This is a genomic window from Caballeronia sp. LZ008, assembly GCF_031451435.1.
GTDB classification, from domain to species: Bacteria; Pseudomonadota; Gammaproteobacteria; order Burkholderiales; family Burkholderiaceae; genus Caballeronia; species Caballeronia zhejiangensis.
In genome coordinates this window covers 1,821,135-1,878,805 of sequence record NZ_JARUXK010000001.1, presented here as the reverse complement: position 1 = coordinate 1,878,805, position 57,671 = coordinate 1,821,135, and the positions used below count along the sequence as shown (strand labels likewise).

Genomic DNA, 57,671 nt, shown 5'->3' with positions numbered 1-57,671 from the left:
ATGAAACGTCGAGACAGACGGAGCGGATCGATAAATGATTCGAACCCTCAAATTCAAGCAGGCAGACGCAATAATTGGGCCTGAAGCTTCTCGATAGTGGTTCCGTATTCTGCCAGCCTTTTACGCTCCTGTTCAACGACAGCGGCCGGCGCTTTTGAAACAAAGCTTTCGTTTCCGAGTTTCGCGTTACATTTTGCGATCTCGGCCGTCAGACGGTCCACTTCCTTGGTCAGGCGCTCGCGTTCCGCGGCGATATCGATTTCGACTTTCAACACGAGCTTGCTCGTGCCGACGATCGCGACGGGCGCGCCATGAGCTTCCTTGTCGAGGGCGGCTTCGTCGTCGATGATCTTCACTTCGGAAAGACGCGCGAGGGCAGCGATATACGGTGCGAACGCGGTGAGGCGCGCCGCGTCGCCGTGCGCGAGCAACGGCACCTTCACCGCGGGCGACAGATTCATTTCGCCACGTAGATTACGACATGCATCGATGACACTCTTCAGTTCGGCAGCCCACTGTTCTGACGATTCATCGATCTTTTTCTGCTCGGCGCGCGGATAAGGCTGCGTCATGATCGAGACTTCGCCTTCCTTCGCGCCTTGCGGGAAGGCGTCGGTGAGAGGGGCAACCTTCTGCCACAACGCTTCCGTGATGAAAGGAATGATCGGATGCGCGAGGCGCAGCACCGTTTCGAGCACACGCAAGAGCGTGCGACGCGTCGCCCTCTGCTGCTCGGGCGTGCCGGTCTGGATCTGCACCTTCGCGAGTTCGAGATACCAGTCGCAGTACTCGTCCCACACGAATTTGTAGATCGCGCTCGCGACGTTGTCGAAACGATAGTCCGCGAAACCCTTTTCCACTTCGGCTTCCACGCGCTGAAGCAGCGACACGATCCAGCGATCCGCCTGCGAGTAATCCGTGTAGCCGCCAGGGCCGCAATCGCCTGGCTTGCACGCGCCCGGATTCGCAAAACCGCAATCGTGGCCCTCGCAGTTCATCAGCACGAAACGCGTGGCGTTCCAGAGCTTGTTGCAGAAGTTGCGATAACCCTCGCAGCGCGCGAGATCGAAGTTCACGTTGCGGCCGAGGGTGGCCATCGAGGCCATCGTGAAGCGCAGCGCGTCGGTGCCGAACGACGGAATGCCTTCGGGGAATTCCTTGCGCGTCTTCTTCTCGATCTGCGCGGCGGCCTTCGGATTCATGAGGCCGGTCGTGCGCTTGGCGACGAGCGATTCGAGGTCGATGCCATCGACGATATCGATCGGGTCGAGCGTGTTGCCCTTGCTCTTCGACATCTTCTGGCCTTCGGCGTCGCGCACGAGTCCGTGCACATAGACGGTGTCGAACGGCACCTTGCCGGTGAAATGCGTGGTCATCATCACCATTCTGGCGACCCAGAAGAAGATGATGTCGAAGCCTGTCACGAGCACCGACGACGGCAGGAACGCCTTCAGTTCCTTCGTCTCGTTCGGCCAGCCGAGCGACGAAAACGGCACGAGCGCGGACGAGAACCAGGTGTCGAGCACGTCTTCATCGCGCTTGAGTGCGCCTTTGTAGCCTTGCGCGTCGGCTTCGGCGCGGGCTTCTTCTTCGGTCTTCGCGACGAAAATCTCGCCGTTCTCGCCGTACCACGCGGGAATCTGATGGCCCCACCACAACTGGCGCGAAATGCACCAGTCCTGGATGTTTTCGAGCCACTGATAGTAGGTGGTCGTCCAGTTCTCCGGCACGAACTTGATCTGGCCGTTGCGCACGACATCGAGCGACGTTTCCGTGATCGACTTGCCCGGATTGAACGTGCCTTCGGGCGCCGGCTTGCTCATGGCGACGAACCACTGGTCCGTCAGCATCGGTTCGATGACCACGTTGGTGCGGTCGCCGCGCGGCACCATCAGCTTGTGCGGCTTGACGGATTCGAGCAGGCCGAGCGCTTCGAGATCTTTCACGACGGCTTTGCGCGCGTCGAAGCGATCCATGCCGCGATATTTTTCAGGCGCGTTGTCGTTGATCTTCGCGTCGAGCGTGAGAATTTCGATCTGCGGCAGCTTGTGGCGCTGGCCGACGGCGTAGTCGTTGAAGTCGTGCGCGGGCGTGACTTTGACGACGCCGGTGCCGAATTCGCGATCGACGTATTCATCCGCGATGATCGGGATTTCGCGATCGCATAGCGGCAACGTCACCGTCTTGCCGATCAGATGCTGATAACGCTCGTCTTCCGGATGCACCATCACGGCGGTGTCGCCCAGCATGGTTTCCGGGCGCGTGGTCGCGACCGTCAGATGACCGGAACCGTCCGGCAGCGGATAGTTGATGTGCCACAGGCTGCCGTTTTCTTCTTCGCTCACGACTTCGAGATCGGACACGGCGGTGCCGAGCACCGGGTCCCAGTTCACGAGCCGCTTGCCGCGATAGATCAGCCCTTGTTTATAGAGCGTGACGAACACGTCGCGCACGGCGGCCGACATCTTGTCGTCCATCGTGAAGTATTCGCGCGACCAGTCGATCGATGCGCCCAGACGCCGAACCTGATTCGTGATGGTCGAGCCGGATTGCTGCTTCCACGCCCAGACGCGCTTCAGAAACTCTTCGCGGCCGAGGTCATGGCGCGAGATGCCTTGCGCATCGAGCTGGCGTTCGACGACGATCTGCGTCGCGATGCCCGCGTGGTCCGTGCCCGGCACCCACAGCGTGTTTTCGCCCAGCATGCGGTGATAGCGCGTCAGGCCATCCATGATGGTCTGGTTGAACGCGTGCCCCATGTGCAGCGTGCCGGTGACGTTCGGCGGCGGCAACTGGATGGAGAAATTCTTCGCGCCTTCCTTGAACGTGGGAGCGGCGTATCCGCGCTTTTCCCATTCCGGGCCCCATTGGGACTCGATGTTTTGAGGCTCGAAGCTTTTTGCCAGTGTGTTGTCGCTCATGTCGTCGTTCGTCTAGATCTGAAAGCAGGGAATCCGTCAATTATAGCGGTGCCCACGTGGCCTACTCGTACGGTGCCCGAGTGCCCCGTAAGAGCGATATCTGGAAGTAATTGTCAAAAGCGCGCTCTGTCCCTGTATCGCAAAAAGCCATGGTTCTACGCTGGCGGATTCGCACGCGTGCATCCGGCACGAGTGGCGCAAGAGAAAGGGGCGAGATGACCACAGATCAGGAGTGTCAGAAGGTTAGCGTCGCGGGCATGGTCCGCTTGCAGACTTTGGCAGCGTTGAATAGTTGCGGCTATATCGACGATAAAACGGCCCTGCGGGTGCTAGAGTCGATGGACCAGATGTCGGAGATCGACCTGCGCTTCGATTCCTCGCGCGCGATGCTCGACTGGCTCATTCAAGAAGGTTTCCTGGATGAGCAAGCGGCGGAAGCGGCGGCGGTCCGTTTCGTGGAAACGCTGGAGACGGACAAGGCGCCCGAGGACTTGTTGCAGTACGAGTCGGTCGTCGGGCAGATCGACCCGCGTTTCCGGGCGCCATTCGCGGCGTTCGCCGCGCGCACGCGCAAGAAGGTGAAACGTCGCATGATCGGATGCGCATCGGCGTTTTGCGTGATCTTCGCGGCGGTCGGGGCCTACACCCTCTGGTCGGCAAGCACGCCATCCTGCGCGGCAACCAGCACGAAGGACGCGCTGTTCCGGATCGGCGTCCAATCGAAGACCGATCTCGCCACGAAGCGTCCGGGCCTGTCGCTGAACGATGACCGCGATTTGACGCCACGATTTTCGGATTTCCAGGAAGTGGGCTACGACGATGGCGACAGATCGCGCGGTTGCACAGCGGTCATCAAAGCGGGGGAGGCGACGAGCCCCATAGGCTACGTGATCCGGCCCAGGGAAAAGAATGGTGAGTTCGAAGTGCACACCTATCCGTACGAATACGTCGCCGCGCGCTACAACGAGGCCGGGCTGAACAAGGCGCTGGGCGCCCCGCTCGGCCGCGACGCGATTCGCGCAGCGGTCATCGCGGGAATCAAGGGAATCGACGATCGCGTGGGCAGACGGTCGCCGTCGTATCACAAACCGGTGTACGGGGAAGATGTGCCGAGGACGATGGAAGCGAGGGTCATCGGCGTGCTTCCGGCAGCGGATTGCCGCAGGATCGATGACCATTCCTACGCATGTCCGGTTTTGGTCGACTATAAGGACGATCTGTTGAGCGTTATCGGTGCGATGCCATACGTGCAGCTCAAGGGCGAATTCGTGTTCGAGCGGGATCGGGACGCCTGGAAAGTGGCGAATGGCTTCGATGACAAATTTCTGAACACGCTTGTGAACGGACGTGTGCGAAATACGCTAGGCGCGGACGCGGCCCAGAAAATGCAACAATCCATGGAAAGTAGGCCGTCTGCGCCGTAATCGAGTGTCGGCTGCGATGGGCGACGCGGAAAGTCGTCGAAGAACCGGACATTTATAATGCTCGCTTACCTCGACGCCTCTTTCCCATGCCCGACCTGCTCGCGAATCTGAATCCCGAACAACTCGCCGCCGTGACGCTCCCGGACGAGCCCGCGCTCATTCTCGCGGGCGCCGGCAGCGGCAAGACGCGCGTGCTCATCACGCGCATCGCGTGGCTGATCCAGCAGGGCTACGCGTCGCCGCCGACCGTGCTCGCCGTCACCTTCACGAACAAGGCCGCGCGCGAGATGATGGCGCGCCTGTCCGCGCTGCTGCCCATCGATACGCGCGGCATGTGGATCGGCACGTTTCACGGCTTGTGCAACCGCATGCTGCGCGCGCATTACCGCGACGCCGGCCTGCCGCAGACATTCCAGATTCTCGACACGGCCGACCAGCTGTCCGCGATCAAGCGGCTGATGAAAGGCCTGAACGTCGACGACGAGAAGTATCCGGCGAAGAATCTGCAGTACTTCATCAACAACGCGAAGGAGCAGGGCCTGCGTCCGAAAGACGTCGACGCCACCGATGCGTTCAATCGCAAGTTCGTCGAGCTTTACGAAGCCTACGATCAGCAATGCCAGCGCGAAGGCGTCGTCGATTTTCCCGAGCTGCTGCTGCGCTGTTATGAACTCCTCGCGCACAATCCGCCGCTGCGCGCGCATTATCAGGCGCGCTTTCGCAACATTCTCGTCGACGAGTTTCAGGACACGAACAAGCTGCAGTACGCGTGGCTCAAGCTGCTCGCGGGCGAGCACAACGCGATCTTCGCGGTCGGCGACGACGACCAGTCGATCTACGCGTTCCGCGGCGCGAACGTCGGCAACATGCACGATTTCGAGCGCGAATTCCGCGTGCGCAATCTCATCAAGCTGGAGCAGAACTATCGCTCGCACGGCCATATTCTCGATACCGCGAACTATCTGATCGCCAACAACGCCAACCGGCTCGGCAAGAATCTGCGCACCGACGCGGGACACGGCGAGCCGGTGCGCGTCTACGAGGCCGCAACGGATTCGCAGGAAGCGGGCTGGATCGTCGAGGAAATCAAGGCGCTCATCAATACGGGCGTGTCGCGCGGCGAGGTCGCGGTGCTTTATCGCAGCAACGCGCAGTCGCGGACCATCGAACATACGCTCGTGAACGCGGGCATTCCGTATCGCGTGTATGGCGGTCTGCGCTTCTTCGAGCGGCAGGAAGTGAAGCATGCGCTCGCGTATTTGCGTCTCATCGACAATCCGAACGACGACACCGCGTTCGCGCGCGTCGTCAATTTCCCGACGCGCGGGATCGGTGCGCGCTCCATCGAGCAAGTGGCCGACGCGGCGCGTCTCTACAACTGTTCGATGGCCGCCGCCGTGCCGTACGTCACCGGCAAGGCGGGCACGAGCCTCGGCGCATTCGCGACGCTCATCGCGAAAATGCGCGCCGAAACGCAGCAGATGAGCCTGCCGGAAACCGTCGAATACGTCGTGCGCGCGAGCGGTCTCGCCGCGTTCTACGAAACCGAGCGAGAGGGCCAGGATCGGCTCGAGAATTTGCAGGAACTCGTGAATGCGGCGGCGGCGTTCGTCAGCGAGGAAGGCTACGGGCTCGATACGCCCGCGCGCTCCATTCCGCTGCGTCCGGGCGCGTCGGCGCTGCCGGAGATCGTCAGCGAGGACGGCGAGATCGAAGTGCTCGATGCGCCCGGCATCGCCGATCCCGCGCAGAATCCCGACACGATGACGCCGCTCGCCGGCTTCCTGTCGCACGCATCGCTCGAAGCCGGCGACAACCAGGCGCAGGCCGGCCAGGACGCCGTGCAACTGATGACCGTGCACGCGGCCAAGGGCCTCGAATTCACGGCGGTGTTCATCACCGGGCTGGAAGAGGGCTTGTTCCCGCACGAGAACAGCGCGCAGGAATCGGACGGGCTGGAGGAAGAGCGGCGTCTCATGTACGTGGCGATCACGCGCGCGAAAGAGCGGCTTTATCTGTCGTTCGCGCAGAGCCGCATGCTGCACGGCCAGACGCGCTACAACATCCGTTCGCGTTTCTTCGACGAATTGCCCGAAGGCTCGCTCAAGTGGCTCACGCCGAAGATGGAGGCGGGCGCGCGCTGGGGCGGACGCGCCGACAACGCCGGCTGGGGCCGCGACTGGTTTGCGCGTCCCGGACAGGAGCGCGGCGGTTCTTCCGGCTATGCGCGGGATCAGGGCGCCAGCGCGGCATTGCCGTCGTTCGCCAACGAGCAGCGCGCGGCGGAATCCGGCTTCAAGGTCGGCCAGGCCGTGTTCCATACGAAGTTCGGCGAAGGCACCGTGACCGCGCTGGAAGGCTCGGGCGGCGACGCGCGCGCGCAAGTGCGCTTCAAGCGCCACGGCGAAAAGTGGCTCGCGCTGGCCGTGGCGAAACTGCAGGCCGTCGAATGAAGACGAAGCGGCTCGGCATCATGGCGGCGCTGCCGCAGGAACTGGGTGACCTCATCGCGCAGATGCGCTCGGCAGGCGAAGTTCGCACCGTGACGCTCGGCCAGCGCGAGTATTACGTCGGCGACGCGCATGGGCTGCCGGCCGTCGTCACGCTCGCGCGCATCGGCAAGGTGGCGGCGGCCGCGACCGCGAGCGCGCTCATCCATGTGTTCGAAACCGACGCGATCGTCTTCACAGGCGTCGCGGGCGGCGTGCGGGCGGACGTGCAAGTGGGCGATGTCGTCATCGCCGATGCTTTGCTGCAGCATGATCTCGACGCATCGCCGCTCTTTCCGCGCTACGAAGTGCCGCTGCTCGACCGCGCGCGCTTCGACGCCGATCGCGCGCTTTCCGATGCGCTCGCCGCAGCCGCCGATGCGTTCATCGCCGACGAGGGCGGTACGCTGACGGAGCGCTTCGCCGTCGCCGGGCCGCGCGTGCATCGCGGGCTGATCGTGAGCGGCGATCGCTTCATCGCGAGCCACGACGCGCTCTTCGGCTTGCGCGACGCGCTGCCCGACGCGCTCGCGGTCGAAATGGAAGGCGCGGCCATCGCGCAGGTCTGCTACGAGCACGGCGTGCCGTGCGCGGTCGTGCGGACCATTTCCGATGCGGCGGACGCCGCCGCGCCGCTATCGTTCACCGAATTTCTGACGTCGATCGCCGCGACTTACTCGTCGGGCATTTTGTCGCGCTTTCTCCGCGCTGCCGGCTGATCGAGCGCCGAATCCCACGCGGACGCGGCTTTCCACGGGCCGCGCATCGTCGAAAATCCTGCTTGTAGTTGAGAATGATTCTCAATACAATGACTCGCACACCGTGAGGCAGACACAGGAGGCCCGACGACATGACCAACGATTTCACCGCCATCGGCACGATGGGCGAAGCGCGCCCGGCGTCCGAAAGCGGCGAGCGGGGCGAGCGTTGCGCTGTTTCGGCGAACGCCGCGAAGGTGCTCGAAACCACGCGCCGCGCGTGGACGGAGGCGACGGCGCAGGCGGCGCAGGCGGCGCAGGAGTTGGCTCGCCGCGCGCCACGCGCCACGCAGCCCAAGAAACGCGTGGTGCCGCGGCGTTCCCGCTGGCCGTCGCTCGTCGCCGCGCTCAACCACTGGAGTCCGAAACCGCTGTGAACGCCGCCGACCTCGCACCGAAATCCATCGAACTCGACGAGCGTCTTTTCGACGCGAGCCGATTCCCGCTCGTGCGCCTGCGTCCGCGCGCCGTGAAACCGGGCTATGCGTTCGCATGGGGCGCGCAGATGCGCCGTCTCGTGTCCCTCGCGACGCCTTTCGTTCTCGTGGCCGAGCACGACGCAAACGAAACCGCCGACGACGCCCGTCTGCGCGCCGCGTGGATGCGCACGCATCGCGCGATGCTGGCCGCGTACTGCCGCGGCCTGATCCTGATCGAACCGCGCATCGAGGCGCGCGCGAGCACGCGAGAAACGCTGCGCGCATTGACGGACGGATGCGGCGTACGAACGGTCGTCGTGTCGAGCATGCGCGTCGCGGGCGAGCTTGCGCCGGTGCTGCTCAAGCACACCGCGTCCGAGGGCCGCGCCTCAGCCCGAACCCGGGCGCTCTGACGCGCCGGATCGATCAGGGCGCGCCCGGTCTGGCGCGGGTTGGACGGCTGCTCTATGCTCAGGGCTCAGCCAACGCCGCTTTGCAGAGGACGCGCATGCCGACTTACCGAGAAGCGTATCGACGGTCGATCGACGAGCCCGAAGCGTTCTGGGCCGAACAGGCCCGTCGCATTCACTGGCAGACGCCGTTCGAGCGGGTGCTCGACCGCAGCAAGCCGCCGTTCGCGCGGTGGTTCGTCGGCGGCAAGACCAATCTGTGCCATAACGCCGTCGACCGGCATCTCGCGTCGCGTGCGCAACAGGACGCGCTCGTCTACGTATCGACGGAAACGGGCATCGAGCGCCGCTACACCTACGCCGAGCTGCACGCGGAAGTGAACCGCATGGCAGCCGTCATGCGCTCGCTGCACGTGAAGAAGGGCGATCGCGTGCTCATCTATCTGCCGATGATTCCCGAAGCGCTCTTCGCGATGCTCGCGTGCGCGCGCATCGGCGCGATCCACTCGGTCGTGTTCGGCGGCTTCGCGGCGCCGAATCTCGCGGCGCGCATCGACGATGCCGAGCCTGCGCTCATCGTCACCGCCGATGCCGGCGCGCGCGCGGGCAAGGTGATCGACTACACGCCGCTCGTCGACGAAGCGCTCTCGCGCGCCGAATACAAGGTGCCGCAAGTGCTCTTGATCGACCGGCAACTCGCGCCCGAGCGCTTGCAGGCGAGTTATCTCGTCGCGTACGAACCGCTGCGCGAGCAATTTTTCGACGCGCACGTGCCGTGCGAATGGCTCGAATCGAACGAGCCGTCGTACGTGCTCTACACGTCCGGCACGACGGGCAGGCCGAAGGGCGTGCAACGCGATGTCGGCGGTTACGCGGTCGCGCTCGCCGCATCGATGGAGCACATCTTTCAGGGCGCGCCGGGCGACACGATGTTCACCGCATCGGACATCGGCTGGGTCGTGGGGCACAGCTACATCATTTATGCGCCGCTGATCGCCGGCCTCACGACCGTGATGTACGAAGGCACGCCGATTCGTCCCGACGGCGGCATCTGGTGGCGGCTCGTCCAGCAGTACAAGATCAATCTGATGTTCACCGCGCCGACCGCGATCCGCGTGCTGAAGAAGCAGGATCCGGCGCTGATGGAGAAATACGATCTGTCGAGCCTGCGCACGCTGTTTCTCGCGGGCGAGCCGCTCGACGAGCCGACTGCGCACTGGATCCAGAGCGCGTTGAAAAAGCCCGTCATCGACAATTACTGGCAGACGGAAACCGGCTGGCCGATGATCGCGATTCCGCGCGGCATCGAAGAATTGCCGTCGAAGCTCGGCTCGCCGGGCGTACCGTCGATGGGCTTCAATCTCACGCTGCGCAACGAAGCGACCGGCGATGCCTGCGCGCCCGGCGAGAAGGGCGTCGTCACGCTGGCGTATCCGCTGCCGCCGGGCTGCATGCAGACGGTGTGGCGCGACGACCAGCGCTTCGTCGACACGTACTGGAAGAGCGTGCCGAATCAGATGGTCTATTCGACCTTCGACTGGGGTGTGCAGGACGAGGACGGCTACGTGTCGATCCTCGGCCGCACCGACGATGTCATCAACGTGGCGGGGCATCGGCTCGGCACGCGCGAGATCGAAGAGGCGTTGTCGGCGCATCCGGCGGTCGCGGAGGTCGCGGTGGTCGGCATCGCCGATTCCGTGAAGGGGCAGGCGGCCGCGGCGTTCGTCGTGCTGCGCGATGCGGATCGCATCAATGCGCCGGGCGCGCGCGAGGGCATGGAAGCGGAGTTGTGTCACGCGGTGGATTCGCAGCTCGGCGCGATCGCGCGTCCGGCGCGCGTGCATTTCGTGACGATGCTGCCGAAGACGCGTTCGGGGAAGCTGCTGCGACGCGCGATCGCGGCGTTGGCGGAAGGGCGCGATCCGGGCGAGCTGCCGACGATCGAGGATCCGGGCGCGTTGATGCAGGTGAGGGAGGCGTTGGGAAACTGAGCGCCCAAAACACAACGGGCACGCGGTCCGGCGTGCCCGTTGTGATCGTCATCGCGTGCGCTCAGGCCTTCGCCTTCCCCTCATGCGTCTTCGGCAACAACACCGTCAACACGCCCAGCAACGGCAGGAACGCGCAAACCTTGTACACATAATCGATGCTGGTCGCATCCGCGAGATGCCCGAGCACCGCCGCGCCCACGCCGCCCATGCCGAACGCGAATCCGAAGAACAAGCCCGCGACCATCCCGACCTTGCCCGGAATCAGTTCCTGCGCATACACGAGAATCGCCGAGAACGCCGATGCCAGCACGAGCCCGATGATCACCGACAGCACGCCCGTCCAGAACAGGTTCGCGTAAGGCATCAAGAGCGTGAACGGCGCGACGCCGAGAATCGACACCCAGATCACCGCCTTGCGCCCGACCTTGTCGCCGACCGGACCGCCGATGATCGTGCCCGCCGCCACCGCCGCGAGGAACACGAACAGATGGATCTGCGCGGCCTGCACCGAGATGCCGAACTTGCTGATCAGATAGAACGTGAAGTAACTCGTGATGCTCGCCAGATAGAAGTACTTCGAGAACACGAGCAGCACGAGCACGCTCATCGCCATGACGACCTTGTTGCGCGGCAGCGTCGCGTGCGCGGTCTGCGCGCGGCCCTTCTTCGTCGCCGGATGACGCTTGTACCAGCGGCCGATATTCGCCAGCACGAACATCGCGACGAGCGCGGCCACCGAGAACCACGCGATGCTCTTTTGCCCGTGCGGGATGACGATCAGCGCGGCGAGCAAGGGACCCAACGACGAACCCGCGTTGCCGCCGACCTGAAAGAGCGACTGCGCGAGACCGTGCTTGCCGCCCGACGCCATGCGCGCCACCCGCGACGATTCCGGATGAAACACCGACGATCCGCAGCCGACCAGCGCCGCCGCGATCAAGAGCGTGCCGAAGCTGCCCGCGACCGACATCAGCAAGAGACCCGACAGCGTGAAGCCCATGCCGACCGGAAGCGAATACGGCTTCGGATGCTTGTCCGTGTACAGGCCGACGAGCGGTTGCAGCAGCGAAGCCGTCACCTGATACACGAGCGTGATGAGGCCGATCTGTCCGAACGTGAGCGCGAATTCGCTCTTGAACATTGGATAGATCGCCAGAATCAGCGACTGGATCATGTCGTTCAAAAGGTGCGAAAAGCTGATCGCGCCCAGAACGGAATAAACGGTGCGTTGCGCGCCCGCTGATGTCGCGGCGGAAGCGTTTGCAGAAGCGTTGGCGGAAGCGCCGGCCGATGCGCCGGAAGGCGACAAAGCGCCCTTGTCGATGCTCGTTTGCATAGTGATGGCTTGTGAAAGCAGGAAAGCGTCTCGGAATCGATCTTTTGTCAGTGCGACATTTATGCGCAGACTGAATTTCTGACAAGTGTAGGCTGTCCCCGACGCGTTGTCCTGCCAAGCTTTGTCGCGAATCGGACAGGATCGGCAGCGAATCAAGCTGCGATTTCGTCGCACGCAAGGTTTTTTGGCCGGTTATAAGAAGCGACGGCGGAGCGAACGAACGTGCGCTCCTGCTAAAAAAAGGCTCAAGAAAGCCCGCAAACCTGCCGTATTCCCGGCAGGGATCAGACCAGGACACGCCTCACGACGGCCAAGTCCAAAGAACAAATTCGGGGATTCGATCGATGAAACTGTTTTCGCTACGCGGCGCAAAAGACGCGGGCTTCATGGCGCATGACGAAGCGAAGCGCACGCTATCAGTCAAGGCATCGCTCAGGCTGGCTTTCGGACTCGTGCTCGCGGGCACGCTCGTCATCGGCGCAATTTCGCTCACGCAGATCAGCCGTCTGAACGGCGCGACCGAATCCATCTACACGCAAGGCTACGTCGCGAGCCGCGCGGCCGAGGAAACGCGCGGCTATCTGCTGCGCGCGAGCCGGTCGCAGAAGATGCTGCTCACCGCGAGCACGGCGAAAGAGCGCGACGATCTCGGCGCGCAGATCGAGCAATCGCTCGCCGAAATCGGACGTGAACAGGCGCAGCTCGCGCAATACATCGATCACGCCGACAAGGACGCGCTCGCGCAGCAAAAGAACTTCTCGATCGCGCTCGGCAAGTGGGCCGAGAATCTGCGGACGTTCGTGAAGCTCGTGAAGGAGCAACCGCTCGATCTCTCGCAGATGAACTGGCAAGTCGGCATGCAGGACGTGTCGCTGCTCGTCGAAACGGGCAAGCTCGAAAAGATGGTCGATGAACTCGTCGCGCGCCGCGGCGCCGCAGCCAAGGCGACGATCGAATCCGCCGCGTTCATCTTCCATTCGTCGTTCGTGATGGTGTCGGTGCTGACGCTCGCGTTGTTCGCGCTCGCGATCGTCGTCTCCGAATGGGTCGTGCGGCGTCTCGCCGGCCAGCTCGGCGGCGAGCCCGGTTATGCGAAGGACATCGCGCGTCGCATCGCATCGGGCGATCTCGCGTATCCGGTCAAGCTCAAGCGTCGCGACGACGCGTCGATGCTTCACGCGCTCTCCGAAATGCAGGCGGGACTGTCGTCGACCGTCGGCGATATCGCGGCGAGCGCGGAGGCGATCGCTTCGGCATCGAGCGAGATTTCAACGGGCAACGTCGACTTGTCGCGCCGTACCGAGGAGCAGGCCGTCGCGCTGGAAAAAACCGCGGCCAGCATGGAGCAGCTCACGTCGACGGTGCGTCAGAACGCCGACAATGCGAAGCAGGCGAGCACGCTCGCGGCGAGCGCGTCGGAGATCGCGGAGAAGGGCGGCGCGGTCGTGGGCCGCGTCGTCGAAACGATGCAGCGCATCGATGCGAGCGCGAAGAGCATCGGCGACATCATCGGCGTGATCGAGGGCATCGCGTTCCAGACCAACATCCTCGCGCTGAACGCGGCGGTCGAAGCGGCGCGCGCGGGCGAGCAGGGACGCGGCTTCGCGGTCGTCGCGGGCGAGGTGCGCAGTCTCGCGCAGCGTTCGTCGTCGGCGGCGAAGGAGATCAAAGGGCTCATCGATACATCGGTGTCGCGCGTGTCGGACGGCTCGACCTACGCGCAGGAAGCGGGCGCCACGATGGAGGAAGTCGTCAAGGCCGTGCGCCGCGTGACGGACATCATGGGCGAGATCTCGGCGGCATCGGCGGAGCAGAAGACGGGCATCGAGTCGATCGGCGAGGCCGTCACGAAGATGGACGCGAACACGCAGCAGAACGCCGCGCTCGTCGAACAGGCGGCGGCCGCCGCGCAATCGCTCGACGATCAGGCGCGCGCGCTCAAGTCGCTCGTCGGAAAATTCCAGTTGGCCTGACGCAAGGCTTGAGGATAGAATCGCGGACGGGCGCGGCAGGGCGCCCGGTCTCGCGAAAGTCTTACGCACCTGCCGTGCAGCACCTCAACTTTGGATCGAACCGCAACGTCGAACCTTTATAGCCGCAGCGAGAACGGCGCAACAAAGGAACAACGTCATGTGGTCTACATCCTGTCCGATCTCTTCTTCCGTTTCCAATAGCGACTATCTGCGCGAACATGCGCGGCGTCTGCTTCGTCACGCCCGCGACGGCGATACGAGCGCGTCGATGCCCGTTCTGCGCCGCCTGCTCGCGGCGAACGTCACGCGCGCGGAACGCCTCGCCGATCTGCACGCGATGCGCGACGATCTGCAACTGAAGCATCTGCTTTCGATGCTCGCCGTCGAACTCGGCTACCCAGGCTGGGACGCGTGCAAATCCCACATCGACGAACAGCCGGACGCGGCGATCGACCGCTATCGGCTCGACGCCGGCGCGTTCAACGACTACGAGAAGAACTGGTTTGCGAACGAATCGGAAGCACGCGAATGGCAGCGCGCGCACGGCGGCTATATCGTGCGATACGGCGAGCAGGCCGTGGCGATTCTGAAGCGGGAATAAGGCGGAGGAAGGGGTCTGCGCGCAAGAAGGAAGCCGCTCAGATGAGCTCGACTTCCTTCCAGTTCGCGCTAAAGAAAAAACGGCTCAGCTCCTTCGTGAGCTCGTTCAGTGCGCTCATCTCGGCGGGCGAGATCTTGCGCACGTGTTGCGGCGAGGTCCAGTCGCCGTAGATCAGCGCGACGGTCGTATCGTTCGATTTCACCGGCAGCACGACGAACGCCTGCGCTTCGCCGAGCGTCTCCTTGTACCAGCGCGGCAGGCGGGCGTCGATGCGCGCGTCGTGCGCGTTCTCGATGAAGATGCCCACCGGATTGCTGATCGCGAGATGAAACACGTCGGGCCGGAACTCCGCCGAGAAGCGCAGTTTCGGCAACATCGGCTCGACGCCCGCGCCGAGGCCGAGACGCGCGTGGAATTCGTTGTTGGCCTGGCGCACGAACACCACGGTGCGCGACAGATGCAGGCTGCCGAGTATCGATTCCGACGCGAGCGCGAGCGCCGGCGCGAGCGCATTCTTCGACGGCAACGAGCGCAAGTCCGCGACGCTCGCGCCGATGCGCGCCTCCGCCGATACGTTCGCGCGCGCCATGGCATCGGCGTTGGCCTGCAGCTCGGAGATCTCGCGCATCACGCCGTCGCTCGCTTCTTCGTTCGCGAGCGCGAGGCTCATCGACGTGAGCGTGTCGGCGTCGGTGTTGAGCGGTCCGGTGTAGCGGTTCGCGATATCGAAGAGCACCGATTCGCGGCCGTCCGCGGCCACGTTTTGCGCCGTGAGCGCGTCCGCGACTTCGGTCGAATAGTTGGAGATCGCGCGCAGCCAGCGAACGTGCTTCGGCACGGTTTCATCGACGGGCGCGTTCGGATCGGTCGCGCGCATGCCTTCGCGAATCGTCTCGGGCAGACGCCAGCGGTCCGCCGCTTCGAGGCCGATCTCGTCGAAGGTGACGCCGAGCAGCGCGGCACAGGCGGCGCTGTCGGGGATGTTTTCCGAAGCGGCCTTGCGGCGCAACTGATCCCACTCGTGTTCGAGATAGAACGCGACGAGCAGCTTGCCGATCTGCCGCATCAGCGTGCAGACGACCGCTTCCTCCGCGGAGCGCAAGTCCTTGTGCTCGGTGAGCTGCCGCGCGACCGCGCCCGAGAGCAGGGTGCGGTTCAGTTCGAGCTTCGCGTCGATACGGCGCGGCGCGCTCTGATGGAAGTGGTCGACGAGCTTCAACCCGACGACGAGATGACCGACGGCGTCCATGCCGAGCACCATCAACGCGCGCGTGACGGTGGTGATGTTGCCGCCGAACGCGATGTACATCGCCGAGTTGGCGAGCCGCAGCACCTTCTGCGTGAGGCCGACGTCCGACAGCACGACTTGCACGAGGGACGTGAAGTCGAGGTCGTCATCGCTCATTGCGGACACAGTCGAGCGCAGCGCCTGAGACAGCATGGGGAAATCCCCGCGCTCGCTCATGCGCGACCACAGCTTGTCCAGTAGTTCGGCCTTGGTGCGTGCCATTGCAAAAAATAAGAACTCGTTCGTTACGCGACGGCTAACCCGAGGCGGTCCTGCAATCCAGCACCCAACAACGAAATGTACACGTTATTAGGGAGTTACGGCGCGTGCTTCGATTAAAACACGAACAATCGTCCGTTCATAATGTCTCGTGCAATACGAGCGAATGCGACTGGAACGAGCGCGCCAGCTCGTCCGACGGCAACGCATGGCTGATGAGCCAGCCCTGAATATGGTCGCATCCGAGGTCCGCGAGCAAATCCCGCTGCGCCTCGGTTTCGACGCCTTCGGCCACCAGCTCCAGTCCGAGCGATTGCGCCAGCCCGACCACCGCGCTCACGATCGCGCGATTGTTTCGGGACGTAATCAGGTTCTCGACAAAGCTGCGGTCGATCTTGAGCTTCGAGAGCGGAAAACGTTGCAAATAGGCGAGGCTCGAATAGCCGGTGCCGAAATCGTCGACGGCGAAGCGGATGCCGATCGTCGTCAGCGTTTCGAGCAGGCGCGTCGCTTCCTCCGGATCGTGCATCAAAAGGCTTTCGGTGATCTCGAACACGAGCCGCCGCGCGTCGATGCCGGTGAGCGCGAGCGCTTCCTTCACTGCGGCGGTGAATCGTTTGTCGCGGAACTGCTGCGGCGACACGTTCACCGACACGTAATCGAGCCGGATGCCGATCGCGTCCCACTGCACGATCTGCATGCACGCGGCCTTCAGCACCCAGTTGCCCAGATAATTGATGAGGCCGATGGATTCCGCGAGCGGAATGAACGTCGACGGCGGCACGAGCCCGTGCACCGGATGATTCCAGCGCATCAGCGCTTCCACGCCGACCACCGCGCCCGTGCGGATCTTCGTGATCGGCTGGAAGTAGAGCGAGAACTCACCGTTGCGCACGGCTTCGTACAGGTCCGCTTCGAGCTTGAGGCGCTCGGCGTCGGCGGGGTTGTCGTCGATCGTGTGGAAGACGAGCGCATTGCCGCCCGATTCCTTCGCCTGCGCGAGCGCCTGATCGGCCATGCGCAAGAGGTTGGTCTGCGCTTCGCTTTTCGCGAGCCTGCCCGCCTGATCCGGATACAGCGCGACGCCCACGCTCGCCGACAAATGCGTGTGCTGCCCGCGATGCCGGTAGGGCTGCGCGATCGCGGTGAGCAAGCGCCGCCCGAGACTTTCGGCGAGTTCCGCCGTGGTGCCGGGCGGCAGCAGCACGGCGAATTCGTCGCCGGCCACGCGCGCGACGCGCTCGCCGTGTCCCGCCGTATGCTGGATGCGCCGCGCGGTTTCGCGCAGCAGCTCGTCGCCGGCGTCGTAGCCGAGCGCGCGGTTGATGCGCTGATAATCGTCGATGTCGAGCAGCACGAGTCCCGCGTGCGTGCGCGTGAGTTCGGCTTCGTCCTGCGCCGCAACGATCGCGGCCTTCAGGGCGATGAGATTGTCGAGGCCCGTCAGCGCATCGTGATTGATCGTATGCACGAGCGCCGCTTCGCGCTCGCGCCAGTGCGTCACGTCGAAGGCGGCGAGCGCGAAGCCGGGCATGCCGCGCGCGGCCGTCGACACGAGCCGCAACTCGACGCAGATCGGATAGGTGAGCGACTTCACGACCGTCAGCGTCGCCGATTCGAGCTTGCCGCTCACGCGCGCCCGCGCGACGAGCTCATGCAGCTCGTCGGCTTCCTCGGATGCGACGAGATCGTGCAGCGTCAGCATGCTCAGATAATCGCGGTGATAGCCGATGAACTCGATGCTCGCATCCGATACATACTGGAAGCGCAGCGCGTCGTCGAGCTGGGCGAGGAAGTCGACCGCCCCGAGCGTGGCCTCGGACGCGTCGGTCAGGGCATTCGCGACGGCGGCGACGGGCGCATCCGGCGCGCCGGCCTTAGGCGATGTCGCGGGCGCGGGCGGCTCCCCGGCGCTCTCGGGATGCCGCTCGCGCGCGGCGCTTCCCCATGCGCGAGAGAGCGCATCGAGCGCGATGCGCCACGGTGCGCGGCGGGAGACGTTGATCCGGTTCGCTTGCATGGTCTCGTTGGTTTCTGGCGGCTGCGCCTGCTGTTTCGGCCAGGCGGCGGCGCGCGGAACACGCGCCTCGCGGGTTCCGGCCGGGACGTGCCGCAATGAGGCGCGACACGCTCTATCAGGCGAGTTATCGGCGCGATCGGGGATTTCTTTAACCGGCGGCGCGGATGCGGCGGGCGCATCGCGGCATCAAGAATGTCCAGTTATTGTCGATATGAGGTTTCATATTATCTCGTCAGGAGAATTCGGTTACAGTGGCGCGTTTGCGGCCGGGAACCCGTTCTCTCGTCGGTGTGCCGCCGGACGCAGGGCTTTCGCCGTGCTGTTGACCATCAGAATTCCGTTCGACTCGTTCGCCCCATGATCGAATCCACCAAGCGGCCGGCCTGTGCCATAGCCAAGGCCATCGAGCCGGCCATCACGCAACGCTTCACGGCGCCGCCGCGCGCATCCGACCGGTCCGCGCCATGCCCGATTCTTCCCTGAAGCGCGCGGCATCGGCGCGGCGCGGGCAAAGCGTCTACGTCGGGCGTCAGCCGATCCTCGACGGCGAAGGCGCGCTCGTCGCCTACGAACTGCTCTTTCGCGACAGCCCCGACAATCGCGCCCGCATCCACGACGACGTGCAGGCGACCGCGCATGTCGTCGCGCGCACGATCGGCGAAATGGGCGTGCCGGCGGTGCTCGGGCCGCATCCCGGTTACGTGAACATGAACCGCGAGCTGCTGTTCGACGACATCGTCCACATCATGCAGCCCGAGCGTTTCGTGCTGGAGCTGCTGGAAAGCATCACGTTCGACGAGTCGCTATTCAAACGCTGCGCGCAGTTGCGCAACGCGGGCTTTCGCTTCGCGCTCGACGACGTCGTGAAGCTCGACGACGCGCTGCACGCCGCGCTGCCGACCGTCGATATCGTCAAGGTCGATTTCCTCGCCGCGGACGATCGGCATCTGCCGCTACTCGCTGCGGAGGTGAAGCGGCGCGGCAAGCTGCTCGTGGCGGAAAAGATCGAGACGTTCGACGATCTGACGCGCGCCAAACGTCTCGGCTTCGATCTCTTTCAGGGCTATTTCTTCGCGCGGCCGCAGGTGCTTTCGGCGCGGCGCGAGAGCCCGGCGCGCGGCTCGCTCCTGCGCCTCATGGCCGTGCTCGCCGGCGAGCCGGGCCTGCGCGAGCTGGAAGCGGAACTGAAGCGCAATCCGGATATCGTCGTGCAGCTGATGCGTCTCGCGAATTCGAGTGCGCAGACGCGCGGGCGGCGCGTGTCGTCGTTGCGCGAGGCGATCGCCGCGACCGGCACGCGCCAGTTGATGCGCTGGGCGCAGCTGCTGCTTTACGCGGACGGCAGCGGTTTGCCGTGGCGCTCGGATCCGCTGCTGCAACTCGTCGGCACGCGCGCGCGCTTCCTGGAGCTCGCGGCCGAAAAGCTGCGTCCCGCCGACGAAGCCTTCTCCGACGCCGCGTTCATGACCGGCATCTTCTCGCTCGTGCATGTCGTGCTGAACATGCAGCCCGTGGAAATTCTCGATAAGCTCCATCTGGCGGCCGAAATCCGCACGGCCATTCTCGCGGGCGAAGGCTTGCTCGGCGCGCTGCTCGGCATCGCGCGGGCTGCCGAGCGGGGCGATGCGCCCGCCATCGACGCGAGCCGGCACGCGCAGCCATCGCTCGACGTGCTCACGCCCGCGGTGCTCGCTAAACTGCAATTCGAAGCGGCGGCGTGGTTCGCGCAACACCGGATGGATCAGGGCGAGGACGACGCATAGCCGGCGTCTTTGCATGAACGAGGTCTTCGAAAGGAGCGCGCATGAAAAGATTTTCCGGTATGAAAGCGGCTGCTGTTCTGGCGATGGCCGCGGCCGCGGCCGTTTATCCGCTCGTCGCAGGCGCGACGCTCAAGCCCGGGGATGCCGCGCCCGACTTCACCGCGCAGGCGTCGCTCGGCGGCAACGTGTACGACTATTCGCTCGCCGATGCCCTCAAGAAAGGCCCGGTCGTGCTGTACTTCTATCCGGCGGCGTTCACGAAGGGCTGCACGATCGAGGCGCATGAGTTCGCGGAAGCGGTCGATCAGTACAAGGCCGAAGGCGCGACGGTCATCGGCGTGTCGCACGACAACATCGATACGTTGAAGAAGTTTTCGGTGAGCGAATGCCGCAGCAAGTTTCCGGTCGCGGCGGACGAAAACTCGAAGATCATCAAGTCCTACGACGCCTCCATGCCGATGAAAAGCACGATGGCCAAGCGCGTGTCCTACGTGATCGCGCCCGACGGCCGCGTCATCTACGAATACACGAGCCTGTCGCCGGACCAGCACGTCGCCAACACGCTGCAGGCGCTGCGCGACTGGAACGCGAAGCACAAGGCGCAGTGATACGCTGCGGTCTCATCGATTGAGCGTGCGGGAGGCGCGATGCCCATCGTCGTCGGACTGATCGTCTTAGGATTGCTGATTTACGGCGCGATATGGTCGTTCGACGCGCTACACGCGCACTTCGGCCTCGGCGTCGCGGTGGCGGTTGCGATCGTCGTGCTGGCGATCATCGCGGCGGGCGTGATGCGCTGGCTCGCGAGCCGCCGCGAGATCGCGCCGAATCTGCGCAAAGGCGAACACGGCGACTGGACCCACGAACTCAAATCCGACTGGGGCGGCGTGCGGGTCGCGGCGGGCAAGCGTCTGTGCGATGTGCGCGTCGGCGACGAGCGCGGCAGCTATATCTTCGCGGACCTGCGCGGCGCGCGCATGCGGCAGGCGAATGGAACGAACGGCGCGTGGCAGGTCGTGCTCGACGTGCGGGACGCGAAGCACGGCGAATGGACGCTGCCGATGCGCGATCGCGGCGAGGCGCACAAATGGGCGCGCATCCTGTCGCTCGCCACGCAGCAGAAGCTCTGACTATTCCGCGTGATAACCCATGTCGCCGCGTACCTTGCCGCGGAACACCCAGTACGACCAGATCACGTAGATCATCAGGACGGGCAGCAGAAACATCGTCCCGATCAGCAGAAACTGATGCGACAAGGGCGCGGCGGACGCATCCCAGAGCGTGACCGAAGGCGGCGCGATGAACGGCCACAGGCTGATGACGAGCCCCGTGAACGCGAGAAAGAAGAGCCCGATCGAGCACAGGAACGGCAGCACGTCGCGGTCTTTCGCGAGGCTCGACCAGAGCGTCCACGCGAGCAGCACGGTGAGCACAGGCACCGGCGCGAAGGCGAGACTGTCGGGGAAGGCAAACCAGCGCGCGGCAATGCGCGCGTCCTTGAGCGGCGTCCACAGGCTGATGAGCAGAATGAACGCGATCACGCCGATGAGCGCATAGCGCGCCATCTTGCGGCTCCAGTCCTGCAGTTCGCCTTCGGTCTTGAGCACGAGCCACGTCGTGCCTTGCAGCGCATAGCCGAAGATCAGCCCTACGCCGACGAGCAACGGAAACGGCGCGACCCAGTTCCAGCTCGTGCCGGCGTAGACGCGGCCTTCGATCGGGAAGCCCTGGATGAACATGCCGAGCACGATGCCCTGCGAGAACGTCGCGACGAGCGAGCCGCAGCCGAACGCCCCGTCCCACAGCCATTTGCGCGCGCCGGTCACTTCGCGGAATTCGAACGCGACGCCGCGAAAGATCAGCCCGAGCAGCATGAAGAGAATCGGGAAATAAACGGCCGGCACGATGATCGCGAACGCGAGCGGAAACACCGCGAACAATCCGCCGCCGCCGAGAATGAGCCAGGTCTCGTTGAAGTCCCAGACGGGCGCGACGGAGTTGATCATCAGATTGCGCGATTCGGCGTCGCGGCGCAGCAGAAAAACCATGCCTACGCCGAGATCGAAGCCGTCGAGCAGCACATACATGAACACCGCCAGCGCGAGAATGGCGGCCCACAGCGGCACGAGATCGAGCATCGCGTTCTCCGGTTCGTTGCTTATTTGCGTCCGCGGCCGGGCGGCACGATGTCGTCCTCGCTCACGCGGGGCGTCGCGCCGTTCGCGCCCGCCGATACCGCCGACAGCGGACGCGCCGCGCGCGCCTTCGTATCGAGTTCGTCCTTTTCGTGCGCATGGCCGACTTCGGCCGGCCCGACGCGCACCAGCCGCCGCAGTAGGAACAAACCCGCGCCGAAGATCACGAGATAGGCGAGCACATAGAGCAGCCACGAGAGACCGACATCGGCGGCGGTGAGCGAGGGCGTCACCGAATCCTTCGTGCGCAGGATGCCGTAGACCGTCCACGGCTGACGGCCGGCCTCGGTCGTCGTCCAGCCGGCGATCACCGCGATGAAGCCGAGCGGCATCGCCCACGTCGCCGCGCGCAGCCAGCGCGTGCTCGTCTCGATGCGCCCGCGCGCGAACTGCACGATGCCCCACAGCACGAGCGCGAACATCAGCAGCGCGATGCCGACCATGATGTGAAACGCGAAGAACACGACCGCGACGGGCGGCCGGTCCTCGCGCGGAAAGTCCTTGAGGCCGCGCACGTAGCCGTTGGGGTCGTGCGTGAGATAAATGCTGCCGAGCACCGGAATCGAGATTTCGAAGTGATTGCGTTCCTCGTCCTGATCGGGAATCGAGAAGAGATTGGCTGGAACGCGCGTGCCGGATTCCCAGAGCGCTTCCATCGCCGCGAGCTTGGCCGGCTGATGCTTGAGCGTGTTGAGTCCATGCGCGTCGCCGATCACCATCTGCACCGGCACCATGATGATGAGAAAGATCAGCGACATCTTCACCATCACGCGGCTTTCCTCGAGCGCGCGGCGCTGGCGCAGATACATCGCGCCGACGCCGAGAATCACGAAGCCGGCCGTCACGAGAAACGCGCTCACCGTGTGCCCGAGCCGGTACGGAAACGACGGCGTGAAGATCACGTCGAAGAAGCTCACCACTTCGAAGCGGCCGTCCGGCAGCACGCGGTGGCCTTGCGGCGTCTGCATCCAGCTATTGACGGCGAGAATCCAGAACGACGAGATCACGGTGCCCGCCGCGACGAAAATCGCCGACATCACATGCGCCCACTGCGGCACGAGCTTGCGCCCGAAGAGCAGCACGCCGAGAAACGCCGATTCGAGGAAGAACGCCGTCAGCACTTCGTAGCCCATCAGCGGGCCGACGACGTTCGCGGTCGCATCCGAAAAACGGCTCCAGTTGGTGCCGAACTGAAACGGCATCACGATGCCCGACACCACGCCCATGCCGAACGACACCGCGAAAATTTTCAGCCAGAACGCCGACAGGCGACGATAGACGTCGCGCTTCGTGATCCACCAGTTGAATTCGAGCGTCGCGATGAAGCACGACAGACCGACCGTGAAGGCCGGCAACAGAATGTGAAAGGCGACGACCCACGCGAACTGGAAGCGGGAGAGCAGGACCGAGTCGACATCCATGAACGCTCCTTGTTCAGGCTTTTTGCAGCGGATGTGTCGAAAGGCGCGCCTCGCGCGGGCGCTTTTCTCCTTAATAGCATGGTTTCAAGGAGCGCGACCACACGCCGCGCGGCGAAGCGCCGCGTGCGCGTGCCGCGAATGCACCCGTTTGGTACAATCTTCGGCTTTCGCGCCTAAGCCATGCGGACGACCGCATGCGCATCGTTTCGTCGGGGACGGCCCCATTTTTCAAGGGAGTCGCTCGATGTCCTGGATTCTTCTTTTCGTCGCCGGTCTGCTGGAAGTCGCCTGGGCGGCCGGTCTCAAATCGTCCGAAGGCTTCACCCGGCTCGGACCGTCCGTCTTTACCGTCATCACCGCGCTCGGCAGCTTCGTCCTGCTCGCGATGGCCATGAAGCAACTGCCGCTCGGCACGGCCTACGCCGTTTGGACGGGCATCGGCGCGGTCGGCGCGTTCGTCTTCGGAATCGTGTTCATGGGCGAAGCGCTGTCGGCGGCGCGCATCCTGAGCGCGGTGCTGATCGTCGCCGGGCTGATCGGGCTCAAGCTCTCGTCAGGACACTGAGGGCGCCGGGAACGCCAATCGCTTGAACCGTGCTGCACCGCGCGTATTTGCGTGGATATAATGGTTCGAGGTCATCCGCATTTGTCTGAGCGCAACGTTTTGCGCTTTTTCATCCTATCTTCGCGGATGTAGGCGGCTTCTTCCGGCATCTGCCGCAAAGACCGCTCTTTTCAGTCGGCAAATCGTCCCGTAGCGGCGAACGCCGGCGGCAGGCAGCATTCAGGGAGACGGCAATGCTTGAGTCACTTTCGCTCGCAGCGGGCCTGTCATGGGCGAGCGGGCTGCGCCTGTATCTCACTGTTTTCATCGCCGGCATGTTCCAGCGCATGGGAATCGTTCACCTGCCGGATTCGCTTGCGGTGCTCGGCTCGCCGTGGGTGATCGGCGTCGCGGGCGTGCTCGCGGTCGTCGAATTTCTCGCCGATAAAATTCCCGCCTTCGATTCCCTGTGGGACGCGGTGCACACGTTCATCCGCATTCCGGCGGGCGCGGTGCTCGCCGCCGGCTCCCTCGGCCACGCCGATCCCGCCATGCTCACCATCGCCGCGCTCGCGGGCGGCACGCTCGCCGGTGCATCGCATTTCGCGAAGGCGGGCACGCGGGCGCTCATCAATCTGTCGCCGGAGCCGGTGTCGAACTGGGCGGCGTCGGCGACCGAGGATGTCGGCGCGGTCACCGGCATCGCGCTCGCGCTCTTCGTGCCGCTGCTGTTTCTCGTGCTGCTTCTCGCGTTTCTGGTGCTGGCGGGCTGGGCGCTGCCGAGGCTCGCGCGCGGCGTGCACGGCGGGGTGTCGCGCATGGCCAAGCACATGCTGCCGAGCTCGGAACATCGGATGAACCGGCTGCGGAGCAAGCACGATTGAGCACCGCATTCAGGAACGATCAGGCCGCACGTAAGGCAGGACATTCGCATCCGCACATCACGCTCGGTTTCATGCAGACGATGCGTCAGGCGTGGCGCATGACCGGCCGCGACTGGCGCGCGGGCGAGCTCACGATGCTGCTGCTCGCGCTGGTGCTGGCGGTGGCGGCGCTCTCCAGCGTCGGGTTTCTCGCGGATCGCATGCGCCAAGGGCTCGCGCGCGACGGACGCCAGATGATCGCCGCCGATTTCGTCGTGCGCGCCGATCATCCCGTCGATCCGATGTTCGCAACGCAAGCGAAATCGCTCGGACTCGAGACGGCGGGCACGACGATTTTCCCGAGCATGATCAGTTCGACGTCCGCGCAGCCGCTCTCGCGCCTCGCGGCGATCAAGGGCGTGACGCAGGGCTATCCGTTGCGCGGCGCGCTGCGCATCGCGCCCGCCGTCGACGCCGCCGATGCGCCCGCGCACGGCATTCCCGCGCCCGGCACCGTCTGGGTCGACGCCGCCTTGCTCGATGCGCTCAAGACGAAGGTCGGCGGCACGGTGAAAGTCGGCACGCGCACGTTCACGGTCGCGGGCGTCATCACGCGCGAACTGGATCGCGGCTTCTCGTTCGTCAACTTCTCGCCGCGCCTGATGATGCGCGCCGACGAAATCGCCGCCACGGGACTCATCGGCTACGGCAGCCGCGTGACGTATCGCCTGCTCGTCGCCGGTTCCGACAGCCAGGTCGAGCAGTTCGCGAAGTTCGCGCGCGAGAACGTCGATGGCGGCAAGCTGCGCGGCGTCGCGCTGGAATCGCTCTCCGACGGCCAGCCGCAAGTGCGCCAGACGATCGATCGCGCGAGCCACTTCCTCACGCTGGTGTCGCTGTTGACGGCGCTGCTCGCGGCGGTCGCGATCGCGATGGCGGCGCATCGTTTCGCGCGGCGTCATCTCGACGGCTGCGCCGCGATGCGCTGTCTCGGCGTCAGCCAGCGCACGCTGCGCGCGCTCTTCCTGAACGAATTTCTGGCGATCGGCCTGATCGGCAGCGCGGCGGGCGTCGTGCTCGGTTTCGGCGGGCATCTCGTGCTGCTGAACTGGCTCGGCTCGCTCGTCGATGTCGAACTGCCGCAGCCGAGCGTCTGGCCCGCGCTGGAAGGCGTCGCGATGGGGCTCGTGCTGCTGCTCGGCTTCGCGCTGCCGCCGCTTCTGCCGATCACGCGCGTGCCGCCGGTGCATGTCATCCGGCGCGAACTCGGCGATGCGCAACGCGTCGCCCATGCCGCGTATGGCGTCGGCGTGCTGCTGTTCGCGGCGCTTTTGATCGTCGCGGCGGGCGAGTTGAAGCTCGGCGGCATCGTCGCGGGCGGTTTCGCGGCGGGCCTGCTCGTGTTCGGCGCGATCGCGCGCGCGGCGCTCTGGGCGGCGGCGCGCTTCGTGCGGCGCGAGCGCAGCCGCGCGGGCGTCGGCTGGCGTTATGCGCTCGCGTCGCTGGAGCGGCGCAGCGGGTCGAGCGCGCTGCAAATCACCGCGCTCGGCATCGGGCTGATGTGTTTGCTGCTCATCGGCATGACGCGCAACGATCTCATCAAGGGCTGGCGCGACGCGACGCCGCCCGACGCGCCGAATCAGTTTCTCATCGACATTCAGCCGGACCAGCGCGCCGGCGTGCTCGACTATCTGCACGCGCACGGCCAGCCCGACGCCGCGCTTTCGCCGATGGTGCGCGCGCGTCTCGTCGCCATCAACGGCAAGGCTGTGAATCCGGACAACTACGACCGTGCCGACGCGAAGCGCCTCGTCGATCGCGAATTCAATCTGTCGTACACGACCGAACTGCCCGGCGATAACCGCGTCACGCAAGGCGCGTGGTTCGGCAAAGACGGCAAGCCGCAGGTGTCGATCGAAGAGGGCATCGCGAAGACGATCCGCGTGAAGATGGGCGACGTGCTGCGTTTCGACGTCGCCGGACTGCCGGTCGAAGCGCCGGTGACGAGCGTGCGCAAGGTCGACTGGAATTCGTTCAAGGTCAACTTCTTCGTGCTGCTGCCGCCCGACGCGCTCGCCGATCTTCCCGCGACCTTCATCACGAGCTTTCATCTGCCGGCGGACGAGCAACGCGTGATCGACGGGCTCGTCGCGCGTTATCCGAACGTGACGGCGATCGATATCGCGCCGATTCTCGCGCAGATTCATCGCACGCTCGCGCAGGTGATCGGCGCGGTGCAGTTCCTGTTCCTCTTCACGCTCGCGGCGGGCGTGCTCGTGCTCTACGCGGCCCTTGCCGGCACGCGCGATGAACGCGTGCGCGAATCGGCGCTGTTGCGCGCGCTCGGCGCGTCGCACGGACAGATCCGCTCGGTGCAGGTCGCCGAGTTCGTCGCCGTGGGCGCGCTGTCCGGGCTGATGGCCGCGGTCGGCGCGCAGGGCATCGGCTATGTGCTGGCGGCGCGCGTGTTCGAGTTTCATATCGATTTCAATCCGTGGCTCGTGCCGGTGGGCATCGTCGCGGGCGTCGCGTGCGCGGGGCTCGGCGGCTGGCTGAGCCTGCGGCGCGTATTGGCGCGCCCCGCGCTGCAATCGCTGCGCGACGCGTAGTTTTTCGAATCAGAGCAATGACCGACGTCAATCCCGAAGACGATGTGCAAAAGCCGACCGCTTTCGAGCTGGTCGGCGGCGAAGAGCGCGTGCGCGCGCTCGTCGACCGTTTCTATGATCTGATGGACCTCGAGCCGGAGTTCGCGGGCATCCGCGCGCTGCATCCGCCGACGCTCGACAATTCGCGCGACAAGACGTTCTGGTTCCTGTGCGGCTGGATGGGCGGGCCGGATCACTACATCAGCCGCTTCGGTCACCCGCGTTTGCGGGCGCGGCATCTGCCGTTCGCGATTGCATCGAGCGAGCGCGACCAATGGCTGCGCTGCATGGCGTGGGCGATGGAAGACATCGGCATCGACGCATCCTTGCGCGAGCGGCTGCTCACTTCGTTCTTCGATACCGCCGACTGGATGCGCAACCGTCCCGGTTGATTCGCTTTCTTTTGTACCGGTTCAGGCGGGGCGCGGCTGATGCATCATCGGCTTTTTCGCCTCATCGCAAGGAAGCACGACCATGAGCACACGCGCACTCTTTCGCGAGGACGCTTATCAAACGCGTTGCGACGCGACCGTCACCGCCATCGACGAGCAGGGCATCCACCTCGATCAAACCGTGTTCTATCCGCTCGGCGGCGGTCAGGCGGGCGATGCCGGCACGCTGACGCTCGCGGACGGCACGGTCATCGCGATCGCCGATACGCGCAAGGCGAAGTTCGAAGGCGCAACGCCGGATGACGCGGTTCACGTTCCCGCGCCCGGTCAGGAGGATGCGCTTGCGAAGCTGAAAACCGGCGACAAGGTGAGCGCGGAGATCGACTGGGCGCAGCGTTACCGGCGCATGCGGCTGCATACGGCGAGCCATCTGATCTGCGCGGTGCTGCCGTATCCCGTCGACGGCTGCAGCATCACGACGGAATACGCGCGGCTCGATCTCGCGACGGTCGAGCCGATCGAGCGCGAAGCCGTCGAAGCGAAGCTCAACGCGCTGATCGGCGGCGCGCACGGCGTGCAGACCGAATGGATCACCGACGATGAAATGGCCGCGCGTCCCGAGCTCGTGCGCACGATGAGCGTGAAGCCGCCGACGGGCCTCGGCCGCGTGCGTCTCTTGCGCATCGAGAATGTCGATCTGCAGCCGTGCGGCGGCACGCATGTGCGCAACACGGAGGAGATCGGCGAGTTGCGCATCGCGAAGCTGGAGAAAAAGAGCGCGCGCACGCGGCGACTGGTGCTGGAACTCGTCTGAACATGGATCCGCGCGCTCAGGCCGTGCTCGATCTCTGGTTCGGCGCGCCCGGTTCAGCGGAATTCGGTCAGGATCGCAAGCTGTGGTGGAAGAAGAAGCGCGTCTTCGATTCGCTGCTCACCAAACGTTTCGGCGCGCTGCTCGACGAGGCGCACGCGGGCGGCTTGCGCGAGTGGGAAAGCACGCCGCTCGGCACGCTTGCGCTGATCGTGCTCATCGATCAGTTTTCGCGCAACTGTCATCGGAACACGCCGCGCGCGTTTGCGGGCGATGCGCGTGCGCTCGCGCTGGCGAAGACGCTGGTCGAGCGCGGCGACGATCTGCGCTTGCCGAGTGCGTACCATCGCGCGTTCGCGTACATGCCGTTCGAGCACGATGAATCGATGGGGAGCCAGCGCGAGGCGCTGCGCTTATTCGCAAAGCTGAAAGAAGAGACCGGCGTTTCGAGCTTCCATGAATCGGCGCTGGAGCACGCGGAAGTGGTCGAGCGCTTCGGACGCTTTCCGCATCGCAATCGGATTCTCGGACGCGAAATGCGCGCCGATGAGGAGGCGTGGCTGGCGGCGCATGGCGGGTTTTGACCCACGGGCGAAGCGTGTGCCGCATCCCTTTTACGTGAGGAAGCCCGCGTCACATCGTCGATCGAACGGATTGACATTGGTCGTTGACGATCCGTTTTCCGATTAGTTCTATTGATGCATGAGCGATGCGCCCCTAATATGAATACCGCTGTATCAAGGCACTATTCATATATCGGACCATCGCAACAGCATGACGCGCGCGAACTTTAATCGAATTACTTTGGTTTCCGTAACAGGTTTGCAGGACGCCACGCGCGCCGTTCCAGCGCTGGAATTGAGTCGCAGACAAATGCCAGGCGCGCGCGCATTACTTTGCAGCCCGAATTCGCCGCGCGGGCTGCCTGAAGGAATCGCGCACCGCAAGATCGCTCCCATGAACTACCACGAATACAGCTGGTTCGTGATGTTTGCGCTTTGGAAGCTGATCGACACCGATTTCGCGCTCGTCTTGCAGGATGATGGCTGGGTTCTGGACGGCAATAACTGGCGTGACGAATTCTTCGACTACGACTACATAGGGGCACCCGTTCATCAGGCGTGCGTCGAATCGGCCGCCGGTACCGAATGGATTTCACACTTCAAATGGCGCGATCGGATAGATCGTCCGGGCCATGTCGTGCGGCCTGTTTTGAATGGAGGCTTCAGCCTGCGCAGCAGGCGCATGTTGCGCGCATTGATGGATCATCCGGAAATCAAGGTTGAGATTCCGCGGCCGGAATTACTCGATAACAGCGAATTTCGCATGCGCTGGAGTAATCGCGCACCCAATGAAGACGTGCAACTGACTGCCACTTTGCGTCCGCAACTCGAGGCGGTCGGGATCAAGTACGCCCCGCTCGATTTGTGCAAGCGCTTTGCAGTCGAAGATTCCGGTCCTATCTATGGCGATGCCGATTTCATGGACCTTTTCGGCCATCACGCTTTCTGGCGCCGTCTGGTCAGCATCGATCCACCGAGCGTGGAGTACAAAGTCAAACGCAGTTTGGCACAGCGGGCATTCCGGGAAATGGATGTCGTGCGTATGTTGGAGGCGCGCGGGTATCGCGTAACGTTCGCTGCGGAGTGAGCAGGCATAGGGCGACACACTGGAAGACATCGCCCCCAGACGATGACGCTAGCGGGGCTTTCTGGTAATCATCATCGACAGAGGAGGGTGGCATGGTCGCATAGTATCTGGGTGCAATGTTCAGTTTTACGGTCGGTTAAATTAGGTATACGAATTAAATAAGGTATCCGAGTAATGAGTGACTGCTTCCGGAAACGGGCCTAACGGCAAGGGGGAAGTTTCGACGCAGCAGCCTGGGAACTGCAACGGGATCGTCACTGTTGGTGCAACGGATTCCGGTGGCAATCGTGCTGTATTCTCGAATTACGGGCCGCCGGTCACTGTGATGGCCCCCGGCGGATCGATCATCTCGACCATCGATACAGGTAAGACCGTTCCCGCATCCAACTCCATGTTTTCGATATTGAGTGGCACATCGCAGTCAATTCCGCACGTAGCAGGAGTGATTGCACTCATGTTTGAGGCGAACCCTGGGGCGACCGTCGACGAGATAAAGTCCGCCCTGACTTCAACGGCGACATCGATGGCCGCACAGTGTCCCGAGGGTTGTGGCGCGGGTCTCATCAATGCCCGAAAGGCCGTTGAGAGCATCCTGGCGATCAAACGAAGCTGACAAGGCAGATCCCGCTGTTACGCGCTCGAGACGTCGTCGAGTATGAATGGAAGGCTCGCCTGCCGCGGGCCTTCAACGAACTGAACAGTTGCCGCGCGCCTGAGTTCGGTGTCGATAACGACATATGCGACATCAGCCACCCGATCGATTTGCTCGCTTCATCGAAAATGATCGCGCACTTTCCCCGTCAAAACCATATTCTCGCCGCCAAATGCGCGTCGATGAATGACCCAGCCTTTTGAGATGGCGTCGAATGCCAGTGATTTAGAATCGCTCGGCATCCTTATCATCCGACGTGTTTCATGCCCGATTTCAGCAACATCACTCTGGTTTCCGTGACCGGACTGAACGACGCCCACGGCGCGGCGCTGGCGCTCGAATTCTCCCGCCGGCAAATGCCCGGGGCTTCCGCCTTGCTTCTAAGCCCGTCCGCACCTGGCAATCTTCCGCCGGACATTCGTCACCGTGCCATCGCGCCGCTGAGCTTCAAGGAATACAGCCTTTTCATGATGTTCGCGTTGTGGCGCATGGTCGAAACGGAGTACGTGCTGATCGTCCAGGAAGACGGCTGGCTGCTCGACGCGTCGAACTGGACCGATGAATTCCTCGAATACGACTATATCGGCGCGCCCGGACACCTCGCGCGCGTCGACAGACCCGAAGGCATTTACTGGAAGAAGGATTTTTCTTGGTACGGCGATCTCGAGAACCCGGACTCCGTCGTGATTCCGGTGCTCAACGGAGGCTTCAGTCTCCGTAGCCGTCGCATGCTTCGTGCGCTGGTCGATCATCCGCACATCCGGATGGTGGTCCCGCCGCCCGACGTCAGCGATTCCGAGCCGATCGCCATGAGCTGGTTCAACGACGCCACGCATGAAGACGTGCAACTCACCTGCATGTTGCGTCCCGAGCTGGAAGCCGTGGGTCTGCGGTTCGCGCCGCTCGAAGTCGCGGCGCGTTTCGGTTTCGAACATGCCGCGCTCAGTCACATCGGCGTGAACCTTCACACTGTATTTGGCATGCACGGTTCATGGCGGCGTCTTGCCAGCATCGATCCGCCGGTCGTGCGTTATGGCGCGACGCGGCGCCACATCGACGAACATCCGCTGGAGCCGCCTGTGGTCAAGATGCTCGAGGAGCGCGGTTATCGGCTCGAGTTCATGCCAGAGCCTGCTTGATCAACGCCCGCCCGACACGTCCAGAATCGCGCCCGTCACATACGACGACGCATCCGACAACAGCCATACGATCGATTCGCCGACTTCATCGGCGGTGCCCGCGCGTCCGATCGGCGTCTGCACGCCAAGTACGTGCGCGCGATCCGGCTTGCCGCCGCTCGCGTGGATGTCGGTATCGATGAGCCCGGGGCGAATCGCGTTCACGCGCACGCCTTCGCGCCCGAGTTCCTTCGACAGCCCGATCGTGAGCGTGTCGATCGCACCTTTGGATCCCGCGTAATCGACGTACTCGTTCGGCCCGCCGAGCCGCGCCGCCGCCGACGATACATTCACGAGCGATCCGCCCTTGCCGCCGCGCGAAGTCGACATGCGCCGCGCCGCCTCGCGCGCGCAGAGATACGCACCGAGCACGTTGATGTCGAAGATGCGCTTCATGCGCGCGATATCCATGTCCGCGAGCATCGAACCGGGCGCGACGATGCCCGCGTTGTTCACGACGCCATCGATCTTGCCGAAGGCTTTCTCCGTCGCGTCGAACATCGCGATGATCGCGGCTTCGTCGCTGACGTCGCCGGGAATCGCGATGGCCTTGCCGCCCGCCGCAACGACGGCCGCGACGGTGTCATCGGCGGCCGCGGCGTTCGACGCGTAGTTGACGCCGACCGACCAGCCGCGCGCGCCCGCGAGCACCGCAGCCGAGCGGCCGATGCCGCGGCTTGCCCCCGTAATCAGGATGACTTTCGACATCGGTTCCGCTCCTCAGACGGCGTTACGTTTTTCGGACCACTTGTCGATCGCGGGCGGCGTGTAGGTCTTCAGCTTTGCGATCATCTCGCCGGGTTCGGCTGCGACCTGAATGAAATCCAGATACGCCTCGCGCATGAAGCCTTCGTCGACCGTATGACGCAGCATCGCCATGAGCGGATCGTAGTAGCCGTTCACGTCGAGCAAGCCGACCGGCTTCTGGTGATAGCCGAGCTGCGCCCACGTGTAGACCTCGAAAAACTCCTCGAACGTGCCGACGCCGCCCGGCATCGCGACGAACGCGTCCGACAGATCGGCCATCTTCTTCTTGCGCTCGTGCATGTCGGGCACGACGTGCAATTCGGTGAGATCCGTGTGGCCCACTTCCTTCGCGAGCAGCAACTCGGGAATCACGCCGACGGCGCGTCCGCCCGCGGCGAGCACTTCATCGGCGATGAGTCCCATCAGCCCGACGCGGCCGCCGCCGTAGACGAGCGAGAGATCGTTTTCAACGAGCGCGCGGCCGAATGCCTTGGCCGCTTCGGCATAGACGGGGCGGGCGCCGGTCGCGGAGCCGCAATAAACACAAACTGCCTTCATTTATCTGGAATCCTTCGGTATTTCGGTCTTCGACGCGTTCGATGCGTTGGACGCGTCTTCGCGCGGCGGCAGGAAATCCGCATACTCGCGCTTTGGCAGCTTACCGGAAACGAGATCGTCGAAGAGCTGACGCGAGCGTCCGCGCAGATACGGCGCCATGATCGAGATGATATGCAGGCTCGCCTGATGCAGTTCCGTGCGGATCGCTTCCTGATCGTTGTACTTGCGCGGATTCATCACGTACTGATACGACAGCCAGTACGTCGCGATTACGCCGATGTTCGTCGCGATCACCTTGATCTCCTCGGGCGTCGCGACCATTTCCTGATCGGCCACGAGCGCCTCGCACAACTGGCTCGCGAAGTGCACCTTGTGCGTGATGATCTGCTTGAAGTGCGTTTCGAGCGTGCGGTTGCGCGCGAGCAGATCGTTCAGGTCGCGATACAGGAACCGGTAAGTCCACAAGAAATCCGCCATGTATTGCAGATACGACCACATCTCGTCGATCGTCGGGCGATGATCGTCCGGAAAGCGCAGACGCTTCTGAATCTGCTGCTCGAACTGCGCGAAGATGCTGTTGATGATGTCGTCTTTGTTGCGGAAATGGTAGTACAGGTTGCCTGGACTGATTTCCATCTCCTCGGCGATCGTCGTCGTGGTGACGTTCGGCTCGCCGATATCGTTGAACAACTTCAGCGACAGCTCGAGTATCCGTTCGCGGGTGCGGCGGGGTGGTTTGGCTTCCATGTCGTCCGACCTTGGGATCGGGCCGCGAGGGCTCGGGATGAGCGTTCGCGCGGCCGCTTCCGTTGCTATTTTTGAGAATATCGGACGATTATAAACCGGTCGTTCTGCGGCACGGACGCGAGCTTTGAGCGCACGAATTCTCTTTTATAAGATACGCGCGAGCCAAGCGGATGCAAACGGCCAAAGAATCAGACCCCAGGTAATGACGCAGACGCCGAGCGCGACCATCACCGCGGCGCTGCCGAAATCCTTCGCGCGCTTTGACAACTCGTGACGTTCGAGCGATATCCGGTCGATGGCCGCCTCGACGCTCGAATTCAGCAACTCGACGATCAGCACCAGCAGCACGGACGCGATCAGCGCCGCGCGCTCGACGGGCGCGACCGGCACGAAAAGGCTGCACGGCAAGAGGATCGCGGCGAGCGTCAATTCCTGACGAAACGCGCTTTCCTCGCGAATCGCGACGCGAAAACCGTACAGCGAATTTTTCATCGCGTGCCACGCGCGCGTGAAGCCGCGGTTGCCCTTGTACGGATTAAAGGGCAGGTCGTCGGGGCCGAGCGGCTCGGGCGGCTGCGCGGACGTTTCGTCGATGTCTTCGGGGTCATCGTCGAAGGGATCGCGCGCGCGGCCCGTCGCGGACGAAGCGCCTCGCGCGTTCGCTTCGGCCCGTTCCTGCGCCACGGCGTGTCGCGTCATGCCGCTGCCCGGTCCGAGCTCGCGGCGCGCGGCCCGAACTGGCGCAGATGCGATGCGAACTGCTCCGAGGCCGCGCGCCACGAGAAGCGTTCGGCCCACGCGCGGGCATCGGCGCGTTCGATTTTCAGCGCCTGCAGGCAGGCTTCGTGAAGGTCGTCGTCGAGCGCACCGGGGCCGTTTTCGCCGAGCACGTCGATCGGGCCCGTCACCGGATAGGCCGCGACCGGCGTGCCGCAGGCCATCGCTTCGAGCAGCACGAGGCCGAAAGTATCGGTCTTGCTGGGGAACACGAAGACATCCGCCGCCGCGTAGACCTTCGCGAGCTCCGGCTGCGACAGCACGCCCAGATAGTTGACGTTCGTATAGCGCGACTTCAGCTCCGCGAGCGCCGGACCTTCGCCCGCGACCCACTTCGAGCCGGGCAGATCGAGCTTGAGAAACGCCTCGACGTTCTTTTCCACGGCCACGCGCCCGACGTACAGAAAGATCGGCCGCGCCGTGTTGAGCACCTTCGACTCCATCGGATGAAAGACGTCGAGATCGACGCCGCGCGTCCACAGCACGACATTGGTGAAGCCGTATTTTTCGAGATCGCTCTTGACGACGGGCGTCGGCGCCATCACCGCCTGCGAGCCCTTGTGGAACCAGTGGAGGAAGCGATACGTCAGCGCGAGCGGGATGCCGAAGCGCGCCTTCACATACTCCGGAAAGCGCGTGTGGTACGCGGTCGTGAACGGCAGCTTGTGACGCAGCGCATACGCGCGCGCCGCGAGTCCGAGCGGACCTTCGGTGGCGATGTGCAGCGCGTCCGGCCCGAACGCGTCGATGCGGCTCGCGACGCGCTGTCCCGGCATCAGCGACAGGCGAATCTCCGGATAGGTCGGGCAGGGAATCGTTCTGAACTCGAGCGGCGTGAGCAATTCCACGCGATGTCCGAGCGCGGTGAGTTCCTTCGTCGTCTGCGTGAGCGTGCGCACGACGCCGTTGACCTGCGGTTCCCATGCGTCGGTAACGATCATGATCTTCATCAGCTTTGGCCCCGTTGGTTCGTTCGTGGTCAGACGGTCGCGCGTGCTTTCGCCGGGCGCGCTTCCGGCGAGCGCATCACCGTCCAGTAGACGATTTTCAGTTCGCCGTCGTAGGTTTCGACGAGCGCCGAGAGACTCTCGACCCAGTCGCCGTCGTTGCAGTAGAGAATGCCGTCGATGTCGCGGATTTCGGCCTTGTGGATGTGCCCGCACACGACGCCGTCGCAGCCGCGGCGGCGCGCTTCGTCGGTCATCACGCGCTCGAACTGCGAGATGAAGTTCACCGCGTTCTTGACCTGATGCTTCAGGTATTGCGACAGCGACCAGTAGTTGAAGCCGAGCTTCGTGCGCACGCGATTGAACCAGCGGTTGAGCAGCAGGATCATCGTGTAGGCGGTGTCGCCGAGATAGGCGAGCCATTTGGCGTGCTGGATCACGCCATCGAAGAGATCGCCGTGCACGATCCATAAACGCTTGCCCGCGAGCGTCGTGTGAAAGGCTTCGCCGCGAACGTGGATGTCGCCGAACGCGAGATCGCAGAACTGGCGCGCCGCTTCGTCGTGATTGCCCGGGATGTACACGACCTGCGTGCCCTTTCGCGCCTTGCGCAGGATTTTCTGCACGACGTCGTTGTGCGCCTGCGGCCAGAACCAGCCTTTGCGAAGCTGCCATCCGTCGATGATGTCGCCGACGAGATACAGATACTCCGACTCGTGGTGCCGCAGGAAATCGAGCAAATACGGCGCCTGGCAGCCGCCCGAGCCGAGGTGGATATCGGACAGCCAGATCGTGCGGTATCGATGCGGCTCTCCGCCAGAATCGGCGATGCCGTCGTGCTGGCCCGGCGACGCGGATTCGGACCCGAACGATTCCGTGGACTCCGATCGCAGCGCGAAGGGACCGGTGCGCAGTTCGCTATTGCTGAAGCTGAAGGGAGAGGGCGGGTCGATTGCCGGTCGGGCGGACGAGTTGAAGGCCATTGGCTCGCGCATCGGGTTTCGGTATGCGCATTACGCCTTCCGGCCGTGACCGAGCCGTGACAGTCACGAGAAGTTCTTATTACTTGACAACGGATTGCGCGGGAACGATGCGCGTGCCGGCGAGGCGGTCATGGAGAAATTGACGCGCCGGATCGAGCCACACGGCGGCGGCCCACAGCGCGACCCACGCGGCGAAGACGGCGAGCGTCTGCGGCACGGCGAGCGAGAAGAGCGGATGCAGCGCGAGCGGCGGCAGGAACCACAGCCACGCGAGCGCGTAGCGCGCGAGCGCGCGGGCGGGTTTGACGGGTTGCCCGCGCGCATCGACGAGTTTGAGGCGCCAGGTTTTCATCGGCAGGGTCTGGCCGCCGTGCGTCCAGAAATACACGAAGTAAGCCGCGAGGACGATGCCGATCCACGACATCAGCCAGTTGTGATGCGTGAGACCGTTGCGTTGCTGCGTGAGCGTGCTGAAGAGATAACCGGCGAGGAACACGACGCCGAAGAGAATGACGCCTTCGTAGAGCATCGTCGCGAGCCGGCGGCGCAGTGTGGGCGCGCGCATCGGATCGACGGTGGCCACTGCCGGCTGCGCGCTCACGAGCCGTTGTACATCGAAGGCGCCTGCTGCGGCGATACCGGAATCGGCGTGGCCGGCACGATGCTCGCCGCGCTCGGAATGGCGGGTTGCGCCGGCGCGCCGGAAACGGGCACTGCCGGCGCGGCCGCCGCCGCCGAACTGCCGTCCGCGTGGCCGCCGACGTGTCCCTGCTCGCGCGCCGCGACGAGCCGGTTGATGTCCTTCACTTCCGTCTTGCCGGTGGGCGGCGCGGAAACGATTGTCGGACGGCGCGTGTGCTCGCTCGCGGCCAGCTTTTTCTTCTGTTCTTCGGAGAGCTTCTGATACGCGTCCCACGCCTTCTCGCGCTTTTCGAGCGGCACCGACTTCGAAACCTGATAGTTCTCGCGCGCGACCTTGCGCTGGTCGGGCGTGAGCCGCACCCATTCTTCCATGCGCTGATGCAGATGCTTCTGCGCGTCGGGCGACATCCGATGGAACCGCGACGCGATCCTGAGCCACTTTTTCTTGCGCTCGTCGGAGAACGAGTCCCACTGCGTGGCGAAGGGCGCGAGCGCAACGTGCTGCGCTTCGGTGAGATGACTCCAGGAGATCGGGCTGTCGGACGACAGCGCCGCGAGCGGCGATGCGTTCGAATCGGCGGGCGTGCCGGAACTGCCGCTCGGCGCGGCGGCGGACGACGGCGCTGCGGCGGTGGAATAAAAGCGCGGATAAGTCGCGGCGAACGCAACCAGACCCGCAATCGCGCAACTAAAGACAATCGCGAGACCGCGCTTGTAACTCACCCGGAAATTCCCCCGCTGTTTTCAGTGCTTAATGATTGCGCGTCAGATACGCGTTGAAACCGTGATCCAGATAGGCGTCGATGGGCAGGCTGTCGCTCATCATGGCCGCGTCGATGTCGGCCAGTTCCGCCTTGCGCTGCTGATCTTCCCAATACGCGATGCCCGCAATCCCGATGACGAGCGCCGCGAGCGGCCACGCGAGTCCGAGGCCGCCGAGCCGCGCGAGCAGCCCTTTTGCGCCGCGGCCGTTATCGGCGCCGCCCGCGTCGAGCGTGCCTCCGGCGAACGCCGGAGCGAAGGCGGGCGCGGTCATCGCGACGGCCACCTTCTCCGGCTTCTTGCGCGCGATCGCGGCGCGGCGCGCATCGCGCAGCCGGTCGACGGCGGCAGCCGGAATGTTCGACGTGCTTTCATCCAGTGCGCGCACGACTTTCAGCGCGAACTCGTTTTCCTTCGTTTCAAGAGTGGAACTCATAGCGTGATCCCTTTGGCTTTCAGGGCTTGCGCGAGTGCATGCGTAGCGCGTGAACAGTGCGTCTTCACGCTACCCTCGGAGCATCCCATCGCGGCGGCCGTCTCGGCGACATCCATATCCTCCCAGTAACGCATGAGAAAAGCTTCTCGTTGACGCGCGGGCAGTTTCTGGATTTCGGCGTCGATCAGATTCAATACCTGCTCGCGCTCCAGACGGTTTTCGCTGCTCTCGCTGCCCGCCGCGCCGTCCTCGGATTCGAGGGTTTCGAGCGGGTCGAATTCGTCGTCGTCCGCATTGCCGAAGGACGAAAACAGGCTGACCCAGGTGTTGCGCACCTTCTGGCGACGGAAATAATCATGCGTCGCGTTCTGAAGGATACGCTGGAATAAAAGGGGAAGCTCGGATGCAGGCCGGTCGCCGTATTTTTCCGCCAGCTTGATCATCGCGTCCTGCACGATGTCGAGCGCCGCGTCGTCGTCGCGAACGGTGTACACGGTTTGCTTGAACGCGCGTCTTTCGACGCCCGCCAGGAAGTCGGCGAGTTCCTTGTCTGATGCCATCCGTTGGGGACCCGGCGCAACGAAGCTGCGTCCGAAGTTGCGTCGATGAGGATCGTGGAGTTCTAGGAAAACCTGCGAATCCTAGCAAAGTTTCGCCGCATCCGGAGCGGATGAGAGCTTTTGTTGCCATTTGCCGCCTGCATTCGGCCGGTCGAATGCCCCCCGGACAGCCTCTCCACGGAAGGAACTTTCGCACCGGAACGGCGCAAATTCAGCGCGCACGCCGCGTTCGGTAACTTTTTGCTTGACCGCCCGCGCGCGCCGCTGTTACATTTTCTGACTCGCATCATCAGTGAAATGTCTGCTTTGAGGCGAGCCCAAGAAGCACGCCAGTCAAACCTAGACGCGCCGCTTGAACCCGAGCCACAAGCCCGGCAGAGAGCACCCGATCAATTTTTTGCCGAAAATTCGAAAGGTGATGAATGAACATGCCCAGCGCGGAATTCTCCACGTCGGATACGACTCCTCCTCACGAAGCTGACTCCATCGGCGCCACCGTGCTCATGCGCGCATTGGCCGATGAGAACGTCCAGTTCATTTGGGGCTATCCCGGCGGCTCGGTACTCTACATCTACGACGAGCTGTACAAGCAAGACCAGATTCAGCACATTCTCGTGCGCCACGAGCAGGCCGCCGTGCACGCCGCCGACGCGTATTCGCGCTCGACCGGCAACGTCGGCGTGTGTCTCGTGACCTCGGGCCCGGGCGTCACCAATGCCGTCACCGGCATCGCCACGGCCTACATGGATTCGATTCCGCTCGTCGTCATCAGCGGGCAGGTTCCGACCGCGGCCATCGGTCTCGACGCATTCCAGGAGTGCGACACCGTCGGCATCACGCGTCCATGCGTGAAGCACAACTTCCTCGTGAAGGACGTGCGCGACTTGGCCGAGACCGTCAAGAAAGCGTTCTACATCGCGCGTACCGGCCGTCCCGGCCCGGTGCTGATCGACATTCCGAAGGACGTGTCGAAGGCGCCGTGCAAGTACGAGCCGGTCAAGAGCGTGTCGCTGCGTTCGTACAATCCGGTCACGAAGGGCCATTCGGGCCAGATCCGCAAGGCGGTGCAGCTTCTGCTGTCGGCGAAGCGCCCGTACATCTATACCGGCGGCGGCATCATCCTCGCCGATGCATCGCGCGAGCTGAACCAGTTCGCCGATCTGCTCGGCTATCCCGTCACCAACACGCTGATGGGCCTCGGCGGCTATCGCGCATCGGACAAGAAGTTCCTCGGCATGCTCGGCATGCACGGCACGTACGAAGCCAACATGGCGATGCAGAACTGCGACGTGCTGATCGCCATCGGCGCGCGCTTCGACGACCGCGTGATCGGCGATCCGAAGCACTTCGCGTCGTCGCCGCGCAAGATCATCCATATCGACGTCGACCCGTCGTCCATTTCCAAGCGCGTGAAGGTGGATATCCCCATCGTCGGCGACGTGAAGGAAGTGCTCAAGGAGCTCATCGAGCAGCTTCAGCACGCCGAGCACGGCCCGGACACGCAGGCGCTCGCGAAGTGGTGGGACGAGATCGAAGGCTGGCGCTCGAAGGATTGCCTGTCCTACGACCGCAAGAGCGAGATCATCAAGCCGCAGTACGTCGTCGAAAAGCTCTGGGAACTGACCGACGGCAACGCGTTCGTGTGTTCCGATGTCGGCCAGCATCAGATGTGGGCGGCGCAGTTCTATCCGTTCAACAAGCCGCGCCGCTGGATCAACTCGGGCGGTCTCGGCACGATGGGCTTCGGCCTGCCGGCGGCGATGGGCGTGAAGATGGCCTATCCGGACGACGAAGTGGTCTGCATCACGGGCGAAGGCTCGATCCAGATGTGCATTCAGGAGCTCTCGACGTGCAAGCAGTACAACACGCCCGTCAAGATCATCTCGCTGAACAACCGCTATCTCGGCATGGTGCGCCAGTGGCAGCAGATCGAATACAAGAAGCGCTATTCCAGTTCGTACATGGACGCGCTGCCCGACTTCGTGAAGCTCGCTGAGGCGTACGGTCACGTCGGCATTCGCGTCGAAAAGACCGCGGACGTCGAGCCGGCGCTGAAGGAAGCGCTGCGCCTGAAGGATCGCACCGTATTTCTCGACTTCCAGACCGATCCCACCGAAAACGTATTCCCGATGGTGCAGGCAGGCAAAGGCATCACGGAAATGCTGCTCGGGTCTGAGGATCTATAACGCGGCTTCGACTCGCGAGGCCCGCGCGCGCCTGTCTTCACAAAGGACATGTGACGCGCGCGGGTTTTTCGGACGAACGCCTCTTCTGGACACATTCGGGAAAAGACAATGAAACACATCATCTCCGTTTTGCTGGAGAACGAACCGGGCGCGTTATCGCGCGTCGTCGGGCTCTTTTCGGCACGCGGCTATAACATCGAAACGCTGACGGTGGCGCCGACCGAAGACAGTTCGCTGTCGCGGCTGACCATCGTCTCCATTGGCTCGGACGACGTGATCGAACAGATCACGAAGCACCTGAACCGCCTGATCGAGGTGGTGAAAGTGGTCGACCTGACAGAGGGCGCCCACATCGAGCGCGAGCTGATGCTCATCAAGGTAAGGGCGGTCGGCAAGGAACGCGAAGAAATGAAGCGCATGGCGGATATCTTCCGCGGCCGCATCATCGACGTGACCGAGAAGACCTACACGATGGAACTGACGGGCGCGTCCGACAAGCTCGACGCGTTCATCCAGGCGCTCGACGCCACGGCGATCCTCGAAACGGTTCGCACGGGCAGCTCAGGCATCGGCCGGGGCGAGCGGATTCTCAAGGTCTGACGCCTTTCCAGTCAAAACGAAGCAAAGTAGCGCAACCAAATTCAACGCACGATCAAGGAACCACCATGAAAGTTTTCTACGACAAGGACGCCGACCTCTCCCTCATCAAGGGCAAGCAAGTCACCATCATCGGTTATGGCTCGCAAGGCCATGCACACGCGCTCAACCTGAAAGAAAGCGGCGTGAACGTGACGGTCGGCCTGCGTAAGGGCGGCGCATCGTGGAGCAAGGCCGAGAACGCGGGCCTCAAGGTGAAGGAAGTGGCCGAAGCCGTGAAGGGCGCGGACGTGGTCATGATGCTGCTGCCGGACGAGCAGATCGCTGAAGTCTACAAGAACGAAGTGCATGACAACGCCAAGCAGGGCGCGGCGCTCGCGTTCGCGCACGGCTTCAACGTGCACTACGGTCAGGTGATCCCGCGCGCCGATCTGGACGTCATCATGATCGCGCCGAAGGCGCCGGGCCACACCGTGCGCAACACGTACACACAAGGCGGCGGCGTGCCGCACCTGGTCGCCGTGGCGCAGGACAAGTCCGGCTCCGCGCGCGACGTGGCGCTGTCGTATGCGGTGGCGAACGGCGGCGGCCGCGCGGGCATCATCGAAACGAACTTCCGTGAAGAAACCGAAACCGACCTGTTCGGCGAGCAGGCCGTGCTGTGCGGCGGTACCGTCGACCTGATCAAGGCCGGCTTCGAAACGCTGGTGGAAGCCGGCTACGCGCCGGAAATGGCGTACTTCGAGTGCCTGCACGAACTGAAACTGATCGTCGACCTGATCTACGAAGGCGGCATCGCCAACATGAACTACTCGATCTCGAACAACGCCGAATATGGCGAATACGTGACGGGTCCGCGCATCGTCACGGAAGAGACGAAGAAGGCGATGAAGGCCGTGCTGAAGGACATCCAGACGGGCGAATACGCGAAGAGCTTCATCATCGAGAACCGCGCGGGTGCGCCGACGCTGCAATCGCGCCGCCGTCTGACTTCGGAGCATCAGATCGAGCAAGTCGGCGAGAAGCTGCGCGCGATGATGCCGTGGATCGCGAAGAACAAGCTCGTCGACCAGTCGAAGAACTAAATCTTTCGCTAGTCACGCTTTTTGCTGCATCGAAAGCCGCCCGGATGCCCTGTGCGCCGGGCGGCTTTTGCTATCCTACGGTTTTTATAAAACACAGAACTCGTTCATGAACTATCCTCATCCGATCATTGCCCGCGAAGGCTGGCCGTTCATCGCCATCGCGGCTGTCGTCGCCATCCTCGTGCAGGCGATCGGCGGCTTTGGCTTCGCCTGGATCTTCTGGCTGATCGTGATTTTCGTCGTCCAGTTCTTCCGCGATCCGGCCCGCCCGATTCCGACCCAGCCCAACGCGGTGCTGTGTCCGGCGGATGGCCGCATCGTCGCGGTCGAAACCGCGCACGATCCGTACGTGGGCCGCGAAGCGCTCAAGATCAGCGTGTTCATGAACGTGTTCAACGTACACTCGCAGCGCTCGCCGGTGGACGGCGCCATCACGAAGGTGCAGTACTTTCCGGGCGCGTATTTGAACGCGGCCGTCGATAAAGCGTCGACCGAGAACGAGCGCAACGCGGTCGTGCTGCAGACGGCGGGCGGGCATACCGTGACGTCGGTGCAGATCGCGGGCCTCATCGCGCGACGCATTCTCTGCTATGTGCATGTGGGCGAGCCGCTCACGCGCGGCCAGCGCTACGGCTTCATTCGCTTCGGCTCGCGTGTCGACGTGTATCTGCCGGTTGGCAGCCGGCCGCGCGTGTCGATCGGCGAGAAGGTTTCGGCTTCGTCGACGATCCTCGCCGAATTCGCGGAATAACGCGGAGGATTCGATGGCGGCATTCAAACCGCGCCGTAATCGCGCGAACGCGACGCCTCCGCGCGCGTTCCGCCGCAACAAGGCCGCGCAGGACGTCGGCGCCGTGGAGACGCGGCGCGCGAAGCGGCAGCAGTTCCTCAGAAAACGCGGCATTTACCTGCTGCCCAACGCGTTCACCACGGCCGCGCTTTTTTGCGGCTTCTTCGCCGTCGTTCAGGCGATGAACGTGCGTTTCGAGATCGCGGCCATCGCCATTTTCGTCGCGATGGTGCTCGATGGCATGGACGGACGCGTCGCGCGCATGACGCACACGCAGAGCGCGTTCGGCGAGCAGTTCGACAGCCTTTCGGACATGGTGTCGTTCGGCGTCGCGCCGGCGCTCGTCATGTACGAATGGGTGTTGAAGGATCTCGGGCGCTGGGGCTGGCTCGCCGCGTTCGTCTACTGCTCGGGCGCGGCGCTGCGGCTCGCGCGCTTCAATACGAACGTCGGCGTGGTCGACAAGCGGTACTTCCAGGGCTTGCCGTCACCGGCCGCGGCTGCGCTGATCGCCGGTTTCGTCTGGCTCGCGACCGACAATCGCGTGCCGCTCAAGCTCGTGTGGCTGCCGTGGGTCGCGTTTGCGCTGACCATCTACGCCGGCGTGACGATGGTATCGAACGCGCCGTTCTACAGCGGCAAGGCGCTCGACGTGCGCTATCGCGTGCCGTTCGCGGGCGTGTTGCTGATCGTTGTGGCGTTCGTGCTGGTGTCGTCGGATCCGCCGGTCATGCTGTTCTGCCTGTTCGTGCTGTACGGCTTCTCGGGCTATATCTGGTGGGGCTATCTCGCGATCCGCGGACGGCCGAATCCCGCGCGCAGTTCGCAGCGGGAACACTAGGCCTCGACGCTTTCAAACAAAAAAGGCGGCAACCGATGAGGTTCGCCGCCTTTTTGCTTTTTGCGCGCCGATCAACCCGCGACCAGCGTGCCGTTCTGAATATGCACGCGCTCGCCTTGCTGGAACGGCGGCGGATTCTTGTACGTGAAGGTCCGAGTCTTGCCGTTTTCCATCCGCACGTGCACCGAGTAATCGGTTTCGCTGCGGATATGCTTTTCGACCGAATTGCCGGCCAGACCGCCGCCGAGCGCGCCGAGCAGCGTCATCGCCGTGCGCCCGCCGCCACGGCCGAACTGATTGCCAACGACGCCGCCCGCCACCGCGCCGCCGACCGCGCCGATGCCGGTGCCGCGGCCTTCATGCTTGACGGCCGAAATCGACTCGACGGTGCCGCACGTCGAGCAATACGCCGGATGCTGCGGCGGTTGCTGCGCATACGATGGCTGCGCGGGTCGTGGCTGCGCCGGGGCCGGTTGCGCCTGCTGCTGTGCCGCTTGCTGTTGCTGGGCGGCTTGTTGCTGCGCCGCCTGCTGTTGAGCGGCGGCTTGCTGCTGCGCCGGGCTCGGCGCGGCGGAATCGACTACTGGCTGCTGCGCGACCGCCGCCGTCTGTGTCTGCGGGTTCTGCGAGGAATTGCTCGATGCTCTCGGGAACAGTCCCGTCATCGCGGCGGTAGCCACGAGGCTCGCGACGATGACTGCGCCCGCCGCCGTGGCGATGAGCGGATGCAGACGCCGCTGCGGCGGGTGAGCGCTGCCGGAAGAGGGTGACGTGCCGAGTTTGCTGGTTCCGTTATCCATTATCGAACCTCCGTTTCGAGGCGAACTGCCGCTACCGATGTCGGCAATCACGCCCATTCTCGGGGAAGCGCCGACTTTCCGCTTTTTCGGCGTGTAACAAATTCCCGGAGATTGTCTCTTTCGATGAAAGCAGGAGCGATGCCAATCCCAATGGCTCGCGGCTGTGCGCCCTTCCGGGCCGAATACGGCTTGAAATTTTTACCAGCGGTTACAACAACGATCGTTCCATCGAAAAAAAAGGCGCCTCGAAAGGCGCGCTTTTTTCGCTGAAAACCGAGGCGAAAGCTCAGTCCTCGCGACGCAGATGCGGGAACAGAATCACGTCGCGAATACTCGGGCTGTCGGTCAGCAGCATCACCAGACGGTCGATGCCGATGCCGCAACCGCCCGTCGGCGGCATGCCGTATTCGAGCGCGCGGATGTAATCGGCGTCGAAATACATCGCTTCTTCGTCGCCGGCGTCCTTCTGGTCGACCTGCTTCTGGAAGCGCGCGGCCTGATCTTCCGGATCGTTCAGCTCCGAGAAGCCGTTGGCGATTTCGCGGCCCGTGATAAAGAGCTCGAAACGCTCGGTGATGCCCGGCACCGAATCCGACGCACGCGCGAGCGGCGACACTTCGATCGGATAATCGACAATGTACGTCGGCTCCCACAATTGCGATTCCGCCGTCTCTTCGAACAGCGCGAGCTGCAGCGAACCGAGACCGGCGTTGAGGAACGCGGGCTGCGTCGTATCCACACCGAACTTCTTCAGTTCCGTGCGCAGGAACGCGGCATCGGACAACTGCGCGTCGGTGTATTGCGGCGCGTACTTCTGAATCGCCTGATTGATCGTCAGACGATGGAACGGCTTGCTCAAATCAAGCTCGCGCCCCTGATACGTGATGGTGGCGGTGCCGAGCGCATCGATCGCGGCCTGGCGGATCAGTTGCTCGGTGAAGTCCATCAGCCAGCGGTAATCGGTGTACGCGGCGTAGAACTCCATCATCGTGAACTCCGGATTGTGACGCGGCGACACGCCTTCGTTCCGGAAGTTACGGTTGATCTCGAACACGCGCTCGAAACCGCCGACGATCAGCCGCTTCAGATACAGCTCGGGCGCGATGCGCAGGAACATTTGCATGTCGAGCGCGTTGTGATGCGTGGTGAACGGCTTGGCCGCCGCGCCGCCGGGAATGGGGTGGAGCATCGGCGTTTCGACTTCCATGAAGCTCGCCTGCGCCATGAAATTGCGGATCGACGTGACGGCTTTCGTGCGCGCCATGAAGGTCTTGCGCGATTCCGGCGTGACGATCAGATCGACATAGCGCTGGCGATAGCGCGTTTCCTGATCGGCGAGGCCGTGGAACTTGTCCGGCAGCGGACGCAGCGCCTTCGAGAGCAGACGCAACTCCGTGCAGCGCACCGACAGCTCGCCCTTGTTCGTGCGGAACAGCACGCCCTTGGCGGCGACGATATCGCCCAGATCCCACTTCTTGAATGCGTCGTAGGTTTCGGCGCCGACGTCCGCGGGCGTCACGAAGAACTGGATCTGGCCGCTGCCATCCTGAACCGTCGCGAAGCTCGCCTTGCCCATCACGCGCTTCAACATCATCCGGCCGGCGATCGCGACGGGCAGGGGATTCGCTTCGAGCGCGTCTTTATCCGTTTCGGCGTAGTCGCTCTGCAGCGCGGCGGCCTGATGCGTCGGGCGGAAGTCGTTCGGATAGGCGATGCCTTGCTCGCGCAACGCGCGCAGCTTGTCGCGTCGCTCGGCGATGATCTGGTTCTCTTCCAGTTCGGGAGCGGCGCCCGGTTGAATCGGTTCGGTCATGATGATTGTGGCTTTTTGATGCGAGGCGGGCTGAATTGAAAACGCGGATATCGAAGTCGATACCCGCGTCGGCGAATTAAACGCCCTGTTTCAGACTCGCGCTGATGAAGTCGTCGAGGTCGCCGTCGAGCACGGCGCGCGTGTTGCTCATTTCCACGTTGGTGCGCAAGTCCTTCACGCGGCTCTGGTCGAGCACGTAGGAGCGGATCTGATGGCCCCAGCCCACGTCGGTCTTGCTCGATTCGAGCTTGTCTTGCTCGGCCTGACGCTTGCGCATCTCGAATTCGTAGAGACGCGCCTTGAGCATTTGCATGGCTTCCGCGCGATTGCGGTGCTGGGAGCGGTCGTTCTGGCACTGCACGACGATGCCCGTCGGCGCGTGCGTGAGTCGCACGGCGGAGTCGGTCTTGTTGATGTGCTGGCCGCCCGCGCCGGATGCGCGATACGTGTCCGTGCGGATATCGGCGGGATTGATCTCGATCTCGATCGAATCGTCGATTTCCGGATACACGAACACCGACGAAAACGACGTGTGACGCCCACCCGACGAGTCGAACGGCGACTTGCGCACGAGGCGGTGAATGCCGGTTTCGGTGCGCAGATAGCCGTATGCGTATTCGCCCTCGACCTTGATCGTCGCGCTCTTGATGCCCGCGACGTCGCCTTCGGACTCTTCGAGCACTTCGGTCTTGAAGCCCTTGCGTTCGCAGTAGCGCAGGTACTGGCGCAGCAGCATGGACGCCCAGTCGCACGCTTCGGTGCCGCCCGCGCCCGCCTGGATGTCGATGAAGCAGTTGTTCGGGTCGGCCGGGTTCGAGAACATCCGGCGGAATTCCATGTCTTCGACGCGCAGGCGCAGCGCATCCGCATCGGATTCGGATGCGACGAGCGTGTCCTCGTCGTTTTCCTCGCGCGCCATGCCGAACAGTTCGTCCGCGTCGCGCAGGTCGTTGTCGAGGGCGGTGAGTGCGGAGACCACGCCGTCGAGCAGCTTCTTTTCGCGACCGAGCGCCTGGGCGTTCTTCGAGTCGTTCCAGACGTTCGGGTCTTCGAGTTCCTTATTGACTTCGGCTAGACGCGCGGACTTGGCGTCGTAGTCAAAGATACCCCCGTAGCTCGCCCGCGCGGCGGCGCAGGTCGGCCAGAAGGCTTTCGATCGCGTTGAGACGTTCCGCTTCCATTGTCGATCTTCGGCTTCGTAAAAAGATGAAATTATAGCCGATCGACAGGGTTTCCCCGGCCTTCGGGGTGCGCGGCGGGCCGCTCAGCCCGCGTGCTCCACGATCAGCTGCACCCGCGCGACGCCGTTCCACGAATCGCTGACGAGCCGGTACGCGACGGTCGCGCGCGGCGGTAGCGGATCGACGTGGTTGAACCAGATCGCGTTGAAACGCTGCCGCCCGCGCAACAGTGACAGCTTCAGATGCTTGTCCTTCACGAGCGCCTGCGACGCGACTTCGAACTCGCCGGAGAAGGTCGGCGCGGGAAAGCCCTGTCCCCAGACGGCGGCGTCGAGCATTTCGACGAATTGCGGCGTGAAGTACGCGTCTTCGAGTTCGCCATCGGTTTCGACGGTGCGCGACAGCGCTTCGGCCGTCAGCCATTCGCGCCCGATCGCTTCGAACGCGGCGGTGAAGCGCGGGATGTCGGCGGTGGAAAGCGTCAGGCCCGCGGCCATTGCGTGTCCGCCGAACTTGTGGATGAGGCCGGGCTCGCGTTTGGCGATCAGATCGACGGCGTCGCGCAGATGAAAGCCCGGAATGGAGCGGCCGGAGCCCTTGCTGAGCGTGCCGCTGTCGTCGGCGTGCGCGAACGTGAACGATGGCCGATGAAACCGCTCCTTCAGCCGCCCCGCGACAATGCCGATCACGCCCTGATGCCAGCTCGCGTCGTAGAGCGTGAGCGTGGCGCGCTCGCCCGGATCGATCGTCTGCAATTCGGCGAGCGCCTGCTGCTGCATGCCGGCTTCGATTTCGCGACGCTCGCGGTTCATCGAATCGAGTTGCTGCGCGAGCTCCCAAGCGCGGCCGACATCGTCGGTCGTCAGGCATTCGATGCCGAGCGACATGTCCGACAGCCGTCCCGCCGCGTTGAGGCGCGGCCCGAGTGCAAAGCCGAGATCGAAACCCGACGCCGCGCGCGCATCGCGGCCGGCGGCGCGAAAGAGCGCGGCGATGCCCGGCTGCATGCGGCCCGAGCGAATCCGCTTCAGGCCTTGCGCGACGAGAATGCGGTTGTTGCAGTCGAGCTTCACGACATCGGCGACGGTGCCGAGCGCGACGAGATCGAGCAGGCCATCGAGACGCGGCTCGGGTGTGCCATCGGCATAAGCGCCGCGCCGCCGCAACTCCGCGCGCAACGCGAGCAGCACGTAGAACATGACGCCGACGCCCGCGATGCACTTGCTCGGAAACGCGCAGCCCGGCTGATTCGGATTGACGATCGCGCGCGCGGCGGGCAGCTCGTCGCCGGGCAGGTGATGATCGGTGACGAGCACGTCGATGCCGAGCGCGTTCGCCGCCGCGACGCCATCGACGCTCGCGATGCCGTTATCGACCGTGATGAGCAGATCCGGCAGGCCGCTCTTCGAACGCGACGCCAGCTCGACGATTTCCGGCGTCAGCCCGTAGCCGTATTCGAAGCGGTTCGGAACCAGATAGTCGATGTTCGCGCCGAACATCCGCAGCCCGCGCACGGCGACGGCGCATGCGGTCGCGCCGTCGCAATCGTAGTCCGCGACGACGAGCATGCGCTGTCCCGAGACGAGCGCATCGGCGAGCACGACGGCGGCGGCGTCGCAGCCTTTCAGGCCGGCGGGCGCGTGCAGGCGCTTGAATTCGGTTTCGACTTCATCGGGAGAAGTCACGCCGCGCGATGCGTAAAGACGCGCGATGACGGGATGCAGGCCGTGGCGCATCAGCGCTTCGGCATCGGCGGGAGAAGAAGCGCGCGTAACGATTCGCGTCATTGCAAAGTGCCTTATTCGATGAAGAGCGCCGCGATCGGACGGCGCCGCCAGAACTTGCGCAGATCGGCGCGCGTGACCGAGAGCGTGACCGAGCCGGTATCGCCGCAAAGCGTGAGACTCAGGCGGCCGAGCGAGCCGTCGAGAAGCGCCTGCAGCGCGGGCGCGAACCACGCGTTTTCCAGCGCCTTGAGCGCATCGTTCCAGCGCGCCCAATCCTGTTCGATGAACGGCGCGGAGAACGCATCGAGCTCGACGAGCGTCGCGTCCTGCGCGTCGTCTTTCGAGAGCGATGCAAACGACGCCGGCGGCATCGACGGCTTCACGCCGGAAGCGAGCGCGAGACCGCGCGTCGCGGCCGCATCGGACATCACGCGCGCGAACGGGCTTTGCACGGGCCGCATCGCGCCTTGTCCGTGGAGCCAGATCGAATTGATCGCAGGCAGGCCGCGCGATTCGCGTTCCAGATTCAGCGGATGTTCGAACCATGCCATCTGCACTTCGTTCTGCAGCTTCATCCACGCGCGCGAGCGATCGCCGGTGCGGGCCTCGTGCGGCAGCCAGATTTCGATGTTGCGCCCGGTCGCGCGCAACGGCGATGCGCCCGCGAGCGCGCCCAGCGCTTCACCCGACACGTACCAGCGTAATGGCGTCGGCGCTTGCAGCGTCACGCCGAGCGCTTCGATCACCGGCCGCGCGGTCTGGAGCAGGGCGCGCGCTTCTTCCGTGTGCACGCCGAGCGTGTCGGGATCGATCAATACGAGATGATCGTGCGCGATACGGACATGAACCGGCTCGATGCAGGCCCAGAGCGCATCGCCGGGCGTGCCGCCGTCGGCGAGCAGCATGAAGGGCGCGAGCGGGGCGTCGTCGGCATAGCGCTGATCGGCGGGCGTCACCGCGCCGAAGCGGCGCGCGATCCAGCGTTCGTGCGGCAGCGTGCGCTGAAAATCCTCGCCGATGACGCGTTCTTCGAGCGTGGCGCGGGCGAGCAGCTTGTCGAGCGCCGCGCTCTCCAGTCCGTGCAGGGCGGTGGCGGCGTCCGCGGCCGAAGGCAGGGCGAACGGCAACAGGAGATGGAGATGATGAACGGGCATGATGCTCGGCATTGTAGGGCAAAGCGCCTTCTCCGATCAGGCTCGGCGCGCCGTTCCCGCCTCGCGGACGAAGGCTGCCAGTGCGTGGCTTTCGCGACATATGGCAAACTTTCGCAAATTTGCTTCACCGGACTCAACAACGCTGGAACAGCAGCAGAAAGGAATCGCTTGAAACTTCCGTACGAATGGCAGATCGGCTGGCGCTACACGCGCGCCAGCAAACGCACCACGGGCAACGGCTTCATCTCCTTCATCGCGCTCGTTTCGATGGCGGGCATCGCGCTCGGCGTCGCCGCGCTGATCGTCGTGCTGTCGGTCATGAACGGCTTCCAGAAGGAAGTGCGCGACCGCATGCTGTCGGTGCTCGCGCACGTCGAAATCTTCTCGCCGACGGGCTCCATGCCCGACTGGCAACTGACCGCGCAGGAAGCGAAGCGCAATCCGGAAGTGATCGGCGCCGCGCCTTATGTCGAAGCGCAGGCGCTGCTCACGCGTCAGGGCGCTGTGAGCGGCGTCGCGCTGCGCGGCGTGGAGCCCACGCTCGAGCCGGAAGTGTCCGACATCGGCAAGGAAATGCGCGCAGGCAAGCTCACGGACCTGAAGCCGGGCGAGTTCGGCATCGTGCTCGGCAAGGATCTCGCGGCCAACCTCGGCGTGACGCGGGGCGACAAGATCACGCTCGTCGCGCCCGAAGGCACCATCACGCCGGCCGGCATGATGCCGCGCCTCAAGCAGTTCACCGTCGTCGGCGTTTTCGAGTCGGGGCACTACGAATACGATTCGACGCTCGCGCTCATCGAAATCCGCGATGCCGAAGCGCTCTTTCGCCTGCCCGCGCCGACCGGCGTGCGCCTGCGCCTGAAGGACATGCAGCGCGCGCCCGAAGTCGCGCGCCAGCTCGCGGGCACGCTGTCGGGCGATCTGTACATTCGCGACTGGACGCAGCAGAACAAGACGTGGTTCTCCGCCGTGCAGATCGAGAAACGCATGATGTTCATCATCCTCACGCTGATCATCGCGGTAGCGGCGTTCAATCTCGTGTCGTCGCTCGTGATGACCGTCACCGACAAGCAGGCCGATATCGCCATTCTGCGCACGCTCGGCGCGCAGCCGGGCTCGATCATGAAGATATTCGTCGTGCAGGGCGTGACGATCGGCTTCATCGGCACGGCCCTCGGCGTGACGCTCGGCTGTCTGATCGCGTGGAGCATTCCATGGCTCGTGCCGATGATCGAGCATCTTTTCAACGTGCAGTTCCTGCCGTCCTCGGTGTATTTCATCAGCGAACTGCCGTCTGAGCTCGTGCCGGGCGATGTCGTCAAGATCGGCGTCATCGCATTTTTGTTGTCGTCGCTCGCCACGCTCTATCCGAGCTGGCGCGGCGCGAAGGTTCGTCCGGCGGAGGCGCTGCGCTATGAGTGATCTGATTCCGGCCAACAACATCGTGCTGCGGGCATCGGCGATTTCGAAGACGTTCGTGCAGGGCGGCTTCAACGTGCAGGTGCTCAACAACGCGCAACTCGACGTGATGAAGGGCGAAAAGCTCGCGATCGTCGGCGCATCGGGCTCGGGTAAAAGCACGCTGCTGCATGTGCTCGGCGGGCTCGACGAACCGAGCGCGGGCAAGGTCTCGCTGCTCGGCAAGCCGTTCACCGAACTGAAGGAAAAGGAACGCAACGAGCTGCGCAATCGCGCGCTCGGTTTCGTGTATCAGTTCCATCATCTGCTGCCGGAATTCACGGCGCTCGACAACGTCGCGATGCCGCTGCGCATCCGCCGCATGCCCGAGGAAGACGCGCGCAAGGAAGCGCTCGTCATGCTGGAGCGCGTGGGCATCGGGCATCGGGCGAAGCATCGGCCGGGCGAATTGTCGGGCGGCGAGCGTCAGCGCGTGGCGATCGCGCGGGCGCTCGTCACGCATCCCGCATGCGTGCTCGCCGACGAACCCACCGGCAATCTCGACGGCGGCACCGCCGATACCGTCTTCAACCTGATGCTGGAGCTGTCGCGCACGCTCGAGACGAGCTTTGTGATCGTCACGCACGATCCCGATCTCGCCGCGCGCTGCGACCGCATCCTGCGCCTGCGCGACGGCGTGCTGCACGAAGAGCCGGTCGTGCCGGTCTGAATCTTTCGCGACGCGCGGAGGCCGCCATGTGGATCGATACGCACTGTCATCTGGATGCCGGCGAATTCGATGCCGACCGCGATGCCGTCGCCGATGCCGCGCTCGATGCGCTCGTGACGCGCATCGTGATTCCGGGCGTCGGGCGCTTCAACTTCGACACGGTGCGGGCGCTGGCGCATCGCATCGAAGGCGGCGCGTACGCGCTCGGCATTCATCCGCTCTTCACGCCGGGCGCGCACGAAGACGACCTGCGCGCGCTGCGCGAGGAAATCGAAGCGAGCATGGACGATCCGCGCTTTGTGGGCATCGGCGAAATCGGGCTGGATTACTTCGTGCCGACGCTCGACGACGCCCGCCAGCAGTTCTTCTACAACGAGCAACTGAAGCTCGCGCGCGAGTTCGATCTGCCGGTCATCTGTCATGTGCGCAAGTCGCAGGACAAGGTGCTGAAGGGCTTGCGCGCGCACGACATTCATCGCGGCATCGCGCATGCGTTCAACGGCAGTTTCCAGCAGGCCGAGGCGTTCATCGCGCAAGGCATGCATCTCGGCTTCGGCGGCAATCTCACGTTCGAGCGCGCGCTGCAGATCCGCCGGCTCGCGACGGAGCTGCCGCTCGACGCGATCGTGCTCGAAACCGATGCGCCCGACATCGCGCCGTCCTGGCGCTACAAGCAACGCAACACGCCGGACCAGGTCGCGCGCATCGCGCAAGTGCTCGCGCAACTGCGCGGCATCGACGAAAACGTGCTTTCCCTAGGCACAACGGCTAACGCTCACGCTGCGCTCCCACGGCTCGCGCTCGCCTCTTCATAATCGTTTCGATGGACGCATCGGCTGCATGCGTTCGCCGTGACGAGGAACGAAGAGGGAAGATGTGCGGGCGATTCTGCTGGGATTTGCATTGGGTGTCTGGTGGTTGCAGCAGCAGGCTCGCTTGCCGGATGTCATCGCGTGGTGCGCGTGCTGCACGGCGTTCGTCATCGCGATTGCGTCGGGCGCGATCGAGCCGCGTGCGCGCATCGCGAGCCTCGCGCTGGCTGCTTGCGCGCTGGGTTTCGCGTATGCGGCGATACGCGCGGATGTGCGGCTGCGCGAACAATTGCCAGCACGCTACGAGCAGCGCGACATCGAACTGACGGGTTTCGTGCGCGGCATGCCCGAGCGACGCGCCGACGGTACGCGCTTTCTCTTCGAAGTCGAGGCCAACGGCGCGAAATTGCATGACTTTCCGCGCGTCGTGCGCTTGCTTTGGATGTCGGGCGATCATGTTCCGAACCTGCACGCCGGCGAGCGATGGAGCTTGATGGCGCGTTTGAAGCGTCCGCATGCCAACGCCAACTTCGGTCTGCGCGATGCCGAAGCAACGCTGCTCGAACGCGGCATTCGCGCGACGGGTTATGTATCGGCAGCACGCGAGCCGCGCCGTTTGCACGCCGATGCGTCGGGTCCGCGGCTGACGATCGACCGGCTGCGTGCGCGCGCACGCGAACGCATCGAGACCGTGCTCGGCGATGCGCCGCATCGCGGGATCATCGTCGCGCTCGCGGTGGGCGCGCAGGACGCCGTCAGCGATGCCGACTGGACCGTCATGCGCGCGACCGGCACGAGTCATCTCGTTGCGATATCGGGCTTGCATATCGGCTTCGTCGCGGGGCTGGCGGCGTTGATCGTCGGATTCGTGTGGAAGCGCGTGCGCTTGCGCGGCCTGAGCGCGCCGTTGATCGCGGCCACGCCGAAAGCGGCGGCCATCGGCGCGACCGTGTTCGCTGCGTGCTATGCCGCGCTCGCCGGTTTCAACGTGCCCGCGCAACGCACGCTGTGGATGCTGCTGGTCGTTGCGCTCGCGTTTTTCTTCGGACGACGGCCGTTGTCGTCGCTCGTGCTGCTTTGGGCGCTCGCGTTCGTGCTGATCGCGGATCCGTGGGCGGTGACAGCGCCGGGATTCTGGCTGTCGTTCTGCGCGGTGGCGGCGATTCTGCATGCGATCGCGTCGGCGGGACGTCGCGCGTCGCGGGCGCAAACGGAAGAACAGGACGACGTCGATCAATGGGATCGCGTCGATCCGAGCGAAGTCGGTCATCGTCCGCAACGTGTCGCGAAGCGCAGGCCGCTCGCGATCGTCGCGCGGTTCGCCGCGCGCGTGCGGCGGAATATCGCGTCGAGCGCGCGTGTGCAGTACGCGGTGACGATCGCGCTCGCGCCGCTCACCGTCTACTGGTTCTCGCAGATTCCGCTGCTCGGTCCGCTCGCGAATGCGTTCGCGATTCCGTGGATCAGCGCGCTCGTGACGCCCGCGACGCTCGCCGGTCTCATGCTTCCCGCACCGCTCGATGCGCCGATGCTTCACGTCGCCCATGCCGCGTTGTCCGTGCTCTGCGACATGCTCGCGCGTCTCGCGAATGCCGCGCCCGCGTCGCTCTGGCTTTTGCGCCGGCCGGATGCGTTCGCGCTCGCGGCATCGTGCGTCGGCGTCGCATGGGCGCTCGCGCCGCGCGGCTGGCCGTTGCGCTTCGCCGCGCCGCTGACGTGGCTGCCGCTGCTCGCGCCCGCGATGCATCCCGCGCCGGTCGGCGCGTTTCGCGTCACCGCGCTCGATATCGGCCAGGGTTCGGCGCTCGTCGTCGAAACGGCGCGGCACACGTTGCTCTTCGACGCCGGTCCCGGTCCCGAATCGACGCATGCGGGCGAGCGGATCGTGGTGCCGTATCTGCAGGCTGCGGGCGTGCGCGCGCTCGATGCGCTCGTCATCAGCCATTCCGATTCGGATCACGCGGGCGGCGCGCCGGCGGTGCTGCAATCGATCGCCGTGCGGCAACTGCTCGCGTCGCTGCCCGCGCAGGACGCGTCGTGGTCCGATGCGCGCGCACGCGGCGCGCAGACGCTGCGTTGCGCGGCGGGGCAGCGCTGGACGTGGGACGGCGTCGAATTCCGAATGCTGTGGCCCGAGCCGGGACCGCTTTCGGGCAAGCCGAATCGGCAGTCGTGCGTGCTCAAGGTGACGAACGCGGCGGGACGCTCGGCGCTCTTCGCCGCCGATATCGAAGCGGACGTCGAACGCATGCTGATCGCGCGCGACCCGTCAGACCTGCGCGCCGATGTGCTCATCGTGCCGCATCACGGCAGCCGCACTTCGTCCACCGAGCCTTTCCTCGATTCTGTCGGGCCGTTGGCCGCGATATTTCAGGTAGGCTATCGCAACCGTTTTCATCATCCGCATCCGACCGTTTTCGCGCGCTACCGGATGCGCGACATCGTGCTTTCGCGCAGCGACGAAGACGGCGCGGCGCGTATCGAAATCGGTTCGCAGATTACGTTCGAGCGCTACCGGCAAAGCCACGCGCGCTACTGGATGGCGCGCTAAACGCTAAAAAAACAAGAGACACGCTTGAAAGACATCATCCATTTCTCGCACGCGAACGGTTTTCCCGCATCGACGTATCGCACGATGTTCGCGGAGCTTTCCGACGAATACGAAGTTCGCAGCATCGAGCGCATCGGTCATGACGCGCGCTTTCCCGTGACACGCGACTGGCCGTATCTCGTCGATCAGCTCATCGACGACATGAGCCGCTATCGGCGCGAAGCCGACGGCGATCATCCGAAGGTGTGGCTCGTCGGGCATTCGCTCGGCGGCTATCTGTCGCTGATGGCGGCGCTGAAGCGTCCGGAATGGGTGAAGGGCGTGGTGATGCTCGATTCGCCGGTGATCGCGGGCTGGAAGAGCGGACTCCTGCGCGTCACGCAATGGACCGGGCTGGACGAGCGCCTGTCGCCCGCCGCCGCGACGCGCAAGCGCCGCACGCAGTGGGCGAGCCGCGACGAGGCGTGGCGGCATTTCCTGTCGAAACCGGCGTTCGCGCGCTGGGACGAACGCATGCTGTCCGACTATATCGATTTCGGCATTCCGCAGACCCATGCGAACGGCGCACGCTCGCTCGCATTCGATCGCCATGTGGAATATCTGATCTATCGCACGCTGCCGCACACGCTCGGCGCGCGGCTCGCGCACGGCGCGCCGGTGCCCGTCGGTTTCATCGCGGGGACGCATTCGCGCGAAGTGCGCCAGGTCGGGCTCGGGATGACGCGGCGCATCGCGGGCGAGCACATCGAATGGATGGAAGGCAGCCATCTCTTTCCGATGGAGCGCCCGATCGACACCGCGCGCGCCGTGCAGCGGCTGCTCACGGCCATGCAGACGGCGCGCTGAAAAGGGCGCGAGCACGCGCGCGGGACTTGACGAAC

Annotated in this window: 51 protein-coding genes; 30 read left to right on the top strand and 21 right to left on the bottom strand. The window is 64.2% G+C overall.

The genetic code is table 11. The features are described from left to right. Nucleotides 1-53 precede the first annotated feature (53 nt). On the bottom strand, nt 54-2,921 hold the full coding sequence (locus QCE49_RS08770) for a valine--tRNA ligase (protein WP_008341952.1): 2,868 nt from the start codon (nt 2,919-2,921) through the stop codon (nt 54-56). A gap of 215 nt (nt 2,922-3,136) precedes the next feature. On the opposite strand from QCE49_RS08770, the gene QCE49_RS08765 reads away from it, so the two are divergent. From QCE49_RS08765 to QCE49_RS08740, 6 genes are all read left to right on the top strand, one after another. Continuing rightward, the gene (locus QCE49_RS08765; RefSeq protein ID WP_250458363.1) at nt 3,137-4,345 is read left to right on the top strand and encodes a hypothetical protein; all 1,209 of its coding nucleotides are present in this window, start codon (nt 3,137-3,139) and stop codon (nt 4,343-4,345) included. Nucleotides 4,346-4,431: 86 nt separating this feature from the next. After that, entirely contained in the window at nt 4,432-6,798 is a 2,367-nt protein-coding gene (locus QCE49_RS08760) for a UvrD-helicase domain-containing protein (RefSeq protein WP_008341949.1), read from the top strand. Next, a complete protein-coding gene (locus QCE49_RS08755) occupies nt 6,795-7,553 on the top strand; it encodes a 5'-methylthioadenosine/adenosylhomocysteine nucleosidase (protein WP_250458362.1) in 759 nt (252 codons plus the stop codon). Before QCE49_RS08760 ends, QCE49_RS08755 begins: the two co-directional genes overlap by 4 nt. A gap of 131 nt (nt 7,554-7,684) precedes the next feature. After that, entirely contained in the window at nt 7,685-7,969 is a 285-nt protein-coding gene (locus QCE49_RS08750) for a hypothetical protein (protein ID WP_250458361.1), read from the top strand. Beyond that, entirely contained in the window at nt 7,966-8,424 is a 459-nt protein-coding gene (locus QCE49_RS08745; RefSeq protein ID WP_034473027.1) for a hypothetical protein, read from the top strand. Before QCE49_RS08750 ends, QCE49_RS08745 begins: the two co-directional genes overlap by 4 nt. 95 nt (nt 8,425-8,519) lie before the next feature. Beyond that, nucleotides 8,520-10,412 (top strand): propionate--CoA ligase, encoded by a 1,893-nt coding sequence (locus QCE49_RS08740; RefSeq protein WP_034473029.1) that lies wholly within the window; start codon nt 8,520-8,522, stop codon nt 10,410-10,412. Between the two features lie 61 nt (nt 10,413-10,473). Here QCE49_RS08740 and QCE49_RS08735 read toward each other — a convergent pair whose 3' ends face one another. Further along, nucleotides 10,474-11,748, bottom strand: coding sequence for an MFS transporter (locus QCE49_RS08735; RefSeq protein ID WP_008341940.1), 1,275 nt, complete (start codon nt 11,746-11,748; stop codon nt 10,474-10,476). 344 nt (nt 11,749-12,092) lie between these two features. Here QCE49_RS08735 and QCE49_RS08730 point away from each other — a divergent pair, with 344 nt between their 5' ends. Both QCE49_RS08730 and QCE49_RS08725 read left to right on the top strand, forming a co-directional pair. Next, a complete protein-coding gene (locus QCE49_RS08730; protein ID WP_008341939.1) occupies nt 12,093-13,721 on the top strand; it encodes a methyl-accepting chemotaxis protein in 1,629 nt (542 codons plus the stop codon). A gap of 157 nt (nt 13,722-13,878) precedes the next feature. Next, a complete protein-coding gene (locus tag QCE49_RS08725; RefSeq protein WP_250458360.1) occupies nt 13,879-14,322 on the top strand; it encodes a hypothetical protein in 444 nt (147 codons plus the stop codon). A gap of 37 nt (nt 14,323-14,359) precedes the next feature. On the opposite strand, the gene QCE49_RS08720 is transcribed toward QCE49_RS08725, so the two are convergent. Together QCE49_RS08720 and QCE49_RS08715 are read right to left on the bottom strand one after the other, a co-directional pair. Next, nucleotides 14,360-15,832, bottom strand: a complete 1,473-nt coding sequence (locus QCE49_RS08720; RefSeq protein WP_008341937.1) for an HDOD domain-containing protein — start codon at nt 15,830-15,832, stop codon at nt 14,360-14,362. Nucleotides 15,833-15,968: 136 nt separating this feature from the next. Next, the gene (locus QCE49_RS08715) at nt 15,969-17,849 is read right to left on the bottom strand and encodes a bifunctional diguanylate cyclase/phosphodiesterase (RefSeq protein WP_250458359.1); all 1,881 of its coding nucleotides are present in this window, start codon (nt 17,847-17,849) and stop codon (nt 15,969-15,971) included. A 464-nt stretch (nt 17,850-18,313) separates the two neighbouring features. Between QCE49_RS08715 and QCE49_RS08710 the strand changes: the two genes are divergently transcribed. The 3 genes from QCE49_RS08710 to QCE49_RS08700 are packed head-to-tail and all read left to right on the top strand — an operon-like array spanning nt 18,314 to nt 20,742. After that, nucleotides 18,314-19,612 carry an EAL and HDOD domain-containing protein gene (locus QCE49_RS08710; protein WP_008341935.1) on the top strand — a complete coding sequence of 433 codons (1,299 nt, stop codon included), beginning with the start codon at nt 18,314-18,316 and terminating at the stop codon, nt 19,610-19,612. Between the two features lie 41 nt (nt 19,613-19,653). Further along, entirely contained in the window at nt 19,654-20,220 is a 567-nt protein-coding gene (locus QCE49_RS08705; protein WP_008341934.1) for a peroxiredoxin, read from the top strand. Between the two features lie 39 nt (nt 20,221-20,259). Continuing rightward, nucleotides 20,260-20,742 (top strand): hypothetical protein, encoded by a 483-nt coding sequence (locus QCE49_RS08700; protein ID WP_034473033.1) that lies wholly within the window; start codon nt 20,260-20,262, stop codon nt 20,740-20,742. On the opposite strand, the gene cydB is transcribed toward QCE49_RS08700, so the two are convergent. Both cydB and QCE49_RS08690 read right to left on the bottom strand, forming a co-directional pair. After that, nucleotides 20,743-21,750, bottom strand: a complete 1,008-nt coding sequence (gene cydB / locus QCE49_RS08695; RefSeq protein WP_034473035.1) for a cytochrome d ubiquinol oxidase subunit II — start codon at nt 21,748-21,750, stop codon at nt 20,743-20,745. It abuts the gene before it with no gap. Between the two features lie 20 nt (nt 21,751-21,770). Beyond that, nucleotides 21,771-23,228: a cytochrome ubiquinol oxidase subunit I gene (locus QCE49_RS08690; protein WP_244807443.1), complete on the bottom strand. Its 1,458-nt coding sequence runs from the start codon at nt 23,226-23,228 to the stop codon at nt 21,771-21,773. A gap of 244 nt (nt 23,229-23,472) precedes the next feature. On the opposite strand from QCE49_RS08690, the gene sugE reads away from it, so the two are divergent. The 9 genes from sugE to QCE49_RS08645 all read left to right on the top strand — a co-directional run bounded on the left by sugE (nt 23,473) and on the right by QCE49_RS08645 (nt 31,927). Beyond that, nucleotides 23,473-23,793 carry a quaternary ammonium compound efflux SMR transporter SugE gene (gene sugE / locus QCE49_RS08685; RefSeq protein ID WP_008341930.1) on the top strand — a complete coding sequence of 107 codons (321 nt, stop codon included), beginning with the start codon at nt 23,473-23,475 and terminating at the stop codon, nt 23,791-23,793. Nucleotides 23,794-24,026: 233 nt separating this feature from the next. Then, entirely contained in the window at nt 24,027-24,656 is a 630-nt protein-coding gene (locus QCE49_RS08680) for a DUF4126 domain-containing protein (protein ID WP_008341929.1), read from the top strand. Nucleotides 24,657-24,727: 71 nt separating this feature from the next. Next, nucleotides 24,728-27,244, top strand: coding sequence for an ABC transporter permease (locus QCE49_RS08675; RefSeq protein ID WP_409017210.1), 2,517 nt, complete (start codon nt 24,728-24,730; stop codon nt 27,242-27,244). Nucleotides 27,245-27,261: 17 nt separating this feature from the next. Beyond that, the gene (locus tag QCE49_RS08670; RefSeq protein ID WP_008341927.1) at nt 27,262-27,675 is read left to right on the top strand and encodes a group II truncated hemoglobin; all 414 of its coding nucleotides are present in this window, start codon (nt 27,262-27,264) and stop codon (nt 27,673-27,675) included. 82 nt (nt 27,676-27,757) lie between these two features. Further along, nucleotides 27,758-28,489, top strand: a complete 732-nt coding sequence (locus QCE49_RS08665; RefSeq protein ID WP_008341926.1) for an alanyl-tRNA editing protein — start codon at nt 27,758-27,760, stop codon at nt 28,487-28,489. 2 nt (nt 28,490-28,491) lie between these two features. Then, entirely contained in the window at nt 28,492-29,070 is a 579-nt protein-coding gene (locus QCE49_RS08660; RefSeq protein ID WP_250458358.1) for a DUF924 family protein, read from the top strand. Nucleotides 29,071-29,260: 190 nt separating this feature from the next. Beyond that, nucleotides 29,261-30,136, top strand: coding sequence for a DUF5672 family protein (locus QCE49_RS08655; RefSeq protein WP_033535778.1), 876 nt, complete (start codon nt 29,261-29,263; stop codon nt 30,134-30,136). 178 nt (nt 30,137-30,314) lie between these two features. Continuing rightward, nucleotides 30,315-30,749, top strand: coding sequence for a S8 family serine peptidase (locus QCE49_RS08650; protein WP_250458357.1), 435 nt, complete (start codon nt 30,315-30,317; stop codon nt 30,747-30,749). A 302-nt stretch (nt 30,750-31,051) separates the two neighbouring features. Beyond that, nucleotides 31,052-31,927 carry a DUF5672 family protein gene (locus tag QCE49_RS08645; protein ID WP_250439965.1) on the top strand — a complete coding sequence of 292 codons (876 nt, stop codon included), beginning with the start codon at nt 31,052-31,054 and terminating at the stop codon, nt 31,925-31,927. Here QCE49_RS08645 and QCE49_RS08640 read toward each other — a convergent pair whose 3' ends face one another. The 10 genes from QCE49_RS08640 to QCE49_RS08595 all read right to left on the bottom strand — a co-directional run bounded on the left by QCE49_RS08640 (nt 31,928) and on the right by QCE49_RS08595 (nt 39,125). Next, on the bottom strand, nt 31,928-32,674 hold the full coding sequence (locus QCE49_RS08640) for an SDR family oxidoreductase (RefSeq protein ID WP_008341918.1): 747 nt from the start codon (nt 32,672-32,674) through the stop codon (nt 31,928-31,930). A 12-nt stretch (nt 32,675-32,686) separates the two neighbouring features. After that, nucleotides 32,687-33,271 carry a TIGR00730 family Rossman fold protein gene (locus QCE49_RS08635; protein WP_244807439.1) on the bottom strand — a complete coding sequence of 195 codons (585 nt, stop codon included), beginning with the start codon at nt 33,269-33,271 and terminating at the stop codon, nt 32,687-32,689. Beyond that, a complete protein-coding gene (locus QCE49_RS08630; RefSeq protein WP_008341915.1) occupies nt 33,272-34,018 on the bottom strand; it encodes a TetR/AcrR family transcriptional regulator in 747 nt (248 codons plus the stop codon). 144 nt (nt 34,019-34,162) lie between these two features. Next, nucleotides 34,163-34,717 (bottom strand): diacylglycerol kinase, encoded by a 555-nt coding sequence (locus tag QCE49_RS08625; protein ID WP_034473049.1) that lies wholly within the window; start codon nt 34,715-34,717, stop codon nt 34,163-34,165. Further along, the gene (locus QCE49_RS08620) at nt 34,714-35,745 is read right to left on the bottom strand and encodes a glycosyltransferase family 1 protein (RefSeq protein WP_250458356.1); all 1,032 of its coding nucleotides are present in this window, start codon (nt 35,743-35,745) and stop codon (nt 34,714-34,716) included. Before QCE49_RS08620 ends, QCE49_RS08625 begins: the two co-directional genes overlap by 4 nt. Before the next feature lie 29 nt (nt 35,746-35,774). Further along, a complete protein-coding gene (locus QCE49_RS08615) occupies nt 35,775-36,737 on the bottom strand; it encodes a UDP-2,3-diacylglucosamine diphosphatase (RefSeq protein WP_239295366.1) in 963 nt (320 codons plus the stop codon). A gap of 67 nt (nt 36,738-36,804) precedes the next feature. After that, the gene (locus QCE49_RS08610) at nt 36,805-37,326 is read right to left on the bottom strand and encodes an RDD family protein (protein ID WP_008341911.1); all 522 of its coding nucleotides are present in this window, start codon (nt 37,324-37,326) and stop codon (nt 36,805-36,807) included. Further along, a complete protein-coding gene (locus QCE49_RS08605) occupies nt 37,323-38,090 on the bottom strand; it encodes a DUF3106 domain-containing protein (RefSeq protein ID WP_250458355.1) in 768 nt (255 codons plus the stop codon). The genes QCE49_RS08610 and QCE49_RS08605 overlap by 4 nt, the downstream gene beginning before the upstream one ends. Before the next feature lie 28 nt (nt 38,091-38,118). Then, nucleotides 38,119-38,565 carry a DUF3619 family protein gene (locus QCE49_RS08600; RefSeq protein ID WP_175982714.1) on the bottom strand — a complete coding sequence of 149 codons (447 nt, stop codon included), beginning with the start codon at nt 38,563-38,565 and terminating at the stop codon, nt 38,119-38,121. After that, nucleotides 38,562-39,125 (bottom strand): RNA polymerase sigma factor, encoded by a 564-nt coding sequence (locus tag QCE49_RS08595; RefSeq protein WP_008341908.1) that lies wholly within the window; start codon nt 39,123-39,125, stop codon nt 38,562-38,564. The genes QCE49_RS08600 and QCE49_RS08595 overlap by 4 nt, the downstream gene beginning before the upstream one ends. A 422-nt stretch (nt 39,126-39,547) precedes the next feature. On the opposite strand from QCE49_RS08595, the gene QCE49_RS08590 reads away from it, so the two are divergent. The 5 genes from QCE49_RS08590 to pssA all read left to right on the top strand — a co-directional run bounded on the left by QCE49_RS08590 (nt 39,548) and on the right by pssA (nt 44,624). Then, the gene (locus QCE49_RS08590) at nt 39,548-41,311 is read left to right on the top strand and encodes an acetolactate synthase 3 catalytic subunit (RefSeq protein ID WP_250458353.1); all 1,764 of its coding nucleotides are present in this window, start codon (nt 39,548-39,550) and stop codon (nt 41,309-41,311) included. Between the two features lie 108 nt (nt 41,312-41,419). Further along, nucleotides 41,420-41,911, top strand: coding sequence for an acetolactate synthase small subunit (gene ilvN / locus QCE49_RS08585; protein WP_008341906.1), 492 nt, complete (start codon nt 41,420-41,422; stop codon nt 41,909-41,911). 65 nt (nt 41,912-41,976) lie between these two features. Next, complete coding sequence (ilvC, locus tag QCE49_RS08580; RefSeq protein ID WP_008341903.1) at nt 41,977-42,993, top strand: ketol-acid reductoisomerase; 1,017 nt, start codon at nt 41,977-41,979, stop codon at nt 42,991-42,993. 106 nt (nt 42,994-43,099) lie between these two features. Continuing rightward, on the top strand, nt 43,100-43,744 hold the full coding sequence (locus QCE49_RS08575) for a phosphatidylserine decarboxylase (RefSeq protein WP_034473054.1): 645 nt from the start codon (nt 43,100-43,102) through the stop codon (nt 43,742-43,744). A gap of 13 nt (nt 43,745-43,757) precedes the next feature. Further along, nucleotides 43,758-44,624, top strand: coding sequence for a CDP-diacylglycerol--serine O-phosphatidyltransferase (gene pssA / locus QCE49_RS08570; RefSeq protein ID WP_008341899.1), 867 nt, complete (start codon nt 43,758-43,760; stop codon nt 44,622-44,624). Between the two features lie 71 nt (nt 44,625-44,695). Here the strand turns inward: pssA and QCE49_RS08565 are convergent, their stop codons facing one another. The 5 genes from QCE49_RS08565 to QCE49_RS08545 all read right to left on the bottom strand — a co-directional run bounded on the left by QCE49_RS08565 (nt 44,696) and on the right by QCE49_RS08545 (nt 51,311). After that, nucleotides 44,696-45,424, bottom strand: coding sequence for a glycine zipper 2TM domain-containing protein (locus QCE49_RS08565; protein ID WP_250458352.1), 729 nt, complete (start codon nt 45,422-45,424; stop codon nt 44,696-44,698). A gap of 286 nt (nt 45,425-45,710) precedes the next feature. Then, nucleotides 45,711-47,237 carry a lysine--tRNA ligase gene (gene lysS / locus QCE49_RS08560; RefSeq protein WP_008341896.1) on the bottom strand — a complete coding sequence of 509 codons (1,527 nt, stop codon included), beginning with the start codon at nt 47,235-47,237 and terminating at the stop codon, nt 45,711-45,713. Nucleotides 47,238-47,313: 76 nt separating this feature from the next. After that, nucleotides 47,314-48,418 (bottom strand): peptide chain release factor 2 gene (gene prfB / locus QCE49_RS08555; protein ID WP_144403574.1). Its coding sequence is split into 2 segments (ribosomal slippage): nt 47,314-48,336 and nt 48,338-48,418, totalling 1,104 coding nucleotides; the frame shifts between segments, so codons are not numbered across the junction. A gap of 83 nt (nt 48,419-48,501) precedes the next feature. Next, complete coding sequence (recJ, locus tag QCE49_RS08550) at nt 48,502-50,205, bottom strand: single-stranded-DNA-specific exonuclease RecJ (protein ID WP_008341891.1); 1,704 nt, start codon at nt 50,203-50,205, stop codon at nt 48,502-48,504. Between the two features lie 11 nt (nt 50,206-50,216). Continuing rightward, nucleotides 50,217-51,311 (bottom strand): hypothetical protein, encoded by a 1,095-nt coding sequence (locus QCE49_RS08545; RefSeq protein ID WP_008341889.1) that lies wholly within the window; start codon nt 51,309-51,311, stop codon nt 50,217-50,219. A gap of 156 nt (nt 51,312-51,467) precedes the next feature. On the opposite strand from QCE49_RS08545, the gene QCE49_RS08540 reads away from it, so the two are divergent. The 5 genes from QCE49_RS08540 (at nt 51,468) to QCE49_RS08520 (ending at nt 57,636) form a co-directional block, all read left to right on the top strand. Beyond that, nucleotides 51,468-52,721 (top strand): lipoprotein-releasing ABC transporter permease subunit, encoded by a 1,254-nt coding sequence (locus QCE49_RS08540; RefSeq protein WP_033535777.1) that lies wholly within the window; start codon nt 51,468-51,470, stop codon nt 52,719-52,721. Beyond that, complete coding sequence (gene lolD, locus QCE49_RS08535; RefSeq protein ID WP_008341887.1) at nt 52,714-53,427, top strand: lipoprotein-releasing ABC transporter ATP-binding protein LolD; 714 nt, start codon at nt 52,714-52,716, stop codon at nt 53,425-53,427. Before QCE49_RS08540 ends, lolD begins: the two co-directional genes overlap by 8 nt. Before the next feature lie 26 nt (nt 53,428-53,453). Further along, a complete protein-coding gene (locus QCE49_RS08530; RefSeq protein WP_175982710.1) occupies nt 53,454-54,242 on the top strand; it encodes a TatD family hydrolase in 789 nt (262 codons plus the stop codon). A 61-nt stretch (nt 54,243-54,303) separates the two neighbouring features. After that, complete coding sequence (locus QCE49_RS08525; protein WP_250458351.1) at nt 54,304-56,790, top strand: DNA internalization-related competence protein ComEC/Rec2; 2,487 nt, start codon at nt 54,304-54,306, stop codon at nt 56,788-56,790. 24 nt (nt 56,791-56,814) lie between these two features. Then, nucleotides 56,815-57,636 (top strand): alpha/beta fold hydrolase, encoded by an 822-nt coding sequence (locus tag QCE49_RS08520; protein ID WP_008341881.1) that lies wholly within the window; start codon nt 56,815-56,817, stop codon nt 57,634-57,636. Nucleotides 57,637-57,671 lie beyond the last annotated feature (35 nt).

Coding starts and splice junctions, on each gene's coding strand:
- QCE49_RS08770 (WP_008341952.1), bottom strand. CDS start 2,921: ATGAGCGACAACACACTGGCAAAAAGCTTCGAGCCTCAAAACATCGAG.
- QCE49_RS08765 (WP_250458363.1), top strand. CDS start 3,137: ATGACCACAGATCAGGAGTGTCAGAAGGTTAGCGTCGCGGGCATGGTC.
- QCE49_RS08760 (WP_008341949.1), top strand. CDS start 4,432: ATGCCCGACCTGCTCGCGAATCTGAATCCCGAACAACTCGCCGCCGTG.
- QCE49_RS08755 (WP_250458362.1), top strand. CDS start 6,795: ATGAAGACGAAGCGGCTCGGCATCATGGCGGCGCTGCCGCAGGAACTG.
- QCE49_RS08750 (WP_250458361.1), top strand. CDS start 7,685: ATGACCAACGATTTCACCGCCATCGGCACGATGGGCGAAGCGCGCCCG.
- QCE49_RS08740 (WP_034473029.1), top strand. CDS start 8,520: ATGCCGACTTACCGAGAAGCGTATCGACGGTCGATCGACGAGCCCGAA.
- QCE49_RS08735 (WP_008341940.1), bottom strand. CDS start 11,748: ATGCAAACGAGCATCGACAAGGGCGCTTTGTCGCCTTCCGGCGCATCG.
- QCE49_RS08730 (WP_008341939.1), top strand. CDS start 12,093: ATGAAACTGTTTTCGCTACGCGGCGCAAAAGACGCGGGCTTCATGGCG.
- QCE49_RS08725 (WP_250458360.1), top strand. CDS start 13,879: ATGTGGTCTACATCCTGTCCGATCTCTTCTTCCGTTTCCAATAGCGAC.
- QCE49_RS08720 (WP_008341937.1), bottom strand. CDS start 15,832: ATGGCACGCACCAAGGCCGAACTACTGGACAAGCTGTGGTCGCGCATG.
- QCE49_RS08715 (WP_250458359.1), bottom strand. CDS start 17,849: ATGCAAGCGAACCGGATCAACGTCTCCCGCCGCGCACCGTGGCGCATC.
- QCE49_RS08710 (WP_008341935.1), top strand. CDS start 18,314: ATGCCCGATTCTTCCCTGAAGCGCGCGGCATCGGCGCGGCGCGGGCAA.
- QCE49_RS08705 (WP_008341934.1), top strand. CDS start 19,654: ATGAAAAGATTTTCCGGTATGAAAGCGGCTGCTGTTCTGGCGATGGCC.
- QCE49_RS08700 (WP_034473033.1), top strand. CDS start 20,260: ATGCCCATCGTCGTCGGACTGATCGTCTTAGGATTGCTGATTTACGGC.
- cydB (WP_034473035.1), bottom strand. CDS start 21,750: ATGCTCGATCTCGTGCCGCTGTGGGCCGCCATTCTCGCGCTGGCGGTG.
- QCE49_RS08690 (WP_244807443.1), bottom strand. CDS start 23,228: ATGGATGTCGACTCGGTCCTGCTCTCCCGCTTCCAGTTCGCGTGGGTC.
- sugE (WP_008341930.1), top strand. CDS start 23,473: ATGTCCTGGATTCTTCTTTTCGTCGCCGGTCTGCTGGAAGTCGCCTGG.
- QCE49_RS08680 (WP_008341929.1), top strand. CDS start 24,027: ATGCTTGAGTCACTTTCGCTCGCAGCGGGCCTGTCATGGGCGAGCGGG.
- QCE49_RS08675 (WP_409017210.1), top strand. CDS start 24,728: ATGCAGACGATGCGTCAGGCGTGGCGCATGACCGGCCGCGACTGGCGC.
- QCE49_RS08670 (WP_008341927.1), top strand. CDS start 27,262: ATGACCGACGTCAATCCCGAAGACGATGTGCAAAAGCCGACCGCTTTC.
- QCE49_RS08665 (WP_008341926.1), top strand. CDS start 27,758: ATGAGCACACGCGCACTCTTTCGCGAGGACGCTTATCAAACGCGTTGC.
- QCE49_RS08660 (WP_250458358.1), top strand. CDS start 28,492: ATGGATCCGCGCGCTCAGGCCGTGCTCGATCTCTGGTTCGGCGCGCCC.
- QCE49_RS08655 (WP_033535778.1), top strand. CDS start 29,261: ATGACGCGCGCGAACTTTAATCGAATTACTTTGGTTTCCGTAACAGGT.
- QCE49_RS08645 (WP_250439965.1), top strand. CDS start 31,052: ATGCCCGATTTCAGCAACATCACTCTGGTTTCCGTGACCGGACTGAAC.
- QCE49_RS08640 (WP_008341918.1), bottom strand. CDS start 32,674: ATGTCGAAAGTCATCCTGATTACGGGGGCAAGCCGCGGCATCGGCCGC.
- QCE49_RS08635 (WP_244807439.1), bottom strand. CDS start 33,271: ATGAAGGCAGTTTGTGTTTATTGCGGCTCCGCGACCGGCGCCCGCCCC.
- QCE49_RS08630 (WP_008341915.1), bottom strand. CDS start 34,018: ATGGAAGCCAAACCACCCCGCCGCACCCGCGAACGGATACTCGAGCTG.
- QCE49_RS08625 (WP_034473049.1), bottom strand. CDS start 34,717: ATGACGCGACACGCCGTGGCGCAGGAACGGGCCGAAGCGAACGCGCGA.
- QCE49_RS08620 (WP_250458356.1), bottom strand. CDS start 35,745: ATGAAGATCATGATCGTTACCGACGCATGGGAACCGCAGGTCAACGGC.
- QCE49_RS08615 (WP_239295366.1), bottom strand. CDS start 36,737: ATGCGCGAGCCAATGGCCTTCAACTCGTCCGCCCGACCGGCAATCGAC.
- QCE49_RS08600 (WP_175982714.1), bottom strand. CDS start 38,565: ATGAGTTCCACTCTTGAAACGAAGGAAAACGAGTTCGCGCTGAAAGTC.
- QCE49_RS08595 (WP_008341908.1), bottom strand. CDS start 39,125: ATGGCATCAGACAAGGAACTCGCCGACTTCCTGGCGGGCGTCGAAAGA.
- QCE49_RS08590 (WP_250458353.1), top strand. CDS start 39,548: ATGAACATGCCCAGCGCGGAATTCTCCACGTCGGATACGACTCCTCCT.
- ilvN (WP_008341906.1), top strand. CDS start 41,420: ATGAAACACATCATCTCCGTTTTGCTGGAGAACGAACCGGGCGCGTTA.
- ilvC (WP_008341903.1), top strand. CDS start 41,977: ATGAAAGTTTTCTACGACAAGGACGCCGACCTCTCCCTCATCAAGGGC.
- QCE49_RS08575 (WP_034473054.1), top strand. CDS start 43,100: ATGAACTATCCTCATCCGATCATTGCCCGCGAAGGCTGGCCGTTCATC.
- pssA (WP_008341899.1), top strand. CDS start 43,758: ATGGCGGCATTCAAACCGCGCCGTAATCGCGCGAACGCGACGCCTCCG.
- QCE49_RS08565 (WP_250458352.1), bottom strand. CDS start 45,424: ATGGATAACGGAACCAGCAAACTCGGCACGTCACCCTCTTCCGGCAGC.
- lysS (WP_008341896.1), bottom strand. CDS start 47,237: ATGACCGAACCGATTCAACCGGGCGCCGCTCCCGAACTGGAAGAGAAC.
- recJ (WP_008341891.1), bottom strand. CDS start 50,205: ATGACGCGAATCGTTACGCGCGCTTCTTCTCCCGCCGATGCCGAAGCG.
- QCE49_RS08545 (WP_008341889.1), bottom strand. CDS start 51,311: ATGCCGAGCATCATGCCCGTTCATCATCTCCATCTCCTGTTGCCGTTC.
- lolD (WP_008341887.1), top strand. CDS start 52,714: ATGAGTGATCTGATTCCGGCCAACAACATCGTGCTGCGGGCATCGGCG.
- QCE49_RS08530 (WP_175982710.1), top strand. CDS start 53,454: ATGTGGATCGATACGCACTGTCATCTGGATGCCGGCGAATTCGATGCC.